At 63.9% G+C, this 55,927-nt stretch carries 53 protein-coding genes and 3 pseudogenes (1 of these 56 cut by a window edge); 21 read left to right on the top strand and 35 right to left on the bottom strand.

From position 1 onward, the window contains the following. The 6 genes from FJV80_RS27260 to FJV80_RS27235 all read right to left on the bottom strand — a co-directional run. A protein-coding gene (locus tag FJV80_RS27260) for an L-2-amino-thiazoline-4-carboxylic acid hydrolase (RefSeq protein ID WP_142877905.1) crosses the window boundary here: on the bottom strand, positions 1–85 show its beginning. Its footprint begins 422 nt before the window's first position; 85 of the gene's 507 nt are visible here — the first part of the coding sequence; its start codon is at positions 83–85; its stop codon lies off the left edge, out of view. Next, positions 82–867 (bottom strand): ATP-binding cassette domain-containing protein, encoded by a 786-nt coding sequence (locus tag FJV80_RS27255; protein WP_142877904.1) that lies wholly within the window; start codon positions 865–867, stop codon positions 82–84. The genes FJV80_RS27260 and FJV80_RS27255 overlap by 4 nt, the downstream gene beginning before the upstream one ends. After that, positions 864–1,661, bottom strand: a complete 798-nt coding sequence (locus tag FJV80_RS27250; protein ID WP_179296132.1) for an ABC transporter ATP-binding protein — start codon at positions 1,659–1,661, stop codon at positions 864–866. Before FJV80_RS27250 ends, FJV80_RS27255 begins: the two co-directional genes overlap by 4 nt. Continuing rightward, on the bottom strand, positions 1,658–2,488 hold the full coding sequence (locus tag FJV80_RS27245; protein ID WP_095790636.1) for an ABC transporter permease: 831 nt from the start codon (positions 2,486–2,488) through the stop codon (positions 1,658–1,660). The genes FJV80_RS27250 and FJV80_RS27245 overlap by 4 nt, the downstream gene beginning before the upstream one ends. Beyond that, a complete protein-coding gene (locus FJV80_RS27240; RefSeq protein ID WP_095772394.1) occupies positions 2,485–3,471 on the bottom strand; it encodes an ABC transporter permease in 987 nt (328 codons plus the stop codon). The genes FJV80_RS27245 and FJV80_RS27240 overlap by 4 nt, the downstream gene beginning before the upstream one ends. A gap of 250 nt (positions 3,472–3,721) precedes the next feature. Further along, the gene (locus tag FJV80_RS27235) at positions 3,722–5,332 is read right to left on the bottom strand and encodes an ABC transporter substrate-binding protein (RefSeq protein ID WP_142877903.1); all 1,611 of its coding nucleotides are present in this window, start codon (positions 5,330–5,332) and stop codon (positions 3,722–3,724) included. A gap of 371 nt (positions 5,333–5,703) precedes the next feature. Here FJV80_RS27235 and FJV80_RS27230 point away from each other — a divergent pair, with 371 nt between their 5' ends. Then, the gene (locus FJV80_RS27230) at positions 5,704–6,894 is read left to right on the top strand and encodes a Xaa-Pro peptidase family protein (RefSeq protein WP_095772397.1); all 1,191 of its coding nucleotides are present in this window, start codon (positions 5,704–5,706) and stop codon (positions 6,892–6,894) included. 155 nt (positions 6,895–7,049) lie between these two features. Here the strand turns inward: FJV80_RS27230 and FJV80_RS27225 are convergent, their stop codons facing one another. From FJV80_RS27225 to FJV80_RS27215, 3 genes are read right to left on the bottom strand one after another with little or no spacing between them, the layout of a single operon-like run. Next, complete coding sequence (locus FJV80_RS27225) at positions 7,050–7,466, bottom strand: cupin domain-containing protein (protein ID WP_142877902.1); 417 nt, start codon at positions 7,464–7,466, stop codon at positions 7,050–7,052. 4 nt (positions 7,467–7,470) lie between these two features. Then, positions 7,471–8,337 (bottom strand): phosphoenolpyruvate hydrolase family protein, encoded by an 867-nt coding sequence (locus FJV80_RS27220; RefSeq protein WP_095792553.1) that lies wholly within the window; start codon positions 8,335–8,337, stop codon positions 7,471–7,473. A gap of 11 nt (positions 8,338–8,348) precedes the next feature. Further along, positions 8,349–9,545, bottom strand: a complete 1,197-nt coding sequence (locus FJV80_RS27215; protein WP_142877901.1) for a Tm-1-like ATP-binding domain-containing protein — start codon at positions 9,543–9,545, stop codon at positions 8,349–8,351. Between the two features lie 106 nt (positions 9,546–9,651). Between FJV80_RS27215 and FJV80_RS27210 the strand changes: the two genes are divergently transcribed. The 8 genes and pseudogenes from FJV80_RS27210 to FJV80_RS27175 all read left to right on the top strand — a co-directional run. Then, the gene (locus FJV80_RS27210; protein WP_142877912.1) at positions 9,652–10,311 is read left to right on the top strand and encodes a TetR/AcrR family transcriptional regulator; all 660 of its coding nucleotides are present in this window, start codon (positions 9,652–9,654) and stop codon (positions 10,309–10,311) included. 440 nt (positions 10,312–10,751) lie between these two features. Further along, positions 10,752–11,864, top strand: coding sequence for an ABC transporter ATP-binding protein (locus FJV80_RS27205; RefSeq protein ID WP_095772402.1), 1,113 nt, complete (start codon positions 10,752–10,754; stop codon positions 11,862–11,864). 46 nt (positions 11,865–11,910) lie between these two features. Then, positions 11,911–13,344, top strand: a complete 1,434-nt coding sequence (locus tag FJV80_RS27200; protein ID WP_095772403.1) for an ABC transporter substrate-binding protein — start codon at positions 11,911–11,913, stop codon at positions 13,342–13,344. A 184-nt stretch (positions 13,345–13,528) separates the two neighbouring features. Further along, a complete protein-coding gene (locus tag FJV80_RS27195; protein ID WP_244604648.1) occupies positions 13,529–14,485 on the top strand; it encodes a sugar ABC transporter permease in 957 nt (318 codons plus the stop codon). Positions 14,486–14,488: 3 nt separating this feature from the next. Beyond that, positions 14,489–15,427, top strand: coding sequence for a carbohydrate ABC transporter permease (locus FJV80_RS27190; RefSeq protein ID WP_095772404.1), 939 nt, complete (start codon positions 14,489–14,491; stop codon positions 15,425–15,427). A gap of 1 nt (position 15,428) precedes the next feature. Beyond that, a complete protein-coding gene (locus FJV80_RS27185) occupies positions 15,429–16,517 on the top strand; it encodes an ABC transporter ATP-binding protein (RefSeq protein ID WP_095787117.1) in 1,089 nt (362 codons plus the stop codon). Beyond that, entirely contained in the window at positions 16,514–16,954 is a 441-nt protein-coding gene (locus tag FJV80_RS27180; RefSeq protein WP_095772406.1) for a hypothetical protein, read from the top strand. The genes FJV80_RS27185 and FJV80_RS27180 overlap by 4 nt, the downstream gene beginning before the upstream one ends. 113 nt (positions 16,955–17,067) lie before the next feature. Then, positions 17,068–17,826, top strand: a pseudogene (locus tag FJV80_RS27175) (ABC transporter ATP-binding protein); the annotation flags it as partial. 116 nt (positions 17,827–17,942) lie between these two features. Here the strand turns inward: FJV80_RS27175 and FJV80_RS27170 are convergent. Next, on the bottom strand, positions 17,943–18,290 hold the full coding sequence (locus tag FJV80_RS27170) for a GFA family protein (RefSeq protein WP_095792560.1): 348 nt from the start codon (positions 18,288–18,290) through the stop codon (positions 17,943–17,945). Between the two features lie 115 nt (positions 18,291–18,405). On the opposite strand from FJV80_RS27170, the gene FJV80_RS27165 reads away from it, so the two are divergent. Further along, the gene (locus tag FJV80_RS27165) at positions 18,406–19,701 is read left to right on the top strand and encodes an amidase (RefSeq protein ID WP_142877899.1); all 1,296 of its coding nucleotides are present in this window, start codon (positions 18,406–18,408) and stop codon (positions 19,699–19,701) included. A gap of 24 nt (positions 19,702–19,725) precedes the next feature. On the opposite strand, the gene FJV80_RS27160 is transcribed toward FJV80_RS27165, so the two are convergent. From FJV80_RS27160 to FJV80_RS27140, 5 genes are read right to left on the bottom strand one after another with little or no spacing between them, the layout of a single operon-like run. Further along, complete coding sequence (locus tag FJV80_RS27160) at positions 19,726–20,115, bottom strand: hypothetical protein (RefSeq protein WP_142877898.1); 390 nt, start codon at positions 20,113–20,115, stop codon at positions 19,726–19,728. Between the two features lie 40 nt (positions 20,116–20,155). Continuing rightward, the gene (locus tag FJV80_RS27155; RefSeq protein ID WP_185975275.1) at positions 20,156–21,148 is read right to left on the bottom strand and encodes a hydroxyacid dehydrogenase; all 993 of its coding nucleotides are present in this window, start codon (positions 21,146–21,148) and stop codon (positions 20,156–20,158) included. 2 nt (positions 21,149–21,150) lie between these two features. Continuing rightward, positions 21,151–21,870, bottom strand: coding sequence for a FadR/GntR family transcriptional regulator (locus FJV80_RS27150; protein ID WP_142877897.1), 720 nt, complete (start codon positions 21,868–21,870; stop codon positions 21,151–21,153). Between the two features lie 2 nt (positions 21,871–21,872). Further along, positions 21,873–23,042, bottom strand: coding sequence for a mandelate racemase/muconate lactonizing enzyme family protein (locus FJV80_RS27145; RefSeq protein WP_142877896.1), 1,170 nt, complete (start codon positions 23,040–23,042; stop codon positions 21,873–21,875). A gap of 60 nt (positions 23,043–23,102) precedes the next feature. Continuing rightward, positions 23,103–23,990, bottom strand: a complete 888-nt coding sequence (locus FJV80_RS27140; protein WP_010911615.1) for a sugar phosphate isomerase/epimerase — start codon at positions 23,988–23,990, stop codon at positions 23,103–23,105. A gap of 401 nt (positions 23,991–24,391) precedes the next feature. On the opposite strand from FJV80_RS27140, the gene FJV80_RS27135 reads away from it, so the two are divergent. Genes FJV80_RS27135 through FJV80_RS27125 form a run of 3 tightly spaced genes read left to right on the top strand, consistent with a single transcriptional unit; the run spans position 24,392 to position 27,579 of the window. Next, positions 24,392–25,447 carry a sugar phosphate isomerase/epimerase gene (locus FJV80_RS27135; RefSeq protein ID WP_095772715.1) on the top strand — a complete coding sequence of 352 codons (1,056 nt, stop codon included), beginning with the start codon at positions 24,392–24,394 and terminating at the stop codon, positions 25,445–25,447. Positions 25,448–25,497: 50 nt separating this feature from the next. Continuing rightward, complete coding sequence (locus FJV80_RS27130) at positions 25,498–26,685, top strand: Gfo/Idh/MocA family oxidoreductase (protein WP_095772412.1); 1,188 nt, start codon at positions 25,498–25,500, stop codon at positions 26,683–26,685. A gap of 42 nt (positions 26,686–26,727) precedes the next feature. Continuing rightward, positions 26,728–27,579, top strand: a complete 852-nt coding sequence (locus tag FJV80_RS27125; RefSeq protein WP_142877895.1) for a sugar phosphate isomerase/epimerase — start codon at positions 26,728–26,730, stop codon at positions 27,577–27,579. A gap of 47 nt (positions 27,580–27,626) precedes the next feature. On the opposite strand, the gene phnE (FJV80_RS27120) is transcribed toward FJV80_RS27125, so the two are convergent. From phnE (FJV80_RS27120) to phnG, 13 genes and pseudogenes are all read right to left on the bottom strand, one after another. Continuing rightward, positions 27,627–28,994 (bottom strand): phosphonate ABC transporter, permease protein PhnE, encoded by a 1,368-nt coding sequence (gene phnE, locus FJV80_RS27120; protein WP_095772414.1) that lies wholly within the window; start codon positions 28,992–28,994, stop codon positions 27,627–27,629. Positions 28,995–28,997: 3 nt separating this feature from the next. Beyond that, positions 28,998–29,969 carry a phosphonate ABC transporter, permease protein PhnE gene (gene phnE, locus FJV80_RS27115; protein ID WP_142877894.1) on the bottom strand — a complete coding sequence of 324 codons (972 nt, stop codon included), beginning with the start codon at positions 29,967–29,969 and terminating at the stop codon, positions 28,998–29,000. Positions 29,970–30,022: 53 nt separating this feature from the next. Then, the gene (gene phnD / locus FJV80_RS27110) at positions 30,023–30,931 is read right to left on the bottom strand and encodes a phosphonate ABC transporter substrate-binding protein (RefSeq protein WP_142877893.1); all 909 of its coding nucleotides are present in this window, start codon (positions 30,929–30,931) and stop codon (positions 30,023–30,025) included. A 148-nt stretch (positions 30,932–31,079) separates the two neighbouring features. Next, a complete protein-coding gene (gene phnC / locus FJV80_RS27105; RefSeq protein WP_142877892.1) occupies positions 31,080–31,937 on the bottom strand; it encodes a phosphonate ABC transporter ATP-binding protein in 858 nt (285 codons plus the stop codon). 225 nt (positions 31,938–32,162) lie between these two features. Further along, positions 32,163–32,873, bottom strand: a complete 711-nt coding sequence (locus FJV80_RS27100; protein WP_095772418.1) for a DUF1868 domain-containing protein — start codon at positions 32,871–32,873, stop codon at positions 32,163–32,165. Between the two features lie 84 nt (positions 32,874–32,957). Then, a complete protein-coding gene (locus FJV80_RS27095) occupies positions 32,958–33,575 on the bottom strand; it encodes a DapH/DapD/GlmU-related protein (RefSeq protein ID WP_095772419.1) in 618 nt (205 codons plus the stop codon). Next, positions 33,572–34,279, bottom strand: coding sequence for a phosphonate C-P lyase system protein PhnL (gene phnL / locus FJV80_RS27090; protein ID WP_095772420.1), 708 nt, complete (start codon positions 34,277–34,279; stop codon positions 33,572–33,574). Before phnL ends, FJV80_RS27095 begins: the two co-directional genes overlap by 4 nt. Before the next feature lie 2 nt (positions 34,280–34,281). Beyond that, entirely contained in the window at positions 34,282–35,058 is a 777-nt protein-coding gene (gene phnK, locus FJV80_RS27085) for a phosphonate C-P lyase system protein PhnK (protein WP_095772421.1), read from the bottom strand. Next, on the bottom strand, positions 35,055–35,954 hold the full coding sequence (locus tag FJV80_RS27080) for an alpha-D-ribose 1-methylphosphonate 5-phosphate C-P-lyase PhnJ (RefSeq protein ID WP_095772422.1): 900 nt from the start codon (positions 35,952–35,954) through the stop codon (positions 35,055–35,057). The genes phnK and FJV80_RS27080 overlap by 4 nt, the downstream gene beginning before the upstream one ends. Then, positions 35,951–36,369 (bottom strand): annotated as a pseudogene (gene fosX, locus FJV80_RS27075) (FosX/FosE/FosI family fosfomycin resistance hydrolase). The gene FJV80_RS27080 and the pseudogene fosX overlap by 4 nt, the downstream one beginning before the upstream one ends. Continuing rightward, entirely contained in the window at positions 36,366–37,478 is a 1,113-nt protein-coding gene (locus FJV80_RS27070; protein ID WP_142877891.1) for a carbon-phosphorus lyase complex subunit PhnI, read from the bottom strand. Before FJV80_RS27070 ends, fosX begins: the two are co-directional and overlap by 4 nt. Before the next feature lie 2 nt (positions 37,479–37,480). Further along, positions 37,481–38,092, bottom strand: a complete 612-nt coding sequence (gene phnH / locus FJV80_RS27065; protein ID WP_142877890.1) for a phosphonate C-P lyase system protein PhnH — start codon at positions 38,090–38,092, stop codon at positions 37,481–37,483. Continuing rightward, positions 38,092–38,553 carry a phosphonate C-P lyase system protein PhnG gene (phnG, locus tag FJV80_RS27060; RefSeq protein ID WP_142877889.1) on the bottom strand — a complete coding sequence of 154 codons (462 nt, stop codon included), beginning with the start codon at positions 38,551–38,553 and terminating at the stop codon, positions 38,092–38,094. Before phnG ends, phnH begins: the two co-directional genes overlap by 1 nt. A 121-nt stretch (positions 38,554–38,674) precedes the next feature. Between phnG and phnF the strand changes: the two genes are divergently transcribed. Beyond that, positions 38,675–39,424 (top strand): phosphonate metabolism transcriptional regulator PhnF, encoded by a 750-nt coding sequence (phnF, locus tag FJV80_RS27055; protein ID WP_095772426.1) that lies wholly within the window; start codon positions 38,675–38,677, stop codon positions 39,422–39,424. 15 nt (positions 39,425–39,439) lie between these two features. Here the strand turns inward: phnF and FJV80_RS27050 are convergent, their stop codons facing one another. The 6 genes from FJV80_RS27050 to FJV80_RS27025 all read right to left on the bottom strand — a co-directional run bounded on the left by FJV80_RS27050 (position 39,440) and on the right by FJV80_RS27025 (position 47,085). After that, complete coding sequence (locus tag FJV80_RS27050; RefSeq protein ID WP_142877888.1) at positions 39,440–40,456, bottom strand: zinc-binding alcohol dehydrogenase family protein; 1,017 nt, start codon at positions 40,454–40,456, stop codon at positions 39,440–39,442. A 64-nt stretch (positions 40,457–40,520) separates the two neighbouring features. Next, on the bottom strand, positions 40,521–41,489 hold the full coding sequence (locus FJV80_RS27045; RefSeq protein ID WP_095772428.1) for an ABC transporter permease: 969 nt from the start codon (positions 41,487–41,489) through the stop codon (positions 40,521–40,523). Beyond that, a complete protein-coding gene (locus FJV80_RS27040; RefSeq protein WP_095772429.1) occupies positions 41,486–43,039 on the bottom strand; it encodes a sugar ABC transporter ATP-binding protein in 1,554 nt (517 codons plus the stop codon). Before FJV80_RS27040 ends, FJV80_RS27045 begins: the two co-directional genes overlap by 4 nt. A gap of 153 nt (positions 43,040–43,192) precedes the next feature. Further along, entirely contained in the window at positions 43,193–44,188 is a 996-nt protein-coding gene (locus FJV80_RS27035) for an ABC transporter substrate-binding protein (RefSeq protein ID WP_095199574.1), read from the bottom strand. Between the two features lie 330 nt (positions 44,189–44,518). Further along, complete coding sequence (locus tag FJV80_RS27030; protein ID WP_142877887.1) at positions 44,519–45,517, bottom strand: aldo/keto reductase; 999 nt, start codon at positions 45,515–45,517, stop codon at positions 44,519–44,521. A 62-nt stretch (positions 45,518–45,579) separates the two neighbouring features. Further along, on the bottom strand, positions 45,580–47,085 hold the full coding sequence (locus FJV80_RS27025) for an altronate dehydratase family protein (protein ID WP_142877886.1): 1,506 nt from the start codon (positions 47,083–47,085) through the stop codon (positions 45,580–45,582). 253 nt (positions 47,086–47,338) lie between these two features. Between FJV80_RS27025 and FJV80_RS27020 the strand changes: the two genes are divergently transcribed. The 6 genes and pseudogenes from FJV80_RS27020 (at position 47,339) to gndA (ending at position 53,187) form a co-directional block, all read left to right on the top strand. Continuing rightward, complete coding sequence (locus FJV80_RS27020) at positions 47,339–48,229, top strand: GntR family transcriptional regulator (protein WP_095787101.1); 891 nt, start codon at positions 47,339–47,341, stop codon at positions 48,227–48,229. A 122-nt stretch (positions 48,230–48,351) separates the two neighbouring features. Further along, positions 48,352–48,708 (top strand): DUF2946 family protein, encoded by a 357-nt coding sequence (locus FJV80_RS27015; RefSeq protein WP_095787100.1) that lies wholly within the window; start codon positions 48,352–48,354, stop codon positions 48,706–48,708. A 97-nt stretch (positions 48,709–48,805) separates the two neighbouring features. Then, a complete protein-coding gene (locus FJV80_RS27010; protein WP_095772435.1) occupies positions 48,806–49,345 on the top strand; it encodes a copper chaperone PCu(A)C in 540 nt (179 codons plus the stop codon). A 39-nt stretch (positions 49,346–49,384) separates the two neighbouring features. Next, positions 49,385–49,904, top strand: a pseudogene (locus FJV80_RS27005) (YcnI family protein). Between the two features lie 76 nt (positions 49,905–49,980). Further along, positions 49,981–51,594, top strand: coding sequence for a copper resistance CopC/CopD family protein (locus FJV80_RS27000; protein WP_179296405.1), 1,614 nt, complete (start codon positions 49,981–49,983; stop codon positions 51,592–51,594). Positions 51,595–51,759: 165 nt separating this feature from the next. After that, positions 51,760–53,187, top strand: coding sequence for an NADP-dependent phosphogluconate dehydrogenase (gene gndA, locus FJV80_RS26995; RefSeq protein ID WP_095792574.1), 1,428 nt, complete (start codon positions 51,760–51,762; stop codon positions 53,185–53,187). Here the strand turns inward: gndA and FJV80_RS26990 are convergent. Beyond that, positions 53,184–54,236: a LacI family DNA-binding transcriptional regulator gene (locus FJV80_RS26990; protein WP_095772439.1), complete on the bottom strand. Its 1,053-nt coding sequence runs from the start codon at positions 54,234–54,236 to the stop codon at positions 53,184–53,186. The two genes, gndA and FJV80_RS26990, sit on opposite strands and share 4 nt — an antisense overlap. A gap of 407 nt (positions 54,237–54,643) precedes the next feature. Here FJV80_RS26990 and FJV80_RS26985 point away from each other — a divergent pair, with 407 nt between their 5' ends. Continuing rightward, positions 54,644–55,882: an ABC transporter substrate-binding protein gene (locus FJV80_RS26985; protein ID WP_095787095.1), complete on the top strand. Its 1,239-nt coding sequence runs from the start codon at positions 54,644–54,646 to the stop codon at positions 55,880–55,882. The last annotated feature ends 45 nt before the right edge of the window (positions 55,883–55,927 follow it).

Below are 55,927 nucleotides of genomic sequence, written 5' to 3'. Positions count from 1 at the left end.
ACAGTCGGTAGAGATGGGCGCGGTTGCGGAAGGCGGAATCGAGTTCACGCGACAGCTTTTCAGCTCTGGCTTCGGGAGCGGTCATGATGCGTCCTGTGTGGTTCCTTTGAGCCTTGGTGCTGCCGCCACCAACGCCTTGCCGATGGCCGATTGCGGGGCGTCGATGACGGCGCGGGCATCGCCGCTCTCGGCGATCCGGCCGGCATCGAGAAGGATGACGCGGTGGGCGACGGCGCGCACGACGCCGAGATCATGGGAAATGAAGAGATAGGCGATCCGTTCCTTCCTTTGCAGGTCCAGCAAAAGGTCGAGGATCTGGCCGCGCACCGAGACGTCGAGTGCCGAGACTGCCTCGTCGAGCACGATCAGCGATGGTCTTGTGGCAATGGCGCGGGCGATGGCGACGCGCTGCCGCTGGCCGCCGGAGATTTCATGGATGGCACGGCGCGCGAGATCGGCCGCCAGCCCGACACGCTCGAGCAAGGCGGCGATGCGGCGCGGCTGCTCGATGCGGGAGGCGATGCCGTGGATGCGCAAGGGATCATCGAGGACACGCGCCACGGTGGCGCGTGGGTTGAAGGCTGCAAGCGGATCCTGGAACACTGTTTGCAGACGCGCGCGGCGCGCTCTGAGCGTTGCGCCGCGCAAGGCCAGGAAGTCGTCGCGCTCGAATTCAATGGCGCCAGCGTCCGGCTCGATCAGGCGCAGCACCAGCCGGGCGATCGTCGACTTGCCGCTGCCGGAAGGGCCGGCCAGCGCCAGTGTTTCGCCGGGCTCGATGTGAAAAGAGACGTCGTCGACCGCAATGACGGTCTTGCCGCCGCGACGGTAGCTTTTGGTGAGGCTGGACACGGCGAGCAGGCTCATGCGGACAGCCCGGCTCGGTTCAGCAGCGGTACGGCGTCGAGGCCGATATGGGCGTCGAGCAAGGTGCGGGTGTAGGCTTGAGCTGGGGCGTCGACAATCCGTGCCGTCGTGCCGAGTTCGACGAGTTGGCCATGGCGGAACACGGCAATGCGCTCGGCGAGTTCGGCCGCCAGCGCAATGTCATGGCTGATGAACAGAAGCGTCATGCCGTCTTCAGCCACCAGATGGCGGATCAAGGCGACGATCTTTGCCTGCACGATGGTGTCGAGCGCGCTGGTCGCCTCGTCGGCGATCAGCAGTTTCGGCCCGGCCGCGATTGCGGCGGCAATCGCCACGCGCTGCTTCTGGCCGCCGGAGAGCTGGTGCGGGAAGGCGTGCAGGGCCGAATCCGGGTCGGGCAGGCGGACGCGTTCGAGCAGGGTTTTGGCCTTGGCGTATGCCTGGGACCAGGTGAGGCCGACATGGGTGCGGGCGACTTCGGCGATCTGTTTGCCGATGGTCATCACGGGATCGAGGCTCGCGGACGGATCCTGGAAGACGAAACCGATGTCGCGGCCAAGGAGGGGTGCGCGACCAAGGCCGGGCCATTCAATTCTTCCGCCAACCGCTGATGAAGCCGGCAGCAATCCCGCAATCGCCAGCGCCAGCGTGCTCTTGCCGGAGCCGCTTTCGCCGATGATGGCCAGGCGCTCGCCAGCCAAGATGTCGAGGCTGATGTTCTTCAGCGCCGCCACAACGTTGCCGTCGCGGCGATAGGTCACCGTCAGGTCGCGGATCGAAGCGAGCGCGCTCACGACAGACCTCTCCTGACCGCTGTCGTCTCAACAATGCCTTCACCGGCGAGATAGACGCCGAGCACTGTCAGCACCAGCGCGATACCTGGCATGATCGACAGGAAGGGCGCGGTGCGCAGCACGGCACGGCCCTCGGCGATCATCCCGCCCCAGGTGACACGGTTAGGGTCGCCGAGGCCGAGGAAGGATAGCGCCGCCTCGGTGAGGATGGCGGCTGCGACGATCACCGAGGACATTGCCAGCACTGGCGGCAGGGCGTTGGGCAATACCTCGCGAAAGGCGATTTCGAGCGGATGCATGCCGATGGCACGCGCGCTGGCGACATAGTCGCGTTCGCGAATGGAGAGGACTTCCGCGCGGGCGATACGGGCCGGGCCAGGCCAGGTGCCGAGCGCGATGGCGATCACGACAATGCCGAGCGATGGGCCAACGACGCTGACGAAAGCCAGCGCCAGCAGGAAGCTCGGCACGGTCTGGAAGGCATCGGTGATGCGCATCAGCACCTCGTCGACGAGGCCGCCGGCAAAGCCGGCAAGCGTGCCGACCACCGAGCCGATGGCAAGTGCCGCCGCGGCCGCCGCAAGGCCGACAGCGAGCGAGGTGCGGGCGCCGTGAACGAGTTCGGCCAGCACGTCGCGGCCGAGCCGATCGGTGCCGAGCGGCAGCGACCAGTCCTGGAAGGGCGGCAGCAGCGTCGGGCCGGCGATGGCTTGAGGATCGCCGGGAAACAGCAGCGGTGCGATGAGCGCCATCGCAATCAGTGCGGCCAGCAGGATGGCGCCGGCGACCGCCTCGGGGGTGCGCAGGAAACGGCGGATCAGGCTCATGCGCCGGCCTCGCCGGCGCCGACGCGCGGATCGAGGAAGGCATAGGCGATGTCGACCAGCAGGTTGATGACGACGACCAGGACGGCGCTGGTGAGGATGATGCCGAGCAGCAGGGGCGTGTCGCGCGAAGCCACCGCTTCCTGTGCCAGCCGGCCGAGACCCGGTACGGAAAAGACGCTCTCAATGACGACGCTGCCGCCCAGCATCTGCGCCGACTGCAGGCCGAGCATGGTGATGAGCGGCAGCAGCGCATTGCGGGCGACATGGGCGAGCACAACGCGGCGGCGCGACAGTCCCCTGGCGCGGGCGGCGAGGACAAAATCCTGCCGCCAGGCTTCGGCCATCCCGGCCCGCATCATGCGCAGATAGAGCGCGAGGTAGATGAAGCCGAGTGCGGCCACCGGCAGGATGAGATGGATGGCGATGTCGGAGGCGCGGTCGAGGCCGGTCTTGTCCGAGGCGACCGTCTCGATGCCGCCGATCGGCAGCCAGCGCAGGTCGACGGCGAAGACGACGATCAGCACCAGGCCGAGCCAGAAACCCGGCACGGCATAGAGCGCCAACGAGCCAATCGACAGGACGCGGTCGCGGGCGCTGCCGGGCCTTGCGCCGGCATAGATGCCCAGCGCAGAGCCCAGCCCGAAGGACAGCGCGGTGGCGCTGACCATCAGCAGCAGTGTGTTGGGCAACCGTTCGAGGATCACGTCGCGGATCGGCCTGGAGAAGGTCACCGACTGGCCGAGATCGAGATGCAGCAGCGCCCAGAGATAATTGGCGAGCCGCGTCAGTTCCGATTGGTCGAGGCCCCAGCGATGGCGCAGCAATTCGATCATGCCGGCGTCGCCGCCGGTCGAGACGATGTAGGCGTCAACGGCATCGCCGGGGGCTGCTTCGAGCAGCAGGAACGTGCCGATGACGACGATCAGCAGCACGAAGACGCTGCCGACGAGACGGCGGCGGAGAAGGATGAGGGCGCGGGTCACGTTGGCTTACCCTCCCCCTTATGGGGAGGGTCGATCCGCGAAGCGGAGCGGGGTGGGGTCTTCAGGTTCGCGCCAGTACCCCCACCCCGCCGACTGGCTGCCGCTTCGCAGCATCCACTCGTCGACCCTCCCCACAAGGGGGAGGGTAAGGCGGGTGCTTTCCGGCAGGACAAGAGGGAGCGTGAGGGAACTCTCATCGCCGATGATGAGCACTCACTCAAACGATGCGCAAGCATCCGCGATGATACCGCTAGTCCGCCAGATACGTGTCCGCCCAGTTCGAGACCGCCCAGCGCGGATTGTTGGCAATATTGCCGACCATGTCTCGCGCGACGCTGATGAAACTCCATTCAGCAACGTTGATCAGCGGCAGGTCGGCGGCCACCTCTTTCTGGAACTCCTTGTAGAGGTCCGTGCGGGCCGTCGTGTCGAGCGTTTCCGAGGCCTTGGCGATCAGCGCGTCGAGAGCGTCGTTCTTGTAGCCGCCCTGGTTGGAGAACGGTACGCCGTCGGGAATGCCGCTCTGGACCAGGATGGTGGTCGAGATCGCCGGGTCGCCACGGAACACCGGCGGGCCGACGGCGAGGTCGAAGGCGTGGTCGGTGTAGACGGCCTTGATATGCGCGGCGGAGTCGTTGTTGACCAGCTGCGCGTCGATGCCGACGGCCGCGAGCGCCTGACGCAGATAGTCGCCGAACTGCTTGGTCTCGTTGAAATAGGGCGCCGGCAAAAGTTTGAGCGAGAAGCGGTTGCCGTCAGCGCCCTTCTTGTAGCCGGCCTCGTCGAGCAGCGCGTTGGCCTTGGCGACGTCGAAGGCATAGGTCGGGACATCGGCGGTGTAGAATTGCGGATCGTTCTTCGGCACCGGGCCGGTGGCGGTCGCGGCATAGCCGAGGAATACCGTCTTGACGACGAAGTCCTTGTCGATGGCGTGCGCGATCGCCTGGCGCACTTTCAAATCGGCCAATTCCTTGCGGCGATGGTTGATCTCGACGACGAGCTGGTAGGTCAGCCCCTCATAGCCTTTGGTGATCACCTTCAGGCCGGGCACCTTGGAGATGCGGTCGAGGTCGGCCAGCGGCACGGCGGAGAAGGCGGCGAGCTGGATCTCCTCGGCTTCCAGCGCGCTGGCGGCCGAGGTGCGGTCGGGCAGCACCTGGTAGATGATCTCGTCGAGATAGGGTTCGTCCTTGCCCCAGTAGTCGGTGTTCTTCGTCAGCCGGTAATACTGGCCGGCCTTGTACTCGCCGAACTTGAACGGGCCGGTGCCGATCGGCGCGGTGTTGGCCGGGTTGTCCTCGATCTTGCCGACCTCGTAGATGTGTTTCGGCACGACGCTGCTCAGCGCCGGCAGTGCGTTGCGGATCAGTTGGAACGGCGTCGGCTTGGCGAATTTGAACACCGCGGTGAGATCGTCAGGCGTCTCGACGCTGGCCAGATCCTTGAACACGGTGCGGCCGAGATTCTGCAGCGGTTTCCAGATCTGCAGCGCCGAGAAGGCGACATCGGCCGAGGTGAACGGCTTGCCGTCATGCCATTTGACGCCGTCGCGCAGCTTGAACGTCGCCGACAACCCGTCGGCGGCACCTTCCCAGCTCAGCGCCAGGCGTGGCGCGAGCCCGTCCTTGCCGTCGAAGGAGGCTTCGGCCAGCGTCTCGACGATCTTGCTGGAGATGAAGAAGACGCCGTTGGAGGCGACGATCGCCGGGTTGAGGTTGCGCGGCTCGGAATCGGCGGCGAGCACCAGCCGGCCGCCCTTCTTGGGCGTCTGCGCCCAGCCCAATGTCGGCATGGCCGTGGAGGCCAGCAGCATCGCCGAGCCGGCAAGCATCTTGCGTCTCGAAATCGTGAAACCTGACATGATCGAACTCCGTCCTCTCCGCGACCCGATCGGCGCGACAACACCCCTCGGATGCCGGCGCGTGCATCGACATCCTTGCGAGAGCGATTATGGGCCTTGCCGAGGGTTTCGCCAGAGACGGAATTGGCGCATCCTTGCTTGGCTTTGAAATTTTCGTCCGCTGGACCAGTTCAAGAGAACGGGTTCGATTCGATCTCTGGTATGACCAGATTTGGCGAATATGCGACAGATGGCGAGTTGGTGACCGTTTGGCTGCGCCGCTGGCGTATTTCTGGCTAGACCAGAGCGGGCAAAATGGTGCAGATTTGATCCACAGCCAGAGGATTGGCAGCGGAACAGCGTCGATCCCAGGCAAATTCAGGGAGAGAGAGATGAACATTGCGCCGGGCAAGAATGCCGTCAGCAATATTCCGTTCGACCAGGCCAGGGTCGACCGGCTGATGGAGGAGGCCGGTATCGATGTGCTGCTCGCGACCTCCAAGCACAACACGCAATATCTGCTGGGCGGCTACAAATTCATCTTCTTCGCAGCCATGGATGCGATCGGCCATAGCCGTTACCTGCCGATCGTCGTGTACGAAAAAGGCGGACCGGATCATGCGGCCTATATCGGCAACCGCATGGAAGGCGGCGAGCATCAGAACAACCCGTTCTGGACACCGACGCTGCATGCCGCTTGCTGGGGCACGCTCGATGCCGCCAACCTAGCCGTCGAACATCTGCAAAAAATCGGCAAGGTTGCTGCGCGCATCGGCATCGAGCCCGGCTTCCTGCCGTCGGACGCCTACGCGCTGATCCGCAAGGCATTGCCGGAAGCGAAGCTGATCGACGCCACCGACATGCTGGAGCGCATGCGCGCCATCAAGACCGATGCGGAGCTGGAGAAGCTGCGCACGGCCTCCGAACTGATCACCGATTCCATGCTGGCAACCATCGCCTGGGCGCGCGAAGGCACGACCAAGGCCGAGATGATCGAACAGCTGCGGCGCGAGGAGACCAATCGCGGCGCGCATTTCGAATATTGCCTGCTGACGCTAGGCTCCAGCCACAACCGCGCCGCCTCGCCGCAGGCATGGAAGAAGGGCGAGGTGCTGTCGATCGATTCCGGCGGCAATTATCACGGCTATATCGGCGACCTCTGCCGCATGGGCATTCTGGGCGAGCCAGATGCCGAACTCGAGGACCTGCTGGCCGAGGTCGAAACCGTGCAGCAGGCGGCGTTCTCCAAGGTGAAAGCCGGCACGCTGGGCGGCGACATGATTTCTCACGCCGAGGGTGTGCTGAAGGCATCGAAGGTTGCGTCCTATACGGATTTCTTCGCCCATGGCATGGGGCTGATCACGCATGAAGCGCCGTTCCTGATGACCAACCACCCGGTGGCCTATGAAGGCACCTATGCGGCAAAGCCGCTGGAAAAGAACATGGTGCTGTCGGTCGAGACGACCATGCTTCATCCGACGCGCGGCTTCATCAAGCTGGAGGACACGCTAGCGGTGACTGACACCGGCTATGTGATGTTCGGCGACCGGGGTCGGGGGTGGAACAGGGGTGGGACCTTTTAAGACCAAGGCCGGCGCCTCTCATCTGCCTGCCGGCACCTTCTTCCCGTAGAACGGGGAGAAGGGAGCAGTCGTCGATGACAGCGTCTTTCTCCCCGTTCTACGGGGAGAAATGTCCGGCAGGACAATGAGGGGCGGCGCCGCCCTATAAAACTTTATCACTGCCCCACGGGAATCAGCCGGAAATCCGGCAGTTCGCGCAACACCAGTTCCGGCCCAGCCGGCGAGTAAACAACGAACAGCTGCATCGGCCCGTCGCCCGTATTCAGCGTCGAATGGAAACGGCTCTCCGGCACATAGATGGTGCAGCCGGGGCCGACCTTCACGACCACCGGATTGCCCTTCTCGTCCTCGACCATCTGCTCGCCATGGCCGGAGATGACGAAGATGATTTCCTCGGCGCCCGGATGGTTGTGGCGGGTGTGGCCCTTGCCGGAGGGCAGATCGACGACGCCGCCGGAAAAGCGCTCAGCGCCATTCACTTCCGGAGCGACTGTCAGGGCCAGTCGGCCCCAATCGAAGCCGAAGGCGCCGACGTCCTTCGGATAGACAAACAGCTTGCTCTTGTCGGTCATGATCTCATCCCTTCTTTTTCTTCGCGGTCGTTTTGTCGCCGCCAAGCGTCACCGCCTTGAAATCGGCCGTCTGCCGGGCAATCGCGGCTTCCGCCGGCAGCCTCTCCATGGAGCTCGCGCCATAGAAGCCATGCAGGCCCTTGGCGCGAGACAGAATGTAACGGGCATCGTCCGGCATGGAGATCGGCCCGCCATGGCAAAGCAAGATGACGTCCTTGCGCACCGAGCGGGCGGCGTCGGCGATGGCGTCGATCGCGACGACGCAATCGTCGAGCGACTTGGCCGAGGTGGCGCCGATCGAGCCGCCAGTCGTCACGCCCATATGGGCGACGACGATGTCGGCCCCGGCCTTGGTCATGGCGCGCGCCTCGTCCGGGTTGAAGACATAGGGCGTGGTCAAGAGGTCGAGCTTGTGCGCCTCGGCGATCATGTCGACCTCGAGCCCGAAGCCCATGCCGGTCTCCTCGAAACTCTGCCGCATGCTACCGTCGAACAGGCCGATGGTCGGGAAATTCTGCACGCCGGAAAAGCCCATCGTCTTCAGCTCGGCCAGAAGCAGCGGCATGATGACGAACGGGTCGGTGCCGTTGACGCCGGCCAGCACCGGCGTGTGCCTGACCACCGGCAGCACCTCATAGGCCATTTCCTTGACGATTTCGTTGGCATTGCCATAGGCGAGCAGGCCGGCGGCCGAGCCGCGTCCGGCCATGCGGTAGCGGCCGGAATTGTAGATGATGATCAGATCGATACCGCCGGCCTCCTCGGCCTTGGCCGACAGGCCGGTGCCGGCGCCCCCGCCGACAATCGGCACGCCCTTGTCGATCATTCCCCTGAATTTCTTCAGTATGTCCTTGCGCGGTATGGCGGGCATATTCTGGAACCTCAGTGTCTGGCGATTTCGAGAAAGGCCGCGACCGCGGCCCTGGCGAATTCGGGGTCGTTGATGTGCAGCGGCAAGCGCGTGACGCGGCGCGTCGCACTCGGCTTGATCGAGAGCTCGATGGCGTCGAACAGCACGGCGTCGGCCTGCGGATCGAAGAAGGTGCCGCCCTCGATGTCGAGCGCCGAGACGCCTTTCTCCGGGATGAGGAAACGCACCGGCCCCTCGCAGAGGGCGAGCCTGCCGCCAATCCACTCGCCGATCTTGCGACACTCGTCGGCAGTGGTGCGCATCAGCGTGACGTTGGGATTGTGCTCGTAGAACAGCCGTCCGCGATAGCGTTCCGGAATGGTCGAGGGCGCCCAGAAATTGACCATGTCGAGCGCGCCGACCGAGCCGACATAGGGCAGGCCGGTGCGGGCGATCGCGCCGAAGCGGTCTTCCGTCGCCGGCAAGACGCCGCCGAACAACAGGTCGCAGACCTCTGTCGTGGTGATGTCGATGACACCGGACAGCAGGCCGCTGTCGGCCAGCTTTTCCATGCTGCGGCCGCCGGTGCCGGTGGCGTGGAAGACCATGCAATCATACGCGGAGCGAAGCTGGTCGGCGATGGCGCTGACGCAAGGCGTGGTGACGCCGAACATGGTCAACCCTATCGACGGCCTGCCATCGGGCGGCGGCGCCGGCCTTGCCGCCATGCCCGCTATCGCCTGGGCGGCATTGTGCAGCACGACGCGGGAGAGCCGGTTCAGCCCGGCCATGTCGGTCACCGACGGCATCATGATGATGTCGGAGACATCGACATAGGGAGCCGTGTCGCCCGAGGCGAGCGTCGAGACCATGATTTTCGGCAGGCCGAGCGGCAGCGCGCGCATGCCCGCTGTGATGATCGACGTGCCGCCGCCGCCGCCAATGCCGATCATGGCGGCGATGTCGTTTCGCGACTGGACGAAGCGGGTGAAGGCGACGCCCATGCTGGCTACCGCGGCGCCACGATCATCGCCGCCGAGCACGGCGTCACTGCCGCCGGGGTGGTGGCCGGCAATGTCGTTCGCGCTGATGTCGACGGGTATTGTTGCGTCGCGCGTTCCGACATCGACGCGGGAAACGGCGGCACCCGTTGCAGCGATCGCATCGGCCAGGAAGGCGAGTTCCTCGCCCTTGGTGTCGGCGGTGCCCACCACATAGATGCGCTTCATTGCGTTCCCCAATCCAGGCAGGCGCGATGCGTCTGCCGCTCATTGCCCGGCCGTTCGACGATGCGAAGGTCATTGCAAATTTTTGAGACGCGCGTATCGTATTGATATGGATGTCTCACGTCAACAATCCACGGCGAGCGACGACGCCGAGTGGGGAAGCGGCCCAGCGCTGGAGCGAGGACCGCGCGCGCGTACGAAACGGCTGATGCTCGAGACAGCGACAAGACTGATGCAGGCGGGCGTCACGCCGTCGGTCAGCGAGGTTGCGGAGGCGGCCGAGGTTTCCCGCGCCACCGCCTATCGTTATTTTCCGAGCCAGGCCGCACTGGTGCAGGCCGTCGTCGACGAGGGGCTGGGGCCAATCCTCACCTGGCAATCGACCTCCGCCGATGCCGAGCGCCGGGTCATCGAATTGTTCGACACCGCCATGCCGCGCATCGAGGCGTTCGAAGCCACATTCAAGGCGGCATTGAAGCTGTCGCTCGATCAATGGGCGCGGCGCCAGGCCGGCACGCTGGGCGGCGAGCCACCCTTCACCCGTGGCCATCGCATGGACCTGCTGGAGGATGCGCTTGCGCCACTGAGGGGCGAGCTGCCGCCGCGCGAATTCGAGCGCCTGGCGCAGGCGCTGTCGCTGATTTTCGGCGTCGAACTGCTGATTGTGCTGAAGGACATCTGGGGCCTGGACAGCGGCAAGGCCCTGGCCGTCGCCCGGTGGGCGGCCTCAGCGCTGGTGCGCCAGGCGCGACTCCGGACGCCATCCTGACCAGTGGTGGTGGCGGCGTGAGTTGGGCATGGAGGAGGGTTGGACGAAGGCGGATGCAGGATATGAGACTTCTCCCGACGCGGACCGGATTGGGGGGGGCGTCGAGGGCAATCCGGGGCGGTCGCCGCGGTAGCTCGGAGCGAATCTGGTTCGACCAGATTTGAAGGTCGGCGATTTCAGTGATTTTGGGGATTGGCGTTTTGCGAACGGGATGAAGGTGGAGAATTGCCAAAAATGAAGGAAATACCCACATATAGCGGACGTGTTCAGCTTATTTTGGTGACAGCAAATTTTAAGAAAGCGCTTGACGAGCATCTTAAATTGGTAATACCAGATTAGGAAAGAAAAGGCGGATCGGGAATGACAGCCGCAGTCCATTTCGGCAGGGCGAGGAGGATCACACGGATGGCGCGTGTTCCGTCCGCACGAGGTGGCGCATCGTGACGCAGACGTCGCCTCGCGCCAGTGCCGGCAAGGGGATTGCGCTGCGCCTCGATGGGCTCAGCAAAGCCTATGGATCCGTGCGTGCCATCAACGACCTGAGCTTCGCCGTCGACGAAGGCCGCTTCTTCGTACTCTTCGGGCCGAGCTCGGTTGGCAAGACAACGACGCTGCGCACTATCGCCGGCCTCGTCCAGGCCGACTCCGGCACGCTTGAGATCGGCGGCCGCGACATGACCCATGCGCCGATCGCCGGCCGCGGCATCTCGATGGTCTTCCAGTCTTTCGCGCTTTACCCCCACCTCACGGTCTACGACAATCTCGCCTATCCGCTGCGCGAGGAGAAAGCCGCGCGCGCCGAGATCGACAAGCGGGTGAAAGAGACCGCCGAGATCCTGAAGCTGACACACCGCCTGAAGGCCAAGCCGGCAACCCTGTCCGGCGGAGAGCAGCAGCGCGTCGCGCTCGGTCGCTCCCTGATCCGCCGGCCAAAGATTCTTCTCCTCGATGAGCCGCTCACCAATCTCGACGCCAAGCTTCGGCACGAGACGCGCGCCGAGCTGAAGCGGCTGCACCGCCAGTTCGGGATGACCGTGATCTATGCCACGCCCGACGAGCTCGAGGCTCTTTCGATGGGCGAGACGATCGCCGTCATGCGCGATGGCGGCATCGTCCAGATCGGCACGCCGGACGAGCTTTACGAGCACCCGATCCATACCTATGTCGCCAGCAAGATCGGCTCGCCGCACATGAATCTGTTCACGGCCTCGGTGCGCGCCGACACCAGGTCTTTCGACACGCCGCTCGGGACTCTGGTTCCGGCGACGGCGCCAAAGACTGCCGATGCCGGCGAGGCCGCGCTGATCGGCATTCGCCCGAGCGACATTCGGCTCGCCACCAAGGGCGAAGCCGGGGTTGCCTCGAAGGTGCATCTGGTCGAACCGCTCGGCGACATCACGATCGTCTCGGTCGAGGCCGGCGGCGAGATGTTGCGCATGGTGCTGCCGGAAGCGATCGCCGCCAGCATCAGGACCGGCGATTCGGCATCGATCGCCATCGATAACAGGAAAATCCACGTCTTCCGCGCCGTGAGCGGCCAGGCAATGACCTGACGCGAACGGCGAGAAGCAATCCGGTTAACCAAGGGAGGAAACGCGAATGACGGCGATGACCAAAGTGAAAGGGCTAGCGACAGCCGCAAGCTTCGCTGCCACGCTACTGGTGGGAGGCGTGACCTATGCCTCTGCCGAAGAAGTGACGTTGACGATGGCGGTGCCGGATTGGCCCCCGACCCGCATTATGAAGAAGTTCTTCGACGAGCAGTACAAGCCCAAGTCTGGCAATACCGTGAAGCTCGATGTCGACTTCATTCCGTGGCCGGATTTCTACACCCGCGTCAACGCCTCGTTGACCTCGGGCGAAAAGAAGTACAACTTCATCGTGTCGGACTCGCAGTGGTTGGGCGCCTTCGTTGAAGGCGGCTACTTCCGCAAGATCAACGATCTCATCGATGCCGACCCGGAACTCAAGGCGGCGATGGAGTCGATGCATCCCGCCGTGCTCAACGCCTACTCGACCTATCCCAACAGCACGCCGAACTACTACGGCTTCCCGCAGTTCCCGGACGTGCTGGTCACCTACGGCCGCAAGGACGTGCTCTGCAACGACGACGAGCAGGCCGCCTTCAAGGCGAAGTACAATGAGAAGCTGCCCTGCACCGGCGAAGAAATCGACGCCATGGACTGGAACACGTTCGAGCATGTTGGCGAATTCTTCCAGCGCAAGAAGGGCGACAAGCTCGCCGGCCAGGTGCTGGATGACGATTTCTACGGCATCGCCTATCAGGCAGGCAAAGGCTACGACTTCTCGACGAGCTCGGTCCACACGTTCGTCTGGCAGCATGGCGGCGGCATCTGGGATGAAACCAAGGCCCCGACCGGACATGCCGAAGGCGTCGTAAACTCCCCGAAGTCCATCGAGGGCATGGAGCATTTCCTCAAATTGCTGAAGTACATGCCGCCGGTGGTCAAGACGGGCACCATGGACATCTTCGTCTCGGACCAGTTGTTCCGTGAAGGCAAGGTGGCCATGAACATCGACTGGATCGGTCTCGGTGAAGCCTCGCTCGATCCCAAGACGTCGAAGGTTGCCGACAAGCTGGTGTTCGGATTGGCGCCAGGCCTGCGCGGCCCCGACGGAAAGGTGAATCGTACGTCACAGATCGGCGGACAGCCTTTCGTCCTCACCACCTGGACGACGCCTGAGCAAATCAAGGAAGCGGTGGGCTTCGTGAAGTGGTGGCTCTCGCCCGATATCCAGCACCAGTTCGCCGCCGCCGGCGGCCAGTCCGCGATCAAGTCGGTCTACAGCGATCCGAAATACGTGACCTATCGTCCGTGGGACCGCGCCTGGGCGAACTCGCTCGACTGGCAGAAGGACATGTGGCACGTGCCGCAGTTCTTCGAACTGCTCACCCAGCAGCAGGACCAGTACGACCTAGCCATCACTGGCAAGCAGGACGCCAAGACCACCCTGGATAACATCGCCAAGTTCCAGGAGGACCTCCTGAAGAACGCTGGCCTTATCCAGTAACCTTCCGACATAGCTGCGGGGAGCGGGCAAAGCCGCTCCCCATCATTGCCTCGCCAGGCGCTCCATATTTCGGACTCCCATGACCGCTGTTTCAAGCACGCTGCTGACACCACGCCTTACCGCGGTTGTTGCCCACAACTGGAAACTCGCCATCGCTGTCGCTGTCGTCGTGTCGGCCATATCAATGGCGGGCTTGCCGGCGGCTGTCTCCTTCTGGGTGGTGGGCGCCGCGGCGGCGTTGGTCGCGGCCGCATTTACCGTCAACGCGTATCGCCGCCACTACTTCGGCGCCCTGCTGGTCGCTCCGGCAATCGCCGTTCTGTTTGTGATGAATATCTTCCCCCTGCTGTGGTCGCTGGGCCTTTCGTTCTTCGCCTACCAGGCAAACCAGCAGACGATCCGCTTCGTCGGACTCGGGAACTACGTCCGGATCCTTACCAACGATCTCGCTGCTCACGCGACTTGGGGCGCGCTGATCAATACCGCCATGTTCGTCGTGTTCACCGTCTCCGCGCAGATGATCGTCGGCTTTCTGCTGGCCATCCTGTTCGCCAAGCAATTTCCGCTGCGCAAGTATTTGTTGATCCTGGTGCTGACACCGATGATGCTTTCGGTTGTCGCCTCTGGCGTGTTCTTCACCTACTACTATGACCCGACATTCGGGATTCTCAGCTACGTCATCAATTCCATCTCCGGCAACCAGTTCATCCTGATGAGCAACAAAGTCGGTGCCGTGGCGGGAATCGTTTTCGCCGACGCATGGATGTGGTCGCCCTTCGTCATGCTCCTTGTACTGGCGGGCCTCGTCTCGGTGCCGAAATACCTTTACGAGGCCGCTGCCATCGACCGTATTTCCAGCTGGCGGCAATTCTGGATGATCACCTTCCCCTACATCCGCGGCCTTCTGATGTTGGCCCTTCTCTTCCGCACCATCGAGGCATTCAAGCTGGCGGATCTCGTCATCCTCCTCACCAAGGGCGGCAACGACACACTGACGATCTCCTATCACTTGATCCGCATCGCCAACGAGCAGAACAAGACGAGTGAGGGCGCGGCGATCTCCTATCTGATGCTGTTCATGGTGATCGTTCTCACCAACCTCTACCTGTACCTCGCAAACCGCCGTACGAAGGGAGCCTGACCCGTGGCCGAATCGATATTGGGAAAGCTCGGCTTCGGCAGGGCCAGCGGAGTAGACAAGGCCGGCTGGGGGCGGACGCTCGCCGTGGCCATCGTCGCCTTTATCTATTTTCTGCCGGTGCTGTTCATCATATTCACCGCCTTCAAACCGCAGGGCGACGCGCTCCTGGTGCCTCCAACGCTGTCGCCCACGTCGCTGTTCGGCTTGATTCCGGACCATTTTGTGTTCAAGCCCACGCTCGAAAATTTTGGGTCCGTCTTTTCCCGCTCGATGACGCCGGACGGTGCCCCGGAAGCGACAGGATTCGACCGTTATTTCTTCAACTCGATCTTCATCGCCTCGGCGTCGGTGCTGCTGGCGCTGGTCATCGGCACCCTGGCGGCCTTCGGCTTCTCGCGCTATCCGCTGAAAGGCAATGACACCTACCTGTTCATCATCCTGACCACGCGCATGCTGCCGGCGATTGTGGTGATCATTCCGGTGATCCTGATGTTCCGCGTAGTGGGCCTGTCGGGCTCGTATCTCGGCATCATCATGCTCTACACCGCCTTCAACCTGGCCTTCACCATCTGGATGATGAAGAGCTTCTTCGATGAATTGTCGCCAGACGTCGAGGATGCCGCCCGCATCGACGGATCGTCCGGAATGCGGGTGTTCTTCAAGATTTGCCTGCCCCAGGTCATTGCCGGGCTCGCCGCCACGTTCGTGTTCGGCCTGATCCTCACCTGGAACGAGTTCCTCTTCGCCCTGTTGCTCTCGGGGCCCGACACGAGAACGGTCCCGGTCGCCATGAACCAGGCCGTGTCGTCGGGTGGACGCGGCACCGACTGGACTTTGCTTGCCGCCATCGAAACCCTGTTCCTCGTCCCAGTCTTCCTGGTCACCTTCTTCTTGCAAAACCATCTGTTGCGCGGCGTTACCTTCGGCACCGTGAAGCGCTGAGATGTCAACCATCGAACTCCGCAAAGTCACCAAGCGTTTCGGCTCCTTCACCGCAGTCAGGGACGTTGACCTGTCGGTGGCCGCCGGTGAGGTCGTCTGCCTTCTCGGCCCGTCCGGATGTGGCAAGACGACGACCCTGCGCGTCATCGCCGGGCTGGAAAGCGTCACTGACGGCGAGGTCGTCATCGCCGGCAAGGTGATGAACAACCTGCCGCCCGAAAAGCGCGACATCGCCATGGTGTTCCAGTTCTACGCGCTCTACCCGTCGGCATCGGTCGGCGAGAACATCGCCTTCCCGCTCTATCATGACGGCATTTCCAGGGCTGAGCGGACTGCCCGCGTCAACCGCGTCGCCGCGATCCTCCACTTGGAGCACGTTCTCGACCGGCTGCCGAACCAGATATCCGAGGGCGAAAAGCAGCGCGCCGCCATGGCCCGCGCCATCGTCCGCGACCCCAATTGCTTCCTCTTCGACGAGCCCTTGTCGCGTCTCGATGTCGAACTGCGCCAGAGCATGCGTGGCCAGATCAAGGAAGTGCTGCAGGGCCTCTCCAAAGCGACCGTGATCGTGACCCATGACCAGCTCGAAGCGCTCACCATGGCCGACCGCATCGCCATCATGAAGGACGGCCTGATCGAGCAAGTCGGCTCACCGCACGAGGTTTTTGCCAAGCCCGCCAATGCTTTCGTGGCGAGCTTCATCGGCACGCCGCAGATGAATCTTCTCGAGGCCGACCTCAAGACCTTCGCCGATGGCACGGCGGAGATGGCCGTGGCCGGCATTAATCTGGCGATCCGTACGGACGCGGCGGTCGCGCGCCTGCAGCCCGGCAGGGTGACGATCGGTGTCCGCCCCCGCGCCTTCACCGCGACCGATACGGGGGATCGTGGCACCATCTCCGCCCGGGCCGAGCTCATCGAGCCCATGGGCGCCGAAACCCTTATTCATGCCCGCACGGCGGCAGGCGCCGACATCCGCGTCGTGGTGACGAGAAGCCAGCGGGTCAAGGTCGGCGAGGCGCTGAATCTACGCCCCGATCCCAGGCAAACCCATGTCTTCGATGGCGCTGGAAAGGCGGTGCGGTCATGAGCGACAGTTCTTCCGGCATGAGCCGGGCCGGCGCGTACTGCCTCGAGGTCTTCATCATTGGCCTCGGCGTCATGGCGCTGGTGCTGATCTTCCAACCCTTTTCCATCGGCCTGTACGCGGTCGGCAGCGGTCTCGTGGTGCTTGCCGGACTCATCAACAACCTGCTGCCGTTGGCCCAGCCGGGCGTCAAGGTGCGCAGTGTGGTGACCGTAGCGCTGGTCGTGGCGCTGGTCTTCTGCATTGCGCTGCTGGTTTCGATCACGGCGGCGCATCTCTACGGCGTCTTCTTCCTCAATCCACCGGACCCCAACACTCTCGCCGGCAAGGCGCAGCTCGCCACGCCGCCTTTCTACAAGCAGGCTTTCGTGTGGGAAATCGCCGCCGCGGCGGTGATTCTCGCGCTGGTCGTCACCGCTCTCAACAAGACAGCGCGATGATCAGCAGCTGACGCGATCCGGCAGGTCGCGCTCGCGCCGGTCCGCGCCGGTCGGTGTGCGTCGCCCTCTCAACTCTCACGCCGTCATCCTCCGGCTTGACCGGAGGACCCGATGCCGAGATCAAGGACCGCGTCGACCGCGCCGCCCGCACGCTCAGGATCGAACATCTGCTCGACCGCAAGACCGATCGCCTGTCCGGTGGCGAGATGCAGCGCGTCTCGATCGGCCGCGCCATCGTGCGCAAGCCGCGCGTGTTCCTGATGGACGAGCCGCTGTCGGCGCTCGACGCCAAGCTGCGCGAGGCGCTGCGCACGGAACTGAAGAACCTGCAGATACAACTCGGCGCCACCTTCCTGTTCGTCACCCACGACCAGATCGAGGCGATGTCGATGGGCGACAAGGTCGGCGTCTTGAACCACGGCCGCATCGTCCAAACCGGCACCCCGCACGAGATCTACAACAATCCGCGCGACACCTATGTGGCGAGCTTCGTCGGCTCGCTGCCGATGAACCTCATCGACGGCAAGCTGGTAAACGGCCGCGCGGTGATGGCGCCGTTGAATTTCGAACTGCCCTTTGCGGGGGGAGCCAAGGCGAGTGCGGCGACCGACGGTCGCCCGCTCGTCTTCGGCATCCGTCCGGAAGACGTCTATCTCGAGAGCGGCGCGCCGGTCGAAGCGCGCGTCCATGATGTCGAGAACCATGGCGTCGAAAAGATCCTGACGCTGCGCGTTGGCGATACGACGCTGCGCGCCACGGTGCCGGCAAAGACCGATGTCGCTATCGAGCAGCCCGTGCGCTTTGCCTGGAACCCGGACAAGGTGGTGCTTTTCGACAAGGGCAGTGGCGTCAGCTTGCGTCACGCTGGATAGAGCGTCCGGTTACTTCGCCAAGTAGGTCTCGTAGGGCGTCTCGTTGATCAGCAAGATCACGCACTCCGGCAAACCCGCCGATGCAACGGGTACCGGTTAGGCAATCCGGAATCGCTTCACGCCGAGCGTCCGTCGAAGTCGAAGATCGACAAGGTGGATGGGTCGACATCGGCGACGCAGTTGAGGTTGATATAGGCGCTGCGCTCAGTGCCTTCACGGACGTCCTCCGCGAAAGGGTGGATGCCGCAGGCGCGGCAGAAGCGGTGCGCCATGGCGTGGTTGCCGAATGTATAGGTGCCAAGGTCATCGCCCCAGGCCAGGACCGTCAGGCTCTCATGCGGGATGGCGCATAAGAGCGCGCCCTTGCGCGAGCAGATCGAACAATTGCACCTGATGGCGCCGGTCAGTTCCGCCTTGAATTCGAAGGCGATCTTGCCGCAATGACAGCTGCCTTTGTAGAGCATCAGTATCTTCCTATCGCTGGCAGGTGCAAAGGTATGCGGGCGGGTCATCCCTTTCGCAGGCCCAACCGGCTGCCTGCCTTAAAGACGTTGCATCCTGACGGAGTCCGACATCGACATGCAATCCATCCGCGACCGTCTCGAAATCATCCTGTCACGTCTTGCCAATCGTGCGGCCGACGAAAAGGTCTTCACCAAGCTCTATATCGACGCCGCGCGGGCGGCGGCTGATGCCAGCGACGCCCGTAGCCGAGCCGGCGTGACCCTCGGACCGCTCGACGGCACGATCGTCTCGGTCAAGGATCTGTTCGATGTCGCCGGCGAGGCGACCACGGCCGGCTCGCTGATGCGAAAGACCGCTGTGCCCGCCGCGCGCGACGCCGCCATCGTCAGCCGGCTTCGGCAAGCCGGTGCGGTCATCATCGGCAAGACCAACATGACCGAATTCGCCTTCACGGCGATTGGCGACAACATGCACTACGGCACGCCAGGCAATGCCGTCGATGCCAGCCGTATTCCCGGTGGTTCGTCCTCAGGCGCCGGCGTTTCCGTCGGCGAGGGGACGAGCGATATCTCCATCGGTTCCGATACCGGCGGCTCGATCCGCATTCCGGCGGCGCTCAATGGTGTGGTTGGTTTCAAGCCGACGGCGCGGCGGGTGCCGCTGACCGGCGCCTTTCCGCTGTCCGGCACCCTGGACTCGATCGGGCCGCTTGCCCCAACCGTTGCGCAATGTGCCGCCGCGGACGCGGTGATGGCCGGCGAGGTGCCGACCGAACTGGCGGCCGTATCGCTCGCGGGACTTCGGGTCGGTGTGCCGCGCGGCGTTCTTTTTGGCGACACCGAAGGTGAAGTTGCCGCGGCGTTCGAGCATTGGCTCGGCAAGATCGAACAGGCCGGCGCGCGCATGGCCGATCTGGTGATCGACGACATGATCGCGGAGTTCAGGACCGCCACCAAGCGGGGCTCGATCGCTGCCATGGAGGGGGCCGAAGTGCATGCCGACTGGTTGGCGACGGGGGCGTCGGTGCCGGTCGACCCGCATGTCAGCGGGCCGCTGTCGCGGGCGGCGATGCTGCCGGCGCCGGTCTATATCAGGGCGTTGCGCCGCCGCGCCGCGCTTATCGCTGCCATGGATGAGCGATTGGCCTCGGTAGATGTGCTGGTCCTGCCGGCCACGCCGGTGATGGCGCCGACCATCGTTTCCATGGCCAAGGATGCCGAGCTGCGCGACCGCGTCGAAGGCCTGCTGCTGCGCAACACGCAGGTCGCCAACCAGTTCGATCTCTGCGCGATCTCGCTGCCGATGCCTGATATGGCGCTACCGGCTGGGCTGATGCTGGTTGCGCGCAACGGCCATGACCGGCGTCTGCTGCGGATAGCCGCCGAAGTGGAGAGGCTGCTGGGCGGCTGACCGGTCGTGGATCTCAGTTGCGGATCAGTGCGATGAACAATGCTTGCGTTCGCTGTCCTTGGCGGTGCGTACGATGCGTGTCGCGACCAGCCAAGACAGGCTGTAATCCTTGCCGGTGATGGTCTGGGTGCGGTGCTGGATCGAACCCCTGACGACGATTTTCCCGTTGTAAAGCACGTCGGACTGATCCGTTATCGCCTTGTCGGCCTGCGGCAATCCGCTGGCGTCGATCGACACACCCTTGATGATCTTGCCGGTGGCAAGGTCGAGAGCGCTGTTCGACGGGCAGGGCGCCTTGAAGCAGCGCAACCCATTGTCGCAATAGACATAGCTGCTCTGGGCGGCGGCGAACGCCGGCAGGGCGCCGATGGGCGAGGCTGCGGCAATCAGGAATGCGAGGCGAAGACCGGACATGGCCGCACCGTCGCGGAGAATTGGGGCGAAACAGCGATTGCTATAGGTCGAGCGGAAAACGCCGCCGATAGTGATCGGCCGCTTCCGGATTGCGCAGATTGAACGGCAGCTTGCCGTCCAGCACCAGCAACGCTTCGCCCGCCGCGCCGATGCCCATGCGCATCATCGATTCCTCGGTAATGCCTGCCATATGCGGGGTGATGATGACGTTGTCGAAGCCGAAATAGGGATGATTTGAGGGCAGCGGCTGCGTCGAAAACACGTCGAGTGCCGCACCGCCGATGCGGCGCTCCCGCAGGGCCTCGATCAGGGCGTCGTCATCGACGACCGGCCCACGCGAAACGTTGATCAAAAGCGCATTGGGTTTCATGCGGGCCATGCGCTCGCGGCTGATCAGGCCACGCGTCTCCGGCGTCAGCGGGCAGCAGAGCACGATGATGTCGCTTTGCTCGACCAGCGCGTCGATCGACAGGAAGCCGACTTTCTCGGGCGCCGGCTGCATGCTGCGCGTCGTTGCCACCACCTTGAGGTCGAAACCGTGCGCAGCGATATGGCCGACGGCCTGGCCGACGGCGCCGAGGCCGACAATGCCGATGGTCTTGCCGGCGAGTTCGATGTTGGCGTTGGCATGCTCGCGGCCGGCGAGCCAGCCCTTGGCGCGCAGGTCGCGGTCGACCCTGCGGAATTGCCGCAGCAGCGCAAGTGCGGCGAACATGACGTGTTCCGCGACCGAACGGGCATTGACCGCCGGCACATTGGCCACCAGCACGCCGGCGGCGGTCGCCGCCTCCATAGGGATCATGTCGAGCCCGGCGCCATGGCGGATGGCTGCCCTCAGCTTCCAGGCGCCCTCGAACAGCGCCGGTGGCAGCGGCGCGCGCACGATGACGATGTCGGCGTCCTTGGCCTCCCGGGTCAAGGTGGCGGGATCGAGCGCCGATGCGATGACGAGCTGGCCGGCGCCGGCGAGCCTGGCCGAGGCGCGCGGGTGCAGCGGATGGGTCGACAGGATCTTCGGCACGGTCTGGGCCATTCTCAGGCCTTTTCGAGCGCCGGGCTCGCGGGCGCAGCCGCCATGCCGCCCTCGATCAGGCCCTTCCAGTAGCTCTCCGCCCCTTGCAGGTGGGCGCTCATCAGCGCCTGGGCGAGATTGCCGTCGCGGCGCAGCAGCGCCTCGTAGATTTGCACATGCTCGGCATGCGAACGCACGCTTCGTTCGGGGTCATTGAAGTAGATCGGCAGGCGCTGTTCGCCCATCAGATAGTAGACGCTGCAGATGTTGTGGAAGACGCTGTTCTTGGTGGCGCGCACGATCTCGAGGTGGAATTCGCGGTCCTCCTTGGCCAGACCTTCGCCGGCGGCGATGCGTTCCTCGGAAGCCTTGAGGATCTCGCGCAGCCGCTCGAAATTCTCCTCGGTGGCGCGCGAGCAGGCAAGCTCGGCGGCCTTGATCTCGTGGATCTTGCGCAACTCGACCGTCTCGTAAATCTGCAAGGGATCGAGCGGCAGGCCTGCGCGCGCGAACAGCGCCAGCGCCTCGACGCTCGCCTGCTTGGTGTCGATGTAGATGCCGGATTTGGCGCGCCGCTCGACGATGCGCATGGCTTCGAGGATGGCCAGCGCCTCGCGGATCTGGCCGCGGCTGACGGCGAAATGCTCCGCCAGTTCACGTTCGGATGGGGTGCGGCCGCTCTCCTTGTCCGAGTGGGAGAACAGATAGGCTGCGAGTTCCGCGAGAAGGTTCTTTTCTTTCATCGTCAATTGCGTTGCGCGTGCGCCTCCAGGAATCGCTCAGAAACGGTGAATCCCAATCCGGGCTTTTCCGGGATCGCTATCATACCGTCCTGTGCTTCGACAGTCTCTTCGATCAGATCGTGGATCATCGGGTTGGCGCCGAGCGAATATTCGACGGTAAAACTCGACGGCGAGGCGGCGCAGACATGCAGCCCGGCGAAGAAACAGGGCGCGCCGGCCCACAGATGCGGCGCAAAGCGCAGATTGAAGGCGCTGGCGATGGTGCCGATCTTCATCGCCTCGCTGATGCCGCCGCAAAAGGCGGGATCGGGCTGGAAGATGTCGGCGGCCTTGAGCACGGCAAGGTCGCGGAAGGCATAGCGCGTCGCCTCGCTTTCGCCAGTGGCGATCGGCACGGCGCCGGAGGCACGCACTTCCGCCATGCCCGGCTTGTCGTCGGCGATCACCGGTTCCTCGAACCAGGCGAGGTCGAGGTCGTTGACGAGGTGGATGAAGCGCTTGGCCTCCGCCACCGTATAGGTGCCGTGGGCGTCGACCATCAGCTCGACATCGGGGCCGAGCGCCTGGCGCGCGGCGCGGACGCGGGCCGCCGAGACGTGGGCGGCGCCATCCATGGCGCCGACCCGCATCTTCAGCGCCTTGAAGCCGCCCCGGGCGATGTAGGATTTCAACTGTTCACCGATGGCATCGGCGGACGCCCAGCCGCCCGAGGCATAGGCCTGCATGCGGTCGATCTTGCGGCCGCCGAGCAGCCGCCAGACCGGCTGGCCGAGCGACTTGCCGAGGATATCCCAAAGCGCGATGTCGACGGCGCTGATGGCGGCGATGCTCATGCCGCGCCGCGCCAGTTGCGGCATGGCGTGGCCGGCGCGGGCGGCACTGTCGTGGCGCACGCCGTTGTAGAGCATTTCCCAGATGATGCCGATGTCGGCCGGATCGCGGCCGATCAGCTGCGGCCCGACCTCCTGGTTCAGCATATGGACGAGGGCGCCGTAGCTGCCGGCGCTGCCGGCTGCGTTCTTGCCTTCGCCCCAGCCGACCAGTCCGTCATCGGTTTCGATGCGCAGGATGGCGGCGTCGAAGGTCGTCACCTGGCCGAAGTCGCTGCGGTGCTGCCGAGCGGCTTCGATCGGGATGCGGACCCACCAGGCTTGGACGGTCTTGATGCGCATGTCTTTCCCCAGCCCCGCCGCCGGTCAGGGCGAAAGGGCAAATTTCCCAACAGTCGTCGACTACTTGATCAGCGGCAGCAGCGTTTCGGCGGTGATGCGCATCTGGTCGGTGTAGAATTTCTCGGTCAGCACGCTGGAGCCGTGGTCCTGGATGAACTTCAGCTGCTCAGGCGAGATATCGACCGGGTGGCGCTCGACCATTTCGGGATAGGGTGCCGCCGGCGTGCGGTCGACCGGGGCGACGAATTCATTGGTCAGCGCGCCGTCGTAGCCGACTTCCTTCAAGGTGGCAACGATCTTCGGCCAATCGATCTGGCCGAGGCCGGCTGCGAAGCGGTTGTTGTCGGCGACATGGAAGTCGAACAAGCGCTTTCCGACCTTACGGATGGCGTCGTAGACGTTAAATTCCTCCATATGGATGTGGTAGGCGTCGAGGCATACGCCGCATTCGGGGCTGACCGCGTCGGCTAGCGCCAGTGCCTGGGCGCCGCGATTGAACAGGTAGGTCTCGAAGCGGTTGAGCGGCTCGACGGCGATCTTGACGCCGACCTTCTTGGCATGGGTGAAGCATTCGCGGGTCGCGTCGACCACCCATTTCCATTCCTCTTCCTCGGTGCCGTCCGGCACGACCTTGCCGACCGTCGCGGGGACGAGCGTGATGATCTCGCCATCGAGCTCGCTGACCATGGTCAGCACGTCCTTGACGTACTGCACGGAGCGCTCGCGCTGGCCCTGGTTCTTGGCGGCAAGGTTGCGTTCGCCCAGCATCAAGGTCACCGCGCCCCAGCAGCGAATGCCATGCTCCTTCAACAGCGCCCGCGTCTCCTTGGTCTTGTATTGCTCGGGCTCGCCGGAAATCTCGATCGACTCATAGCCGAACTTCTTGATGCGCTTGAGCGTCGTCTCCAATGGTTCCGCCCGCATCCAGTTGTGCGTCGAAAGATGCATGGTCTGTCCTTCCCAAATTCGTCCATATCGTTTGCCTTCGGCATGCGTCGCCGAAAGACGGCGCAAGGGTTCCTCCCCAAGGCATCCCCAGCCTTTTCCTGCAAACTGGTTCGACCAATTGGGCCTTAAGCGAGGTCTACAGCAAATTGCCTGGAACGGCAAGAAGCGTGGAGGCGCAACTCGCCGCGTGAATTATTACATTGATTATATTGTGATATATGCCAATGCTTCGGGCATCCGATTGGCTCGGCCGATGCATTGTCAGGCTTGACCAAATTCCCCTATTTGGTAATACCAGAATGGCAGTGCCTGCAAAGCGCCCGATGCAAAAAGACCAAAATGGCTGGCCCTGCTTCCAATCGGCGCTATGCTTGGTCGCGACACAATGAGGGAGGATGCCGATGCCGACGACAATGAAGGGCCCCGGACTGTTTCTGGCGCAGTTCGCGGGTGACGCAGCGCCGTTCAATTCGCTGGCCGCGATCACCAAATGGGCCGCCGGTCTCGGCTATAAGGGCGTGCAGATCCCGACCTGGGACGCGCGCCTGTTCGACCTCGAGAAAGCGGCGTCTTCCAAGGCCTATTGCGACGAGGTGAAGGGTATTTGCGCCGATGCCGGCGTCGAGATCACCGAATTGTCGACGCATCTGCAGGGACAGTTGGTGGCGGTGCATCCTGCCTATGACGCGCAGTTCGACGGCTTCGCGCCGGCTTCGGTCCACAACAATCCCAAGGCGCGGCAGAAATGGGCGGTCGAACAGATGAAGTTCGGCGCCAAAGCCTCGAAGAATCTCGGCCTCAAGGCTTCGGTGTCCTTCTCCGGCGCGCTGGCCTTTCCCTACCTCTACCCCTGGCCGCAGCGGCCGGCCGGTCTGATCGAGGAGGCCTTCGCCGAACTCGGCAAGCGCTGGAAGCCGATCCTCGACGTCTATGAGGACAATGGCGTCGATGTCGGCTACGAAATCCATCCCGGCGAGGACGTGTTCGACGGTGCCACCTTCGAGATGTTCCTCGACGCGGTCGGTGGCCACAAGCGCTGCAACATCAACTACGACCCGTCGCACTTCCTGCTGCAGCAGCTCGACTATCTCGAATTCATCGACATCTACCACGAGCGCATAAAGGCCTTCCACGTCAAGGACGCCGAGTTCAACCCGACCGGCCGGCAAGGCGTCTATTCCGGCTATCAGAGCTGGACCAACCGCGCAGGACGCTTCCGCTCGCTCGGCGACGGGCAGGTGGATTTCGGAGGCATCTTCTCCAAGCTGACGCAGTACAATTATGATTCCTGGGCGGTGCTGGAATGGGAGTGCTGCCTGAAGCACCCCGAGGACGGAGCGGCCGAAGGGGCGCCTTTCATCCAGCACCACATCATCCGCGTGACGGAGAAGGCATTCGACGACTTCGCCGGTGGCGCGACGGACAAGAAAGTGCTGCGCGCGATGATGGGAATTTGAAGCGACTTGCTCCCCCCGCGAGGGGGCATCCAAGACACGAGGGAGAAAACATGGTCGGCGCATCGAAATCGGAAACGGGAGGCGGCCCGATCCGCTATGGTATGATCGGCGGCGGGCAAGGCGCCTTCATCGGCGCGGTGCACCGCATCGCGGCGCGCCTGGACAATGAGTTCGTGCTGGTGGCTGGTGCGCTGTCGGCGAACCCCGAGCGCGCCAAGGCTTCGGCCGCCGAACTCGGGCTCGATCCGGACCGCAGCTACGCTTCCTATGCCGAGATGGCCAAGGCCGAGGCCAAGCGCCCCGACGGCATCGAGGCGGTGGCCATCGTCACGCCCAACAATGTCCATGTGCCGGCGGCCAAGGCCTTCCTCGAGGCCGGCATCCACGTGATCTGCGACAAGCCGCTGGCGACGACACTGGCCGAGGCGAAAAAGCTCGCCGCGGTGGTCGAAAAGACCGGCAAGGTGTTCGTGCTTACCCACAACTACACCGCCTATCCAATGGTGCGGCAGGCACGCGAAATGGTGGCCAAGGGTATCCTTGGCGACATCCGCATCGTGCAGTCGGAATATCCGCAGGACTGGCTGACTGAGGATCTCGCCGCCACCGGCCAGAAGCAGGCCTCATGGCGCGGCGATCCCAAGCAGGCGGGCGCCGGCGGCGCGCTGGGCGACATCGGCACCCATGCCTACAATCTCGCCCGCTTCGTCTCCGGGCTGGAGCTGGATTCGCTGTCGGCCGATCTCGATGCGTTCGTGCCGGGGCGGCTGCTCGACGACAATGTCAACGTCATGCTGCGCTTCAAGTCCACCGGCAAGACGCATCCGGCCAAGGGCATGATTTGGGCCAGCCAGGTGGCGCCGGGCCACGAGAACGGGCTGAAGCTGCGCATCTATGGCTCGAAGGGCGGGCTGGAATGGGTGCAGGCCGATCCGAACTACCTCTGGTACACGCCGTTCGGCCAGCCCAAGCAGTTGATCACCCGCAACGGCGCCGGCGCGCTGCCGGTGGCGGGCCGTGTGAGCCGCGTACCGTCAGGCCATCCCGAGGGCTACCTCGAAGGCTTCGCCAATATCTATCAGGAGGCTGCACGCGCCATCCGCGCGGCGCGCAAGAAGGGTGGCAAGCCGGCCAAGGACGTCGTCTTCCCGACCATCCAGGATGGCGTCGAAGGCATGGCCTTCATCGAGGCCTGCGTGAAATCGTCGAAGAAGAATGGGGCGTGGACGAAGCTCTAAAACAAGAATGATCCGGGGGGATCGAACGGGGGAGGGCTGTCGATGAAAATCGGCATGTGCATGTTCTTGTGGACGACCAGCGTCTCGAAAAAACACGAGCCGCTGCTTCGCGACATCAAGGCGACAGGCTTCGACGGTGTCGAGATACCGATTTTCGCCGGTACGCCTGACGACTACAAAAAGCTCGGCGACCTGCTCGATCGCATCGGGCTGGAGCGCACCGCGGTCTCGGCGATGGGCGATCCGGCAATGAACCTGATTTCGCCGGATGCGGCAACGCGCAAGGCCGGTATCGCTTACATGAAATGGGCTGTTGATTGCGCCGACGCGCTCGGCGCCAGGACGCTCAGCGGACCGCTGCACTCGACGCTCGGCGCCTTTTCCGGCAGGGGGCCGACACCCGCCGAGAAGAACCGTTCCATCGCCTCGCAGCGCGCCATCGGCGACCATGCCGGCACGCGGAACGTGACCATCGGGCTGGAGGCGCTGAACCGTTTCGAATGTTATCTTTTCAACACGATGGCGGACCTGTCGGAGCACATCGATGCTGTCGGCCGACCGCACATCAAGGCGATGTACGACACCTTTCATGCCAATATCGAGGAGGCCGACCCGATCGGCGCCTATACGAAGCATCGCAGGAATGTCGTGCACATCCACATATCGGAGAACGATCGCGGCGTGCCGGGGCGCGGTAACATCCCGTGGAAAGAGACGTTCGCGGCGATCCGCAAGAGCGGCTATGACGACTGGCTGACGATCGAGGCCTTCGGGCGGTCGTTGAAGGATCTGGCGGCGGCGACAAAGGTGTGGCGCGATTTTTCCGAAACGCCGGAAGCAGTTTATCGCGAGGGCTATAGGCATATCAGGAATGGGTGGAGGAAAGCCGCTTAGAACCACCGAGGCGCTTTGAGCCGCTGTCGATCCTGGAGCCGAGGGCATCACCCCTGCTCGGCCTGAAGTCTGTTGTAGTCGTGAATCGTCCGGCTCAGCCGGCGGCGCAGGAAGTTCGAGATGTTGTCGAAGATGAAGACGACCAGCAGGATCAGCAGCACCATGTAGAAGACGTTGGCCCAGTTGGAGTTGGTGCGCATTGCTTCCCACAATTTAAGGCCGATGCCGCCGGCGCCGACGGCGCCGATGATGGTGGCACCGCGGGTGTTGGACTCCCACTGGTAGAGCGTCTGGCTGATGAAGACCGGGATGACTTCCGGCATCACGCCGTAGCGCTGCACCAGAAGGCCGTTGGCGCCGGTCGACAACACACCTTCGCGCGGCTTGTCGTCGATGTTCTCAAGCGCCTCGGAGTAGGTTTTGCCGAGCGTGCCGATCTCGGTGAAGAAGATCGCGGCACTGCCCGCAAGCGGGCCGGGGCCGAACGCACGGGTGAAGAACAGTGCCCAGATCAGCATGTCGACTGAGCGCATGAAGTCGAAGAAGCGTTTCAGGACCTGGCTGAGCACGCCGCTCGGCGTGATGTTGCGGGCGGCGAAGAAGGCGAGCGGGAAGGCGACGATGCCGCCAAGCAGCGTGCCCAGGAACGCCATGACGATGGTCTGCAGCAGCTTCGTCCAAACGTCGCCATGCTGCCACTGGGCGTTATTCCAGATGTTGTCGCCTGCCAGCGCCAGGTTCGACGTGCCCTGCTTCAGTTCAGGCCCGGACACGATCAGCGAGATCACCTCTCCCGCTGATTTGCCGAAGAAGGGCGAGCGCGTATCGAAGACGAAATTCGCCCAGCCGAGGAAGCGCTTGCGCACCTTGACGCGGTCGACGGTGACGCGCACCTCGCCGACGAAGCCCATCTTGGCAACCACCTCGTCGTCGTGCGCGGTGATCCAGTCCGGCACCGGGCCTGATATCACCGGCTTGCCGCTTGTCAGTGAAACCGGCACGGTCTGGCCGTTGGCCACGATCGTTGCCTGCGCCTTGTCGAAGGTGACGGATTTCGCCGGACCATCGATCAGCACGGTGAAGGTGCCGTCTCGATTCCTGATCACCCAGTCGGGGTTGGGGTTCTCGCCAAGCGCGGAAAAGCGCGGGTATTTTGGAGTGATCTCAGGCTGGTCGAGGCGGAATTCCGGTTGCAGGTCGTAGCTGATCCATTGTGTCAGGAACAGCGGCAGACGTTCCCAGTGCGATTCCCGCAGCACTTGCGGCAGGCTGAAGAACCACAGGACATAGACGAGATAGGTCAGGATGCCGATGAACAGGAACAGCGGAGCGAAGCGTTTGTACAGCGGCCGCCGGAACACTTGCGGATATCGCTCCTCGATCGACAATATCTCCTCGGCGGTCATTGTCGCCATGGTTTATGCGCCCATCATAAAGGCCTGTTCGCCGACCAGCTTGCGGCGTAGCCAGGCGGAGAACTGGTCGATGATGAAGATGGTCGTGAACAAGAGCAGCACCAGCGCCAGCGTCTTGGCGCCGAAGCCGCGAGAGATGGAGAGCTTCAATTCCTCGCCGATGCCGCCGCCGCCGACGGCGCCAATGATGGTCGAGGCGCGGACATTGATCTCGACGCGCAGCAGCGTGTAGGACATGAAATTGGGCAGCACCTGCGGCAGGTCGGCGAAGCGCACGCGCTCGAACCAGTTGGCGCCGACCGCGCGCAGGCCCTCCTCGGCGCGCATGTCGATGTTTTCGTTGATCTCATAGAACAGCTTGCCGAGCGCGCCGATCGAATGCAGGCCGATGGCGATGATGGCGGCGATCGGGCCAATGGAGACGATGGCCGCGAACAGGCCGGCAATGACGATCTCAGGGAACGCGCGCAGCAGCTCCATGAAGCGCTTGACGATCAGCCGCAGGGCCGGATGAGGTGTTAGATTGCGCGCCGCGATGAAGGAAAACGGCACCGCGAAGACAAAGCCGATGAAGGTCGAGACCAGCGCCACGTTCACCGTGGTCAGCATCAGCTCGAAATATTCGGGAATGTAGAATCCGCCCCAGACATAAATCCGGCCGAGCGGGAAATTGTATTCCTGGGTGCCGGTGTCATGCGGCGAGGCAATGTCGAACAGTGCCCGCCAGACGTCGTTCCAGTCCTTGGGGACCAGCCAGCTCAGGAAATCCAGAATATGCGGCAGCCTGTCGAAGAAGTGCCCGGCATTTGCTTCGTCGGCGAACCACATGCTGGCGAACATCGCGGCCAGCAGCAGGCCGACGCCGAGCACTGTATAGAACCGGCGCAGCGACGTCTGGCGTCGCCAGGCATCGGCCATCTGCTGGGGCGCGCCAGAAGGGGTTGTCAAAGAAGGGGCTGTCACGGAAAGGGTCATGATCGGAGATGCAAAAAGGGCGGTGTTTGACACCGCCCTTTTCGATTTCGCCGTTAGCCGCCGATGGCTGCCTTGCGGGCTTCGACGATGACGTTGTAGAAGTCCGGCTTGACCGGAACGTAGCCGGTGAAATCGCCACCTTCGACGCCCTCGAAGCAAGCCTTGTCCTTCTTCGGCAGTTCGGTGAAGAAGGCGGCGAGCTTGGCGGTCATCTCCTCGCCGAGCGCGGTGCGCACGACCAGCGGGCCGTTCGGGATCAGGCCCGAGCGCCAGACTTCGACGAAGTCGTTCGGGTCGACGGCGCCCTTGGCGACGACCTTGTGGAAGGTGCCGGAGGTGAAGCCGTTCTTGAAGTCGCCGATGCCGGAGGAATCATCGACCGCGACATCGACCTTGCCGTCGCGCACGGCCAGGATGTTGTTCTCATGGCCGCCGTTGAACTGGGTCGAAGCGAAGAAGGTTTCGTTCGAGGCGCCGGTTTCCTTCGGAATCTGGGTCAGCGGGATCAGGTAGCCCGAGGTGGAGTCCGGATCGGCGTAGCCGAGCTTCTTGCCCTTGGCCGACTTGATGTCGGTGATGCCCGAGGTCTTCAGAGCCAGGCCGATCGAATGATAGCCGGTGGAACCGTCGGTCTGCTTGGTGGTGAGGATCGGGGTCACCGCCTTCGGGTCCTTGAGATAGACGCTGGCGTAGCCGGATGCGCCGAGTTCGGCGAAGTCGAGCGTGCCGCCGAGCAGGCCCTGGATGACGCCGTCATAGTCGGCGGCAGGAAACAGCGAGACCTTCTCGAAGCCGAATTCGGCCTTCAGATGATCGGCCAGGCACTGGGAGTTGCGCAGCCGGTCGGTCTCGTTTTCACCGCCCAGAATGCCGACGCGGAATTCCTTCATGTCGGCGGCGTGGGCCATGCTGGTTGCCATGGCGAGCACCGAAACGGCGCTGAAAACCATCTTCCTGAACATTTGATGTCTCTCCTGTAAGTTCCGGCCCCGCGCCGGCAGCGTTCTTGATCTTGACAAGTGCCCTTGACGCGGGCGGACGATCCCAACCGCCCTTTCTCGGCCCATGATCTTTCCCGAAAACCGGATTCCACTTTTCGGGATCATGGGCTCAGTAACCCGGGAATGCGGGTTCGAGCGGTCCGGCGGATGCTGCGATCTTCTGCTTGAAGGCAACGCTGGTGGAGGTGATGGCCTCCGATATCTCTGCGCCATTGCTGTCGGCGCCATAGACGACGCGCACGGCCTCACGGTTGAGCTCTTCCGGCGGGCCGTCGAAGACGACCTTGCCGGCGGCCATGCCGATAATGCGGTTGCAATAGGCGCGGGCGGTGTCGAGCGTGTGCAGGTTGGTGACGACGGTGATGCCCTCGCGCAGATTGATGTCCTGCAGCGAATCCATCACCACCTTGGCGTTGAGCGGGTCGAGCGAGGCGATCGGCTCGTCGGCGAGGATCACTTTGGGCTGCTGCATCATGGCGCGGGCGATGGCGACACGCTGCTGCTGTCCGCCAGACAAGGTGCCGGCGGGCTGAAGCGCGGTGCGGGCTATGTCGAGCCGCTCGAGCGCAGCGACCGCCTCGGCGCATTCGGCACGCGAGAATATGCCGAGAAGGTTGGACAGGGTCGAACGGTGGTTCAATTTGCCGAGTAGGACGTTGGTCAGCACGTCGAGGCGCGGCACCAGGTTGAACTGCTGGAAGATCATGGCGCAATCGCGCTGCCAGCGCCGCAGCGGCGAGCCGTGCAGCCGGGAGACCTCGGCGCCGTCAAAAAAAATCGACCCCTGGCTGGGGTCGACAAGACGGTTGATCATGCGAAGAAGGGTCGATTTGCCGGCGCCCGAACGGCCGATGACGCCAACCATCTGACCTTGCGGGATCGAGATATTGACGTCGCTGACGGCTGTGTTCTTGCCAAATCGTCGGCTGACGCCGCGGATTTCGAGCGTGGCAGAGCTTGCTGACATGAGCAGGTTCCAGTCCCGACCTTGTTGATCGTCAGGCACTCGCCTAACGCAGCCACATGAACCTGCCATGTCGCCAGCATGTCAGTTTTGTTACGCTCCACAGGCGCGACGGCCGAAGCGCGTCGCTGAAACGAATTCATGCGACGCGCTCCAGGTATTTGGCTTTATGCATGTCGTTCTCCCGGGGCCACTTTCGGGCGACATGCATTGGCGCCTTGTCGGCGATCAGCCGAGCACCAGCAATTCCTCGAAGTGCTTCATGTCGCGGAAGGCGCAGAAGGCGGGCGCCTTGATCTCGATTGTCGGAGCCTGCCTTGCGAAAAGCGCCAGGCAATCGTCGAACAGAGCCTGCCACGCGGCGGCGCGATCGGAGGCGAGGCGCTGGATCTGATAGGCAAAGGTGATGTGGAAGACGTAGGCGTCATGATCGGGGTGCCGATAGCCGAACGGCACCGCCAGCGCATCGCGCCATTGACGCATGATGCGCACGTCCTCGTCGGTCGCGCCGGCTACGGTGAGACCGGTGGGCACGATTTCGATCACCTTGATGTTGAAAGGACCGAAGCCCTCGAAGCCCTTAAGGCGCTCCAGATAGAGGCGGGTCATGGCGTCAATGCTGGTGTCGAGCGGTACGTCCTGCGGCCAGTAAGGCAAGCGGCGACGATATTCGATGATGCCCTGGAACAGCGTCATATGCAGGCTGGAAATGGGCGTGAAGGCGAGCCGGTCGGCGTCGGGCATCGCCAGCATCTTCTCGCGCACCGCAAGCACCACGGCTTCGGACGGCGAGCCGCTGACGAGATGGCTGACAACGGTGTTGCCGGGCTCGGTCAGAAAATTGCCCGAGGTGTCGTAGCGCGTGCCGAGATGCGCCGGCGGGGTCGGGTTGGAGCCGGCAAAGAATCCGGCGAGCGAGGGTCTGACGGTGTCGAGCATGGCAATCTCCTTGGGAGATGGCGTCCTGTCCGAGTCCTGTGTCAGGGATATGAACAAGCCCCTTAATGACGATGATGTGAGGAGCTATCCCTCGTATTTCTCCAGGAAGGCCTCCGCCGACAGTTCGCGAAAATCATCGAGCGAAGCGCGCAGCCGCACGTGGTCCCAGTCCCACCAGGCAAGCGCCTGGTAGCGTTCGGCGGTGCGGCGGTCGAAGCGCTCGCGGATCGGCTTGGCCGGCACGCCGGCGACGATGGTGTAGGGCGCGACATCCTTCGAGACAACCGCCCCGGCGCCAACCGCCGCGCCATCGCCGACGGTGACGCCCGGCAGGACGGTCGAACCATGACCGAGCCAGGTGTCGTGACCAATGGTGACGCGCTTGGCGCGGCGCTGGGCGAAGAACTCGCTCTCATGCTCGGCGTCGTCCCAATAGTCCGAGGCGCGGTAGGTGAAGTGATGCAGCGTCGGCCGCCAGGTCGGGTGGTTGGTGGCGTTGAGGCGCACGCTTGCCGCGATATTGGCGAACTTGCCGATCGTCGCGCACCAGACAGAGCAATCCTGCATCATGTAGGAATAGTCGCCGAGTTCGCTTTCCGAAACCCGGCTGCGGTCGGCGATCTCGGTCCAGCGGCCAAGCGTCGAATTGTGCACCTCCGCCGTCGGATGGACCAGCGGCGTCTCCGACAATTTCCTGGTCATGCGGCGAGTTTTCCTGGAGCAAAAACGGTGACGTCGATGATGCGGTCGGCAACGGCCTCGCGCACATCATGATCGTGGAAGATACCGAGCAGGGCGACGCCCGCCGCCTTCTTGGCGGCGATGAGTTCGATCACCACGTCGCGGTTGGTGGCATCGAGCGAGGCGGTCGGCTCGTCGAGCAGCAGGATAGGATGCTCGGTGATGAAGCCGCGCGCGATGTTGACGCGCTGCTGCTCGCCGCCGGAGAAGGTCGCCGGCGGCAGCGCCCAGAGCTTTTCCGGCAAATTGAGCTGCGCCAGCAAGGCGCGCGCCTTGCCTCTGGCGGCCTCGCGGTCCTCGCCGCGCTCGACCAGCGGCTCGGCGACGACATCGAGCGCCGAGACGCGCGGCACGGTGCGCAGGAACTGGCTGACATAGCCGATCGTTTGCCGGCGAACGGCAAGCACGGTGCGTGGGCTGGCGTTGGCAAGATCGATCAGTCCGCCCTCGTGGCTGACGATGATCTGCCCCTCGTCGACGGCATAGTTGCCGTAGAGCATCTTCAGGATGGAGCTCTTGCCGGCCCCGGACGGGCCGCCGAGCACGGTGCATTCGCCCGCCTTGATCGAGAACGAGACACCGGCGATAACGGGCAGTTTGATGCCGTCGCGCAGATGCATGGTGAAGCTTTTTGCGACGTCGGAAACAACGAGCGGGGTTGGCATCGCTACACCTGCAAAATGGAGGAAACGAGAAGCTGCGTATAGGGCGCCCGCGGGTCGTCCAGCACGCGGTCGGTGAGGCCGCTTTCGACGACGCGGCCGTCCTTCATCACCATCATGCGCTGCGACAGCAGGCGCGCCACCGCGAGATCGTGGGTGACGACGATGGCCGCGAGGCCGAGATCGGTGACCAGCCCGCGCAAGAGATCTAGCAAGCGCGCCTGCACCGAGACGTCAAGACCGCCGGTCGGTTCGTCCATGAACACCAGCCGTGGGCCGGTGACGAGGTTGCGGGCGATCTGCAGGCGCTGGCGCATGCCACCGGAAAAGGCACGTGGCTCGTCGTCGATACGGTCTTCCTCGATCTCGACGCGCGACAGCCAGTCGACGGCCGTGGCGCGGATCTTGCCGTAGTGGCGGTCGCCGACCGCCATCAGCCGTTCGCCGACGTTGGCGCCGGCGGACACCGTCATGCGCAGGCCGTCGGCCGGGTTCTGGTGAACAAAGCCCCAGTCGGTGCGCATCAGGAAGCGGCGCTCGGCCTCGCTCATGCGGTAGAGCTCGCGGAACTGGCCGTCGCGCATGCGGTAGCTGGCGGTGCCCGACGACGGCAGCAGCCGCGTCGACAGGCAATTGAGCAGCGTCGTCTTGCCGGAGCCGGATTCGCCGACGACTGACAGGACTTCGCCCGGCCACAGGTCGAAGGAGACGTTGTCGCAGCCGACGCGCGAACCGTAGAATTTGGAGAGCGCCGAGACGCGCAGCAGCGGTTCGTCGGTCATTGTGCCGGCTCCATTTTTTCGGAAGCAAGATGGATTTCCGGAGCAAGATGGCCGCGATGGCCCTCTTCGCGCCGCTTCTCGCAATGGTCGGTGTCGGAGCAGACGAACATGTGGCCGCCATGGTCGTCGAGGATGACCTCGTCGAGATAGACATTCTCGGCCGCGCACAGTGCGCAGGGCTGGTCGAAGGTCTGCACCTCGAATGGATGGTCCTCGAAGTCGAGGCTGACGACATCGGTGAAGGGCGGCACCGCGTAGATGCGCTTCTCGCGTCCGGCGCCGAACAGCTGCAAGGCCGGCGAGCGGTGCATTTTGGGATTGTCGAATTTCGGCGTCGGCGAGGGGTCCATCACATAGCGGCCCTCGACCTTGACCGGATAGGCATAGGTCGTGGCGATGCGGCCGTGCTTGGCGATGTCCTCGTAGAGCTTCACATGCATGAGGCCATACTCCTCCAGCGCATGCATCTTGCGCGTTTCCGTCTCGCGCGGTTCGAGGAAGCGCAGCGGCTCGGGGATCGGCACCTGGTAGACCAGCACCTGGCCCGCGGTCAGCGGATGTTCGGGGATGCGGTGGCGGGTCTGGATGATGGTGGCGCTGGCTGTATCGGTGGTGACAGCGACATTGGCGACTTTCTTGAAGAAGGCGCGGATCGACACCGCATTGGTGGTGTCGTCAGCGCCCTGGTCGATGACCTTCAGCACGTCATCGGGGCCGATGATCGAGGCGGTGACCTGGACGCCGCCGGTGCCCCAGCCATAGGGCATCGGCATCTCGCGCGAGGCGAACGGCACTTGATAGCCGGGAATGGCGATGCCCTTGAGGATCGCCCGGCGGATCATCCTTTTGGTCTGTTCGTCGAGATAGGCGAAGTTGTAGGTGGCGATGTCGGTCATGATGCGACCTCAAGTCCTTTGGCATAGCGCGCCAGCCGCTCGGTGAGCGTGCCGGTGTGCAGTTCGAACATGTGGTTGTCGTCGTCGTAGAAATAGATCGAGCGGCCTTCGCCCTCGACGCGTGGGCGCGGCGGGCGCATGTCGAGGCCTAGCTTGCCGACGCGCTCGGCGTAGCGGTCGAAATCGGCGTCATCGATCTTGAAGGCAATGTGGTTGTAGCTGCGTTCGTTAAGCTTCTCGCCTTGCATGATGGCGATCCAGATGTCGCCGATCAGGAGAATTTTTCGCGTGACAGCGAGAACTGCTCGGCGTCGCTGGCATAGACCTCGCGCGCGTCGAAGACGCCCTCGAGTATCCTCGTCATCCGCTCGAGGTCGCGAACGATGAAGGTCATGTGGGACAGGCCTTCGATCATTCCGCGGCCTCCCGCTTCTCTTCTACCTTCGCGGGGTTTTCGCGGGCCTCGTATTCGGCGCGCATGCGGCGCACGAGGTCGAGTTCGGCCTGGAAGTCGACATAGTGCGGCAGCTTCAGATGCTCGACGAAGCCGGTCGCCTGGACATTGTCGGAATGCGAGATGACGAATTCCTCGTCCTGGGCGGCGGCGATGATGTCCTCGCCGAGCTCGGAGGCGCGCAGGGCGCGGTCGCAGAGCGCCATGGCCATCGCCTTGCGCTCGCTCTGGCCGAAGACCAGGCCGTAGCCCCGGGTGAATTGCGGCGGCGCCTTGGCCGAGCCCTTGAACTGGTTGACCATCTGGCACTCGGTGACCCGCACCGTGCCGAGCGGTGCTGCGAAGGGCAGTTCGGGAACATCGAGTTCCAACTCGACCTCGCCGATGCGGATTTCGCCGACAAAGGGATGGTTGCGGGCATAGCCGCGCTGGGTGGAGTAGCCGAGCGCCAGAAGAAAACCTTCATCGCCACGCGACAGCGACTGCAGGCGGATGTCGCGCGCCATCGGGAATTCCAGCGGCTCGCGGGTGATGTCGCCGGGCACATGGTCCTGCGGCATCTCGCCATCCGGTTCGATCAGGCCTTCGCGGGCGAGGATCGCCGAGACGCGTGGCATGGCCTGCGCTTCCGTCTCGCGCCGCAAGGGTTCGGCGACATCGGCGCCGGCGGCAAGCCCGGGGTCGAGCAGCCGGTGCGTGTAGTCGAAGGTCGGGCCGAGCAACTGGCCGCCTGGCAGGTCCTTGTAGGTTGCCGAGACGCGCCGTTCGACCAGCATGGCGCCGGTGTCGATCGGCTTGCTGTAGCCGAAGCGCGGCAGCGTGGTGCGATAGGCGCGCACCAGGAAGATCGCCTCGATCATGTCGCCGCGCGCCTGGACGATGGCGAGTGCCGCGAGTTCACGGTCGTAGAGCGAGCCTTCGCTCATCACCCGGTCGACGCCGAGCGCCAGCTGTTCGACGATCTGGTCGAGGCGCAGTGCCGGCACCGAACGGTCGCCGCGCCGGCGATCGGCGAGCAGGCTGTGGGCGTTACGAATAGCGGCTTCGCCGCCTTTTACCGCGACATACATCTTCAAGCCTCCATCGTCTTGATGCGCGTCGTGCGCGGCAGGCAGGCTATGCCTTCGGATGTGGCGAGGATGATGTCGACGCCGCGCGGAAAGCGCTGGATATTCTGCTTCCACTGCTCGATGAAATGACGCGGCATCTGCGCCGGCGCGATGGTGGCGCTGATTTCGATGCCGGGCCCCTCCAGCAGCAACGGAGTGCCTGAAACGAGGTCGCTGACCTGCAGGATCAGGGTGGTCGACCGGTCTGGATAATCCTGCGTTCCCTGCGCAAAGCCGTCGAGCGCCATCATCTCGGCCGGCGAGGCGACAAAGGCGAAATGCGCGTCGGCAGGCGTGTTGGCCAGCGGCGCGCCGGTGTGGAAACCAAGCCAGGAGCCGATCGCGGCGGAGGCGTGCAGGGCCGGGTCGAGCCAGAGCGGCGTGTCGTTGTCGCACAGCGCCAGTGCCACGGCGCCGGCGGTTGCGGAAAGCGGCGCCGGCGGGCGGGCCAAGGCCGGCAGAGGCTGCACGCTGCCTGGCCGCGCCATCGCGTCCATGACCGCGCGAAACACCGTCTGGGCGTTGAACACCGGGTCGGCGAAACCGCCCTCGATCGATTGCGCTGCGATATCCATCAGTCTTCTCCGCGAACCATGGTGAAGAAATCCACCTTCGTTGCCGCCGTCTCGGCGCGTCGTTTTTCTTGGGCAGTCGCTAGCGCCGACCTCAAAGGCGCGATCAGCCTGGTCTCGACCTCGGCGCGGCGCGCAGGGTCCTGCCAGAGCGCATCGGCGATCGCCGCCAGCTTCGCCTTCTGCTTGTCGCGGCCAAGCGCGTAGCAATGGCCAACCTGTCCGGACGGCAGCCGGACGGTGGCGCGGGTGACGGTAGCCTCGCCGACATTGAACGGTGCGCCGCCGCCGCCGATGCGGCCGCGCAACGTCACCAGCCCGGTCTCGGGACCGCGCAGCAGTTCGGCTTGCGAAGGCAGGCCGGCTTCGTTCCAGAGCCGGACGATGTCGTCGCCGCTCGATTGCGCCAGGGTCGCCATCGCGGCTTTGCGTCCGGCCTGGTCGCGGGCTTCCTGTCCTCGCATCGGCAGCATTCCTCTTCGCTAAATTTGTCTATTGATATAGACAACTATACAAATTATACATATTACCTAGCGCGAGTCCATGACGAGTGGATGACAGGGGACGGAAGGCAGGGGCCAACTCATGATAGGGCGACAGGAAGCCGACAGTATTGAACGGCGCAGCGGCGTCTCGCTGTGGCGGCAGATCGCCGACAGGATCCTGCAGGCGATCGCCACCGGCGATTTCGCCGAGAATGCCGCGCTGCCGCCGGAGGTGGCGCTCGCCGAGCGCTATGGCGTCAATCGCCACACGGTGCGCAGCGCCATATCGGCGCTTGTGCAGGAAGGTGTGCTGCGGGCCGAGCAGGGGCGTGGCACCTTCGTATTGTCTCGCAAGCGGCTGTCCTATCCGATCGGGGCGCGCACACGCTTTTCAACGGGCCTGCAGGGACAAACCTCGGAACGGCACATCGTGCTGCTTGCCTCGTCGGTCGAGCCGGCCAGCCCGCGTGTCGCCGAAGGGCTTGGCCTTGCCAAGGGCGCCGAGGTGATCCGGCTGGAGACACGCGGTGAGGCCGATGGACGGCCTGTGTCACGTGCTGCTGGCTGGTTCGATGCCAGGCGCTTTGCCGGCATCGACAAGGCGATGGCTGAGACTGGCTCGATCACCGCGTCGCTGGCCCGCTTCGGCATCGACGATTATCTCAGGCAATCGACCGTGCTGTCGGCACGCCATGCCGATGCGGCCGATCTCGCCGACCTCGACCTGCAGCCAGGCGCCATCGTGCTGGTCACGGTGGCCGTCAACATCACGCCGGACGGTCAGCCGATCCAGTTCTCCGAGTCGCGCTTTCCGGCGGAGCGGGTCGAGCTCAAACTGTCGGCGCTGTGAGCCGAGTTCTGCCGCCTATCCGATCTCGATCACGGCCTTGATCAGGCCGGATTTCTCATGCGCCCAGCGGGCGAGATCGCTCGGCGTATCGGCCAGCGTCGTGCGGTGGGTGACCAGCTTGGCCAGGGGCACGGCGCCGTTGCGGATCGAGTCTGCGACATGATCGAAATCGGCACGCAGTGCATTGCGGCTGCCGACCAGCGTCATTTCGCGTTTGTGGAATTCAGGGTCGGAGAAGACGATGTCGTCCTTGACGACGCTGACCAGCACCAGTGTGCCGCCATGCGCGACATGGCCGAAAGCCGACTGCACCGACCGGGTGTTGCCGGTGGCGTCGAAGACCACGTCGAAGCCTTCGCCCGCTGTCGCTTCCTTGACCAGATCCGGCAACGCTCCGCGCGAGCCGTCGAGGATACTGAAGCCAAGTTCGTTTTCGGCGAAAACGAGACGTTCACTGCTCATGTCGAGCAGCGTCACGTCGAGCCCGGCAATGCGGGCGAAGATGGCGTTGCCGAGCCCGATCGGGCCGGCGCCGATGACCAGAGCGCGCGCGCCGGGATCGGCACGGGCGCGACGTACCGCGTGCGCGCCGATGGCCAGGAATTCGACGGCGGCTGCGTCGGCCAGCGACAGGCCATTGGCCGGATAGAGATTCTGCGCCGGGACAAGAATGCGTTCGCACATGGCGCCGTCGCGATGGACGCCCAACACCTCGATCTTGACGCAGCAATTCGGTTTGCCGTGCCGGCAGGCGATGCACTTGCCGCAGGAGAGGTAAGGGTTGATGACGACCGGTTCGCCGACGGCAAGATCGACGCCCTCGCCGGTCTCGATGACGGTGCCGGAGACTTCATGGCCCATGATGCGGGGGTAGGCGAGGAACGGGTGCTTGCCTTCGAAAATGTGGTAGTCGGTGCCACAGATGCCGACATGGCTGACCGCGACCAGCGCCCAGCCGGCAGGGGGCGCGCCGGGCGCGGGGCGGTCTTCCAGGATGAGTTCCCCGGGCGAGCGGCAGATAACGGCTTTCATGTCTCAGTCCGATTGGGTTTCCGACCTGTCTTCACGCCGGGCCGGAGATCGATTTCAGCAATGGTCACTTGCCGCCGCGGCGGCGCAGACCGTCGAAATAGACGATGACGATGATCAGCACGCCAGTGATGATGCGCTGCCAGAAGGCGTTGACGTTGAGCAGGTTGGCGCCGTTGTTGATGGTGGCGAGAATGAAGGCGCCGAGCAGCGGGCCATGCACCGAGCCGACCGCACCGAACAGCGAGGTGCCGCCGATGACCGAGGACGCGATCGCCTGCAGTTCCCAGCCCTCGGCCTGGGTCGGGTTGCCGATGCCGATGCGCGAGGCCAGGAGCACGCCGACAAAAGCCGCGCACAGGCCCGACAGCGTGTAGGCCATGTAGATGGTGCGCTGGACATTGACGCCGGAGAGGCGCGAGGCCTCGGCATTCGAGCCGACCGAGAAGAGGTAGCGGCCCCAGCGGCTGTGATGCAGGAAAATGTAGGCCGGAATGCCGACCAGGATAACCATCCAGAACAGATTGGGCACGCCGAGGAAGGAGTTGCGCGAGAATTCCTGGAAGGCGTCATTGTTGATGGAGATCGAGTTGCCGTTGGTCATCAGAAGGCCGATGCCACGCAGCGAGGTCAGCGTCGCCAGCGTGATGATGAAGGGCGGCAGGCCCATCTTGACGATGCCGAAGCCGTGGAACAGGCCGATGGCAACGCCGACCAGCAGCGTGATCGCGATGGCGAGGAAGACCGGTATGCCGGCGTTGATCAGCATCGCGGCAATGACGGTGGCAAAGCCGACCACAGCGCCGACGGACAGATCGATGCCGCCGGTGATGATGACGAAGGTCTGGCCGACCGCCAGGATGGCGATCATCGAACCCTGACGCAAAAGGTTCGAGATGTTGTTGGCCGAGGCGAAGCTCGATGTCGACAGCGACAGGATGACCCAGAGCAGCACCAGCAGCGCCAGCAGCGTCAGCCCGAACAGGGCGTTGTAATTGCGCTTGGATTTTTCGGCAGGGATCGCCTCGGTGCTCATATCTTTCCTCCCAGCTTTTCTTGTTTCTCGGCGAGCGCCTGTGTGAGAATTTCCTCGTGATCGGCGGTGCGGAATCCGTGTGTCGCCACCAGCTTGCCGCGGCGGAACACATGCAGCGTGTCGGCCAGCTCATAGACTTCCGGCAGGTAGGACGAGATCAGGATGATGCCGGCGCCCTTCGACAAGAGCGCGCCGAACAGGCGGTAGATTTCGGCCTTGGTGCCGACATCGACGCCGACTGTCGGCTCGTCGAAAATGAACAGCTTGGCGCCATGCGCCAGCCATTTGCCGATGACGATCTTCTGCTGGTTGCCGCCCGACAGGCTGGAGGCCAGCGCATGGCGTGTCGGCGTCTTGATGCGGAGATCGGCGATCTGGCGGTCGGCCTGGGCCTTCTCCTGCGCGCCGGAGATCAACAGGTTTTTGGAGATGCGCTTGTAGATCGGCAGGTTGAGATTGAGGCCAACCGGCAAATTGAGGCAAAGGCCCTGGTCGCGGCGGCTTTCCGGCGCCAGCGCCATGCCGAGCCTGATCGCATCGTGCTCCGAATTGACCTGAACCGGCTTGCCTTCCCACAGGATCTGGCCGGCCGATTTGCGATGGCGGCCGTAGAGCGTGGTGACGAATTCGCTGCGCCCGGCGCCGATCAGCCCGTAGAGCCCGACGATCTCGCCGGCGCGGACGGTCATCGAGACATTTTCGAAGCCCTTGCCCGACAGGTTCCTGGTCTCCACGATCGCGGCACCCGGCGTGAAGTGCTCCTTGTGATAGACCTGCTCGATCGAGCGGTTGATCATCAGCTTGACCAGTTCGGCATCGTTGGTCTCGGCGATGTTTCTGGTGCCGACCAGCGTGCCGTCGCGCAGCACGGAGACGCGATCGGCGAGCTCGAAGACCTCCTCCATGCGGTGGCTGATGTAGATGATGGTCACGCCCTCGGACTTCAGCCGACGGATCAGCGTGAAGAGCTGGTCGGCCTCCTTGCGGGTCAGGTAGGCGGTCGGCTCATCGAAGATCAGGAATTTGGTGCCGCGCACGGTGGCGCGGGCGGCGGCGATCAGCTGCTGCTGGCCGATGGTGAGGTCGCCGAGCATGACATGCGCCGGCAGGTCGAAGCCGAGATCGTCGATGATCTTCTGCGCTTCCTTGACCATGACGCGCTGCTGCAGGATGCCGAAGCGCGAATTCTCCTCGCCGAGGAACATGTTGGCGGCGACCGTCAAATGACGGCAGAGCACGACTTCCTGGTGCACGGCGTTGATGCCGAGCGCCATCGCCTCATGCGGGGTCGCCAGCGCCGCCGGATTGCCCTCCCAGATGACCTCGCCGGAGGTGCGCGGCATGACGCCGGTGAGAAGCTTGATCAGAGTGGATTTGCCGGCACCGTTCTCGCCGACGATGGCGTGGATTTCGCCCGACTTGAAGGCCAGCGTCACCGGCTTCAGCGCATGGGTGCCGGGATATTTCTTTTCGAGGCCGCGCAGTTCGAGGATCGTCCTGCCAGGCTCCAGCACAGGGGCGGGGTGCAGGTCTTGAGCCGTCGATGTCATGACAATCCTCCCTGATTGGCCTCACGATCTGGGCCCGCGGCGGGCTTCGAAATGCCTGCCAGGGCAACCTAGCCCAGGTTGCCCTATTTCCAAACGACGTCGCTGTCGTTTCCGGGGCACGAGGCCCCGGAAACAGTGCGTCTCAACCGAGGCTTAGTTGAGCTTCGGATTGAGCAGGGCGTCGATCTTGGGATCCTTCATGTTGGCCTTGGTGACTAGGTTGGCGCCAGTGTCGACATTGGCCTCGACCTTCTCGCCCTTCGAAGCGGCGAGCGCGGTCTTGATGCCGTCATAGCCCATCCGGTAGGGATCCTGGACGACGAGGCCGGAAATGACGCCGTCATTCAGGAACTTGATCAGCTTCTCGTCGCTGTCGAAGCCGATCAGGCCGACCTTGCCGGCAAGCTTGTTCTCGGCGATCGCCTGGCCGACGCCCTGCGCCATGATCAGGTTGGAGGCGAAGATGCCCTTCAGGTCCGGATTGGCGGTGATCAGGTCGGTCGCGATGTTGAGGCCGGTGGTGGCCTGGCCGTCGGCATATTTGTCGGCGATCAGTTCGAGGCCGGGATACTTGGCCTTGAGCTGTTCCTTGAAGCCCTGGGCGCGCTGCTCGAGCGAGCCGGCGCCAGGCAGTGCGGTGATCAGGGCAACCTTGCCTTCGACCTTGCCGCCATTGGCCGCGCCGATGGCTGCCGCAAGACCGTCCGCGGCGACGCGGCCGCCCTGGACGTTGTCGGTGGTCAGGAACGAGGTGAAGGCCTTGGAGTCGGCGCCGGAGTCGATGCCGATGACCTTGACCTTGGCCGCTGCCTCGTCGATCGGCTTGCCGAGCGCCTTGGCTTCGGTCGGCGCGATGACGACGGCGGCCGGGTTGCCGGCGACGGCGTTCTCGAGGATGGAGATCTGGCCGTTGACGTCGGTTTCAGCCTGGGCGCCGAGTTCCGGCACGTTGACGCCGAGATCCTTGCCGGCCTTGCGGGCGCCGGCGAGCACGATCTGCCAGTAGAAGGACGTGGTGTCCTTGACGATGATCGGAATGGTCACATCCGCCGCCGAAACCGGCGCTGAGTGCATGACGCCGGCGAGCATCGACGCTGCTGCCAGGGCCATGACGGCGCGGCGGTTGAGAATGCTGGTCACGAATTTCATAGGATACCTCCCTAAGTCGCCCGGTGAACGTTACGGAAGCTCCGTTCGGATAGGCGTGGCCCAAACAGAACTTTATCAATAAAAAACATTTACGCTGTTTTGATAGTGCATCGATCTGGACGATGCAAGCGGTGTTTCGCACCTGATTCCCATGTCAGGCACGGACACAATCACGCGCCCCTCCTCCCTGGACGCAGCCGAACGCTCCCGTTTCGTGAATACATGGAATATTAATTCCATCTGTTAGTCAATATGGAACATTCATTCTTTCCGCGGAGTCGCGCATTTGTGAAGCCGAGCCTCGCCTGTCAACGCTGGCGGACGCCGGCTTCACGCCAGGCCCTGCACCACCGTGTAGGGACGATATTTGGCGTATTCCGTCTCCGCCACGTTGATGTCGAGCAGTTCGAGGTTACGTGTCAGGTTTGCCAGTTTGGCGGTACCGGTCAGTACGGTGGCGACCACCGGCTCGTGCAGGGGAAACTGGAAGGCGGCGGCGGCCAGCGGGTAACCGCCTTCGCCGGCGATCTTCTCCATGGCGTCGACCCGATCGAGCATATCGCGGCTGGCGGGCTGGTAGTCGAAATGCGCGCCTTGCACCGGCCCGGTCGCCAATATGCCGGAGTTGAAGACGCCGCCGATCACCAGCGACGTCTGTTGCGCCCGGCACAGCGGCAGCAGTTCGGCTTCGGCGCTGCGGTCGAGCAAGGAATAGCGGCTGGCGAGCAGGATGCAGTCAAGCGGCGCCCGGCGCATCACGTCAAGGCAGATCTGGACTTCGTTGACGCCGAGACCATAGGCGGAAATCGTGCCGGCCCGCTTCAACTCCTCGAGTGCCTTGAGCCCGCCATCCATGAGCTGGCGAAAGTGCAGCTTGGTCTTCTCGACCCCATGCGTGTAGGCGCCGATGTCGTGCACATACAGGATATCGATTTTGTTCAGCCCAAGCCGCGCATAGCTGAAGTCGACCGACCGCATGATGCCGTCATAGGAATAGTCGTAGTCGAGCGCGAAGGGCAGCGGATCGACATAGGAGTGGTCGGGCACCTGGTCTTCTGGCACCGGCCGGAACAGGCGGCCGACCTTGGTGGACAGCACGTAGGAATCGCGCGGCTTGTAGCGCAGGAAGTCGCCGAAGCGGCGTTCCGACAGGCCGAACCCATAGAAGGGCGCGGTGTCGAAATAGCGCATGCCCGCCTCCCAGGCGCCTTGCAGCGTCTCCATCGCCGCCTCGCGTGAACAGGCGCGGTAAAGGCCGCCGATCGCGGCGCCGCCGAAGCTGACTTCGGTGACTTCGAGCGCCGTGCTGCCGATGCGGCGTTTTTCCATGCAAACCCTCCCCGTTGCCGGCCGCTGTCCCGCCCGGCAGTTCTACCACATATGCGTTGAATTCAGAGCGTCGCGCCGAGATGCCAGGGCACGAACTCGTTGTCGCCATAGCCGAAATCCTCGCTCTTGGTCTTGCGGCCGGAAGCCGTCTCGACGATGAGTTCGAAGATCTCGCGGCCCATGCCGGCGATGGTCTTTTCGCCCGAGGCGATGACGCCGCAATTGACGTCCATGTCCTCTTCCATCTGGTGATACATGGTCGAGTTGGTGGCGACCTTGATCGACGGTGTCGGCCGGCAGCCGAAGCAGGAGCCTCGGCCGGTGGTGAAGACAATGACGTTGGCGCCGCCGGCGACCTGGCCGGTGGCCGAGACCGGGTCGTAGCCGGGCGTGTCCATGAACACCAGTCCGCTGCCGGTGACTTTCTCGGCATAGCCGAACACGCCATTGAGCGGCGTCTGGCCGCCCTTGGCGACCGCGCCGAGCGACTTTTCCAGGATGGTGGTGAGGCCGCCGCGCTTGTTGCCGGGCGAGGGGTTGTTGTCGATCGAGGCGCCATGCTTGGCGACGTGATCTTCCCACCACTTCACGAAATCGTCGAGCTTCTGCGCGATCTCCGGCGTTGCCGCGCGATAGGCGAGCAGATGCTCGGCGCCGTAGATTTCCGTGGTCTCGGAGAGGATGCCGATGCCGCCGACGCCGGCCAGGATATCGACGGCGGCACCCAGCGCCGGATTGGCGGTGATGCCCGACATGCCGTCCGAGCCGCCGCATTGCAGACCGACGACGATCTCGCTGACCGGAATCGGCTCGCGCTTCAACTGACCGACTTCCTCGGCGATCTCGGCCAGCACGGCCATCGCCTTCTCCACCGATTTGCGCGACCCGCCGGCGTCCTGGATGTTGAAATGGCGTTTTCCCGCGGCAACACCCTTCTGGCCATAGAGGGTGAGCTGGTTGACCTCGCATCCCAGGCCGACCATCAGCACGCCGCCGAAATTCGGGTGGCGGGCATAGCCGGCAAGCGTGCGGTGCAGCACCATCATGCCGTCGCCAGTGCCGCTCATGCCGCAGCCCTGACCGTGGACGATCGGCACGAAACCGTCGATGCCGGGATATTTCGGCAGCAAGGTCCGGTTGGCGGTGTCGGCGATGGAATGGCAGACCGTGGCCGAGCAATTGACGCTGGCGATGATGCCGATGAAGTTGCGCGTGCCGGCGCGGCCATCGGCGCGGCGATACCCCATGAAGGTGCGGGCGCGGTCGGCCGCTGTCGCATGCTCGGCCTCACTCGGCGGCACCACCGGCAGGCGGCCGGCCTCGAACACCAGATTGTGCGAATGGACATGCTCGCCCGGTGCGATGTCCTGCGTGGCGCGGCCGATCGCCTGGGCGTATTTGACCACGGCTTCACCGGCAGCAATCGGCTTGATCGCCACCTTGTGGCCGGGCTCGATGACGGCGGTGGCAAGCGCGCCGCCCGGCAGAGCCGTGCCGATCTCGATGCGGCCATTGGCAACGGCGACATTGTCGGCGGGGGACAGAAGAATGGTGTTCGAGACGTTCACGGGCGGTTTCCTGGGTGATCCTGGGATGCGCGGATTGACACGCGCTTGTTAAGAGTTAATGTCTTTTATCGTGAAAAAACAGTTTTGCGTCAATTGTTTTTTCACGGGCGTTCCGCACGCCTCTGGCTGGCGGCGGCGCTGCAAACAATGGACCGTGCCCCGGCGAAAGCAATTCCTGCTTTTCAGGGTCGTGGGAACGTCATATTGCGCTTCAAGCCGGCCGCCGCAAGCGCCGGCATGAATGGGTCAGGGGATGTCCAAGAGCAACAACGTCTACAAGGACGCCTATAACAGGTGCCTCAGGCTGCTCGACGAAACGCGCAGCCTGCCGTCGGAACCGGAACTGGGCACGCTGCTGGGCGTCAGCCGCACGACCGTGCGCAGCATCCTGGCGCGCATGGAGGAGACCGGGCTGATCGCCTGGAACAAGCGTGCCAAGACAGTGCTGCGCGATCCGCGACCCGACGATTTTTTCCCCGAGGAAGAGACAGACACACTGGCCGAAATCATCGAGCGGTCGTTCATGCGGCGCCTGCTCGCCGGCGGCGCCGAGGCCGGCATGCAGATCAACGAGCTTGAACTGGCGCGCGAGATCGGCGTCGGCACCACCAGCGTGCGCGAGTTCCTGATCCGCTTCTCGCGCTTCGGCCTGATCGAGAAGCGCCGCAACAGCCATTGGGTGCTGAAGGGCTTTACGCGGGCTTTCGCGCTCGAACTGACCGAGATCCGCGAGATGTTCGAACTGCGCTCGGCGGCTGCCTTCGCCGCCCTGCCGCAGGACAGCCCGGTTTGGGCCGATCTCGACCGCCTGGAGGACGAACATCGTCTGCTGGCACGAGAGATCGCCACGCGCTTCAACGCGTTTTCCGAGCTGGACGAGCGCTTCCACCGGCTGATCCACCGGGCCTCGCACAACCGTTTCATCGTCGATTTCTACGACGTCATCGCCATGATCTTCCATTACCACTACCAGTGGAACAAGGCGCAGGAGCGCGAGCGTAACGAAGTCGCGGTCGGCGAGCACCTTGCCTATATCGAGGCGCTCAAATCGCGCGACCTCGGCAAGGTCGACGCCGCCTGCCGCAAGCACCTGAAGTCGGCGCGCCAGACGCTGTTGACCTCCATCCCCTTGCAGAAATCCTGATCGCGCCGCGTTGCCGCAGCATCGAATTGGCGATTTTCGACCTGCCGCTGCCATGATAGGTATCCTTCCAGGAGTTGCTTGAAGAGGCAGATGGCTTGAACCGCCGGGGGAGACGCTGGAGCATGCCGACCGCGCTTGTCGCGGCCTGCCTGCTGCTGCTTCAGTCGGCGCTCGGCGCGTTCGCCTTCGTAACCGGGCCGAATGCCGCGCAGCTCGACGCCTTCGGCAATGTCATCTGTACCCACGACGGTGCCACCCAGCTTCCCGGCGGTGACCAGCACCCGTCGCATCTGCCGGCCTGCTGCGCGCTTGGCTGCAGCATGTTTTCATCCGCCTTTGCGCCGCCGCCCGACGCCGGGCTGGCCCTGGCCAGCCTTGCATTCGAAGCGGTCGCCTTCGTTTTTCCGGTGAGCATCCACCTCGACTTCGCGCGCGAACGCTCGCCGTCGAATCCGCGCGCGCCGCCACTGGTGGCCTGAGCTTGCTCGCCCGGCGGAACCTTTCGCGGGCGCACCCATCCAAAGATCAAACGGCTCGCGACCGGCAACGGCGCGATAATCACTTCATGGAGCAATCATGTCCCATTCTTCCCCCATAGCGGCAGGCACTCTGTTCAGCCGCATTCTGTCCCACGTCCAGGAGCGTCTCGGCACTGCCGTGGTGGCCTTGGCAATCATGCTCGCCGGCGCCCAATCCGTCCTGGCGCATGAGTTCAAGGTCGGCGATATCGAGATCGGCCATCCCTGGTCACGCGCCACGCCGATGGGCGCCAAGGTGGCCGGCGGCTATTTCACCATTACAAACAACGGCAGCGCACCGGACCGGCTGCTGTCGATTTCGTCCGACATCTCGGACAAGGCCGAACTGCATGAGATGGGTGTCAAGGACGGCGTCATGACCATGCGGCCCGTTGTCGGCGGCCTGGAGATTCCACCCGGCGGCAAGGTCGTTTTGGGTCCCGGCAGCTATCATGTGATGTTCATGGATTTGAAGCAGCCACCCAAGCAAGGCGAGATGTTCGCCGCCACGCTGACCTTCGAAAAGGCCGGGACGGTGACGATCAAATTCGCCGTGCAGGCCATTGGCAGCGCGGCGCCCCAAGAAGACAACGACTGAACCGGCCGTCGTACCGATCAGAATTCTAGAGGGACCATCATGAACAAGTATCTTTTGGCGGCCGGGGCGATTCTGGCTTTGGGGACAAATGCCGCCTCCGCGCATATCACACTCGAAACCCAGGAAGCGGCGGTCGGCTCGACTTACAAGGCGGCGCTGCGGGTGCCGCATGGTTGCGACGGCAAGGCGACGACCGCCGTGCGCGTGCAGATCCCGGAAGGGGTGATCGCGGTGAAGCCGATGCCGAAACCCGGCTGGACGCTGCAGACCAAGAAGGGCAAATATGAAAAGTCCTTATCAGCTCTATAGCCAAGCGCTGACCGACGGCGTCAAGGAAGTCGACTGGAGCGGCGGCAATTTGCCGGATGAATTCTATGACGAGTTCATCTTCCGCGCCACGCTGACGGCGGATCTGCCCGTCGGCCAGAAGCTCTATTTCCCAGTGGTGCAGGAATGCGGCGATGCCGTCGACCGCTGGATCGAGATCCCGGCGGCAGGGCAGGATGAAGACGCGCTGGAGACCCCGGCGCCCGGCATCAAGCTCACATCGAAGAAATAGTTTGTCCCCTGGCGCGCTCTGCTTGCCGGAGCGCGCCGCAGCCTCGTGGCCTGGCATGACCGCAACATCTTCCCGGATGGTCGATACCAATAGCAAGCGCGTCGGCCGGATTGCCGGCGGACTGCTGGGCTTGCTCATGGCGGTTATCTTCGTAGCCTCGACCAGCCAGGCCTTTGCCCATGCCGCGCTGATCAAGACCGACCCGGCCGACGGCGCCGTGCTGGCGCAGGCTCCGGCACAGTTCTCACTGACCTTCAGCGAACCGGTTTCGCCCTTGGTGCTGACATTGGTGAAACCCGACGGCACGCCGGTTGGGCTGACATCCTTCCGCCTCACCGACCAGACGCTCGAGATCGACAATCCGCAAGCGCTCAAATCCGGCACGCATGTGCTGAGCTGGCGCGTCATTTCCGCCGACGGCCATCCGGTCGGCGGCTCGCTGCTGTTTTCGATCGGCGCACCAAGCGAACCACCCGCCGTGTCCGAAGCGGTCGACTGGCCGTCGCGGTCGGCGATCTGGATCGGCAAGATCTTTCTCTACATCGGTCTTTTCCTCGGTGTCGGCGGCGCCTTCGCCCTTGCCTGGCTGGCGGGCAACGGACGCGCCGGCCAGCGTTTTGTCGCGGCCGCGATCCTGTGCGGCCTGATGGCGGCACCCCTGTCGCTCGGCTTTCAGGGGCTCGATGCACTCGGAGCACCGCTCTCCCATCTGGCGCAGCCGGTGATCTGGCGGACCGGGCTCGGCACCTCCTTCGGCTGGACGGTGCTGGCCGCCCTGACCGCGCTGGGGCTCGGTTTGCTTTCGTTGGCCGGACCGCGTGTACTCGCCAGGCCATTGGCGCTCGCCGGCCTCCTTGGCGTCGGCGTCGCGCTTGCCGCCAGCGGCCACGCCAGCGCGGCCGAGCCGCAATGGCTGACGCGGCCGATGGTGTTCGTACACGGTATCGGCATTGCCTTCTGGGGCGGCGCGCTGGTGCCGCTCGCTCTCGCGCTGAAGCGCCAGACGCCGGGCGCCGTCGCGTTCCTGCGCCGGTTCTCCTGCGCGATCCTGCCTGTGGTCGCCGTGCTTGCCGCGGCCGGCATCGTGCTTGCCGTCATTCAGGTGCAGACGCCCTCGGCGCTGGCCGGCACCGCCTATGGCCGGCTGCTGCTGGTCAAGTTGGCGCTGCTGGTCTTTCTGTTCACGCTGGCCGCGGTCAATCGCTGGAAACTCACCGCTTCCGCCGAGGCGGGCGCTACGGAGGTGCAGCGCAGGCTCACCCGTTCGATCGGCGTCGAAATGCTAATCGTGCTGGCGATCTTCGGCGTTGCCGCGGGCTGGCGCTTCACGCCGCCCCCACGGGCGCTGGCGATCGCGGCGGCGCAGCCGGTCTCGCTCCACATCCACGCGCTGGAGGCGATGGCAGATCTCAGCATCACGCCAGGCCATGCCGGGCCTGTCGCGGCCTCGATGATCATCATGACCGGCGATTTCGGGCCGCTTGACGCCAAGGAGGTGACGCTGGTGCTGTCGAAGCCCGATTCCGGCATCGAGCCGCTGAAGCGCGCGGCGACGAAGCCCGGCGACGGCAGCTGGCGTGTCGACAACCTCGTCATTCCGGTTCCCGGGCGCTGGACTGTGCGCATCGACATCCTGGTCTCGGATTTCAAGATGGTGAAGATCGAAGCGCCTGTGGACGTCCGGCCGTAGCCGACAGATGTGATTGTTGTCGAACGGCCTGCATTGTGCAACCGCAACACAATTCGGCGAGGCGGTTGACGCGGCCCGAAAGGCCCGTCAATCATCCCGGGAAGAACGGGCATCCGGCAAAATCGCGGGCTCCAACCAACAAGATCCGAAAGCAGGGAAGAAACGATGGAAAAAGCCGAAATCGGCCTGATCGGCCTTGGTACGATGGGCTCCAACCTGGCGCTGAACATCGCCGAGCACGGGCACCGCATTGCCGTCTTCAACCGCACCCGGGCACGCACCGACGCCTTCGTCGAGAATGCCGGCGCGCTGAAGAACATGGTTGTGCCCTGCTACAGCCTGGAAGAACTTGCCGCCGCGATCCGGCCGCCGCGCCCGATCATCATCATGGTGCTGGCCGGCAAACCGGTCGATGAACAGATCGAAGCCTTGCGCGGCGTGCTGTCCGGCAATGACATCGTCATCGATGCCGGCAACGCCAATTTCCGCGATACGATGCGGCGCTTCTCCGAACTGTCCGGCTCGGGCCTGACCTTCATCGGCATGGGCGTGTCCGGCGGCGAGGAGGGCGCGCGCCATGGCCCGTCGATCATGGTCGGCGGCACGGAGGATTCGTGGAAGCGGGTCGAAAAAGTGCTGACCGCCATCTCCGCCAAGTTCAAGGACGAACCCTGTGCCGCCTGGCTCGGCACCGATGGCGCCGGCCACTTCGTCAAGACGATCCACAACGGTATCGAATATGCCGACATGCAGATGATCGCCGAAATCTACGGCATTCTGCGCGATGGCCTGGGCATGGGCCCGAAGGACATCGGCGCGGTGTTCTCCAACTGGAACAAGGGCCGGCTGAACTCCTACCTGATCGAGATCACCGCCAAGGTGCTCGCCGCCGACGATCCCAAGACCGGCAAGCCGGTGGTCGACATCATCCTCGACCGCGCCGGCCAGAAGGGCACCGGCAAATGGTCGGTCATCGAGGCGCAGCAACTCGGCATTCCGGCGACCGCGATCGAGGCGGCCGTGGCGGCCCGTGTGCTGTCGTCGATCAAGGACGAGCGGCTGGCGGCCGAGAAAGCCTATGGCAACATCGGGGTATCGAAGATTTCCGGCGACAAGGATGCGCTGCTGAAAGATCTCGAACTGGCGCTGTTCGCCGGCAAGATCGCGGCTTATGCGCAGGGTTTCGCGGTGATGAGCGGCGCCTCGAAGGAGTTCAACTGGAACCTGCCGATGCCAACCATCGCCAGGATCTGGCGCGCCGGCTGCATCATCCGCTCGCAGATGCTGGATACGATGGCCGAGGCCTTCAGCAGCGGCGGCGCTTCGACCAATCTCTTGATGGCGCCCGCTTTCATCAGCTTGATGCAGGAAGCGCATCCGTCGCTGCGGCGTATCGTGGCGAGGGCTTCCGAGGCCGGTGCGCCGGTGCCGGCGCTGTCTTCCGCACTTGCCTATTTCGACAGCTATCGCCAGGGCCGCGGCACCTCGAACCTGATCCAGGCGCAGCGTGACTTCTTCGGCGCGCATGGCTTCGAACGCATCGGCGAGCAGGGTGCCTTCCACGGTCCGTGGGGCAGTGGCGCTGCCGGTTAGTCCGGGGAGCGATTGTAGGCCAGGACCTCGCCCGGCACGCTGAGACTTTGCAGGGAGCCGGGTGCGGCGCCGCTGATCCAACCGAGCACGGAGCGGGCGAGTTCGGAGCCCGCCAGCCGGAAGTTCTCATTGACGATCAGCAGTTCGGGCCGGAACAGATGCAAAAGGTCCGATGACTGCTTGGAGACGATGTCGACGTCGCGGCCAAGCTTGAGGCCGGCATCCTCGATGCCGGCGACGAGCGCAAGGGTGGCGGCGGCGGCGCTGCTGACAAAGCCGTCCGGCCTGATGTCGCGGCGCATCAACTGCGCGGTCCTCGTCCTGATCTGTTCGATCGAATGGTCGATCGATACGGTGCTGAACGGGATCTCGCTGGCGCCAACCTCGCTCAGCGCATCGGCAAAGCCGTTTACCGTATGGCCGTAATAGGTCAGTCCGACGGGTGGCGTCAGCAAAGCAAGCTTGCGGCGTCCCATGCTCGCAAGGCGCCGTACGGCTTCGACCGCGAAGGCGTGATTGTCGAAATCATGATAGGGGTGGACCAGCCCCATCTCGGTGCGGCCATGCGTGGCAAACGGAATGCCGCGCTCCAGCATGTAGCGGGCCCGGGGATCGTTCGGCTGCGTGCGTGAAATGATGACGCCGTCGGCCGAGCCGGTCTCGACCAGGTAGCGTATCGGGTCGAGCGGATCCTGCGAGCGCGAATAGGGCGTGACGATCAGATGGTAGGGCGTGTCGGCAATGACTTCCGAGACGCCGTAGATGATGTCGGAGACGAAACTCATGATCTCCTGCTCGGTGTTGAGCACGAGGCTGATGACATTGGTCTTGCCGGTTCTGAGCCTGACGCCGGCGCGGTTCGGGCGGTAGCCGATCTGCTTGGCGACGAGCTGGACGCGGCGCCTGGTTTCGGCGCCGATCTCAGGGGCATCCTTCAAGGCGCGCGACACGGTGGTGACGCCCAGCCCGGTCATGAAGGCAAGCGTCTTCAGCGTTGGCCGCTCCTGCGCCGACGCTTCCTCGTTCTTTTCCGTATTCCGTCTGTCCATTCGTCCCGCCCATCAGGCGCATAGCAGCCGCAGGCCGGGTCGGCAATCGCCGTGATTGGCGGCGTGGCATGATTTCAAGCCCGGCAATCCGTCAATATACTGAAACGTTACAGATTGCCAATTGCACCGCGCTGGCGGGCGAATTCGCAGGACGACATGGAGTCGCGAATTCCCTTGAGAATCCAGAGCGAAACGCCGTCTTGGCGACGCTCTTTGCCGGCTTTCACGAACCTTTTCTTATTTTGCACTGCAATTGCTCATATTGCGGCGCACAACGACAAGCTCGCTCGGCAGATTTTATTCGCGACTCGAAAAAATATCGAACGGTCTCCACGCCTGGGGTTGCGTCATCCACGCAATTGCCGTATCGAAAATCTGTAACGTTTCAGATTCTGGGAGGAACCGAAATGCGATACAAACTTTTGACCGCTGCCCTGGCGGCCACGGCAGCGCTGCAGTTCGCCGGCCCGGCCGCCGCGACGGATCTGGAAGTCACTCATTGGTGGACTTCCGGCGGCGAGGCGGCGGCGGTTGCGGAACTCGCCAAGGCATTCGACGCCACCGGCAACCACTGGGTCGACGGCGCCATTGCCGGCTCCGGCGGCACGGCACGGCCGATCATGATCAGCCGGATCACCGGCGGCGACCCGATGGGCGCCACCCAGTTCAATCACGGCCGGCAAGCGGAAGAACTGGTGCAGGCCGGCCTGATGCGCGACCTGACCGATGTCGCCACCAAGGGCAAGTGGACAGAGGTCGTACGACCGAAGAGCCTGCTCGACAGCTGCACCATCGGCGGCAAGATTTATTGCGTACCCGTCAACATCCACTCCTGGCAGTGGCTGTGGCTCTCGAACGAGGCCTTCCAGAAGGCCGGCGTGCCGGTGCCAAAGGACTGGAATGAGTATGTGGCCGCCGCCCCGGCGCTCGAGAAGGCAGGCATCGTGCCGCTGGCGGTGGGCGGGCAGGCCTGGCAGTCGTCCGGCGCCTTCGACGTGCTGCTTGCAGCGGTCGGCGGCACCGACACCTTCCTCAAGGTCTACAAGGACAAGGACGCCAAGTTCGCAGCCGGCCCCGAAGTCGCCAAGGTGTTCAAGGCGGCCGACGATGCGCGCAAGATGGCCAAGAACACCAATGTGCAGGACTGGAACCAGGCCACCAACATGGTTATCACCGGCAAGGCCGGCGGCCAGATCATGGGTGACTGGGCGCAGGGCGAGTTCCAGGTTGCCGGCAAGACTGCCGGCAAGGACTATACCTGTCTTCCCGGCCTTGGCCTGAACGAGGTGATCGCCACGGGTGGTGATGCCTTCTATTTCCCGGTGCTCAAGGATGCCGACAAGTCAAAGGCGCAGGAAGTCCTGGCCGAAACCTTGCTCGATCCCAAGACCCAGGTCGCCTTCAATCTCAAGAAGGGCTCGCTGCCGGTGCGTGGCGACGTCGACCTTAACGCTGCCAATGACTGCATGAAGAAGGGTCTCGCCATCCTGGCCAAGGGTGCCGTGATCCCATGGACCGATCAGCTGCTTTCGCAAGACAGCCAGAAGCAGAAGGAGGACCTGTTCTCCGAGTTCTTCGCCAAGCCCGAGATGACCGTGGAAGAGGCGCAGAAGCGCTTCGCCGACATCATCGCCACGGCGGACTGATACCGCCGGCAACTCCCTTCCTCCCGGTCTGGTGAACTCCAGGGC

Origin of the sequence: Mesorhizobium sp. WSM4310, assembly GCF_007003935.1 — a bacterium.
Lineage (GTDB): Bacteria > Pseudomonadota > Alphaproteobacteria > Rhizobiales > Rhizobiaceae > Mesorhizobium.
This window is presented reverse-complemented; position numbering and strand designations above follow the sequence as displayed.

Excerpts from the sequence above, each read along its gene's own strand:
- FJV80_RS27235 (WP_142877903.1), bottom strand. The coding sequence starts at position 5,332 with ATGTCAGGTTTCACGATTTCGAGACGCAAGATGCTTGCCGGCTCGGCG.
- FJV80_RS27030 (WP_142877887.1), bottom strand. The coding sequence starts at position 45,517 with ATGGAAAAACGCCGCATCGGCAGCACGGCGCTCGAAGTCACCGAAGTC.
- FJV80_RS27100 (WP_095772418.1), bottom strand. The coding sequence starts at position 32,873 with ATGCTCGACACCGTCAGACCCTCGCTCGCCGGATTCTTTGCCGGCTCC.
- FJV80_RS27215 (WP_142877901.1), bottom strand. The coding sequence starts at position 9,545 with ATGAAGCGCATCTATGTGGTGGGCACCGCCGACACCAAGGGCGAGGAA.
- FJV80_RS27245 (WP_095790636.1), bottom strand. The coding sequence starts at position 2,488 with ATGAGCCTGATCCGCCGTTTCCTGCGCACCCCCGAGGCGGTCGCCGGC.
- FJV80_RS27180 (WP_095772406.1), top strand. The coding sequence starts at position 16,514 with ATGAGCGACAGTTCTTCCGGCATGAGCCGGGCCGGCGCGTACTGCCTC.
- FJV80_RS27165 (WP_142877899.1), top strand. The coding sequence starts at position 18,406 with ATGCAATCCATCCGCGACCGTCTCGAAATCATCCTGTCACGTCTTGCC.
- phnL (WP_095772420.1), bottom strand. The coding sequence starts at position 34,279 with ATGCCAACCCCGCTCGTTGTTTCCGACGTCGCAAAAAGCTTCACCATG.
- gndA (WP_095792574.1), top strand. The coding sequence starts at position 51,760 with ATGGAAAAAGCCGAAATCGGCCTGATCGGCCTTGGTACGATGGGCTCC.
- phnG (WP_142877889.1), bottom strand. The coding sequence starts at position 38,553 with ATGCGAGGACAGGAAGCCCGCGACCAGGCCGGACGCAAAGCCGCGATG.
- FJV80_RS27095 (WP_095772419.1), bottom strand. The coding sequence starts at position 33,575 with ATGACCAGGAAATTGTCGGAGACGCCGCTGGTCCATCCGACGGCGGAG.
- FJV80_RS27000 (WP_179296405.1), top strand. The coding sequence starts at position 49,981 with ATGGTCGATACCAATAGCAAGCGCGTCGGCCGGATTGCCGGCGGACTG.
- phnC (WP_142877892.1), bottom strand. The coding sequence starts at position 31,937 with ATGTCAGCAAGCTCTGCCACGCTCGAAATCCGCGGCGTCAGCCGACGA.
- FJV80_RS27255 (WP_142877904.1), bottom strand. The coding sequence starts at position 867 with ATGAGCCTGCTCGCCGTGTCCAGCCTCACCAAAAGCTACCGTCGCGGC.
- FJV80_RS27050 (WP_142877888.1), bottom strand. The coding sequence starts at position 40,456 with ATGAAAGCCGTTATCTGCCGCTCGCCCGGGGAACTCATCCTGGAAGAC.
- FJV80_RS27135 (WP_095772715.1), top strand. The coding sequence starts at position 24,392 with ATGCCGACGACAATGAAGGGCCCCGGACTGTTTCTGGCGCAGTTCGCG.
- FJV80_RS27160 (WP_142877898.1), bottom strand. The coding sequence starts at position 20,115 with ATGTCCGGTCTTCGCCTCGCATTCCTGATTGCCGCAGCCTCGCCCATC.
- FJV80_RS26990 (WP_095772439.1), bottom strand. The coding sequence starts at position 54,236 with ATGGACAGACGGAATACGGAAAAGAACGAGGAAGCGTCGGCGCAGGAG.
- phnK (WP_095772421.1), bottom strand. The coding sequence starts at position 35,058 with ATGACCGACGAACCGCTGCTGCGCGTCTCGGCGCTCTCCAAATTCTAC.
- FJV80_RS27170 (WP_095792560.1), bottom strand. The coding sequence starts at position 18,290 with ATGCTCTACAAAGGCAGCTGTCATTGCGGCAAGATCGCCTTCGAATTC.
- FJV80_RS27225 (WP_142877902.1), bottom strand. The coding sequence starts at position 7,466 with ATGACCGACAAGAGCAAGCTGTTTGTCTATCCGAAGGACGTCGGCGCC.
- phnD (WP_142877893.1), bottom strand. The coding sequence starts at position 30,931 with ATGTTCAGGAAGATGGTTTTCAGCGCCGTTTCGGTGCTCGCCATGGCA.
- FJV80_RS27195 (WP_244604648.1), top strand. The coding sequence starts at position 13,529 with ATGGCGGGCTTGCCGGCGGCTGTCTCCTTCTGGGTGGTGGGCGCCGCG.
- FJV80_RS27125 (WP_142877895.1), top strand. The coding sequence starts at position 26,728 with ATGAAAATCGGCATGTGCATGTTCTTGTGGACGACCAGCGTCTCGAAA.
- phnH (WP_142877890.1), bottom strand. The coding sequence starts at position 38,092 with ATGGATATCGCAGCGCAATCGATCGAGGGCGGTTTCGCCGACCCGGTG.
- FJV80_RS27035 (WP_095199574.1), bottom strand. The coding sequence starts at position 44,188 with ATGAAATTCGTGACCAGCATTCTCAACCGCCGCGCCGTCATGGCCCTG.
- FJV80_RS27020 (WP_095787101.1), top strand. The coding sequence starts at position 47,339 with ATGTCCAAGAGCAACAACGTCTACAAGGACGCCTATAACAGGTGCCTC.
- FJV80_RS27010 (WP_095772435.1), top strand. The coding sequence starts at position 48,806 with ATGTCCCATTCTTCCCCCATAGCGGCAGGCACTCTGTTCAGCCGCATT.
- FJV80_RS27140 (WP_010911615.1), bottom strand. The coding sequence starts at position 23,990 with ATGCATCTTTCGACGCACAACTGGATGCGGGCGGAACCATTGGAGACG.
- phnF (WP_095772426.1), top strand. The coding sequence starts at position 38,675 with ATGATAGGGCGACAGGAAGCCGACAGTATTGAACGGCGCAGCGGCGTC.
- FJV80_RS27145 (WP_142877896.1), bottom strand. The coding sequence starts at position 23,042 with ATGCGCATCAAGACCGTCCAAGCCTGGTGGGTCCGCATCCCGATCGAA.
- FJV80_RS27130 (WP_095772412.1), top strand. The coding sequence starts at position 25,498 with ATGGTCGGCGCATCGAAATCGGAAACGGGAGGCGGCCCGATCCGCTAT.
- FJV80_RS27045 (WP_095772428.1), bottom strand. The coding sequence starts at position 41,489 with ATGAGCACCGAGGCGATCCCTGCCGAAAAATCCAAGCGCAATTACAAC.
- phnE (WP_142877894.1), bottom strand. The coding sequence starts at position 29,969 with ATGACCCTTTCCGTGACAGCCCCTTCTTTGACAACCCCTTCTGGCGCG.
- FJV80_RS27040 (WP_095772429.1), bottom strand. The coding sequence starts at position 43,039 with ATGACATCGACGGCTCAAGACCTGCACCCCGCCCCTGTGCTGGAGCCT.
- FJV80_RS26985 (WP_095787095.1), top strand. The coding sequence starts at position 54,644 with ATGCGATACAAACTTTTGACCGCTGCCCTGGCGGCCACGGCAGCGCTG.
- FJV80_RS27200 (WP_095772403.1), top strand. The coding sequence starts at position 11,911 with ATGACGGCGATGACCAAAGTGAAAGGGCTAGCGACAGCCGCAAGCTTC.
- FJV80_RS27080 (WP_095772422.1), bottom strand. The coding sequence starts at position 35,954 with ATGACCGACATCGCCACCTACAACTTCGCCTATCTCGACGAACAGACC.
- FJV80_RS27220 (WP_095792553.1), bottom strand. The coding sequence starts at position 8,337 with ATGCCCGCCATACCGCGCAAGGACATACTGAAGAAATTCAGGGGAATG.
- FJV80_RS27155 (WP_185975275.1), bottom strand. The coding sequence starts at position 21,148 with ATGGCCCAGACCGTGCCGAAGATCCTGTCGACCCATCCGCTGCACCCG.
- phnE (WP_095772414.1), bottom strand. The coding sequence starts at position 28,994 with ATGGCGACAATGACCGCCGAGGAGATATTGTCGATCGAGGAGCGATAT.
- FJV80_RS27150 (WP_142877897.1), bottom strand. The coding sequence starts at position 21,870 with ATGAAAGAAAAGAACCTTCTCGCGGAACTCGCAGCCTATCTGTTCTCC.
- FJV80_RS27230 (WP_095772397.1), top strand. The coding sequence starts at position 5,704 with ATGAACATTGCGCCGGGCAAGAATGCCGTCAGCAATATTCCGTTCGAC.
- FJV80_RS27070 (WP_142877891.1), bottom strand. The coding sequence starts at position 37,478 with ATGTATGTCGCGGTAAAAGGCGGCGAAGCCGCTATTCGTAACGCCCAC.
- FJV80_RS27015 (WP_095787100.1), top strand. The coding sequence starts at position 48,352 with ATGCCGACCGCGCTTGTCGCGGCCTGCCTGCTGCTGCTTCAGTCGGCG.
- FJV80_RS27185 (WP_095787117.1), top strand. The coding sequence starts at position 15,429 with ATGTCAACCATCGAACTCCGCAAAGTCACCAAGCGTTTCGGCTCCTTC.
- FJV80_RS27210 (WP_142877912.1), top strand. The coding sequence starts at position 9,652 with ATGGATGTCTCACGTCAACAATCCACGGCGAGCGACGACGCCGAGTGG.